The sequence below is a fragment of the Pseudomonas aegrilactucae genome (assembly GCF_019168305.1).
In the GTDB taxonomy this organism is placed as follows: Bacteria; Pseudomonadota; Gammaproteobacteria; order Pseudomonadales; family Pseudomonadaceae; genus Aquipseudomonas; species Aquipseudomonas aegrilactucae.
In genome coordinates, this window is the sequence record NZ_JAHTBI010000065.1 from 1 (window position 1) to 51,642 (window position 51,642).

Genomic DNA, 51,642 nt, shown 5'->3' on the forward strand with positions numbered 1-51,642 from the left:
CTGCGCCTGCAGGTGCTGGACCTGTTTCGCAAGCCGATCTACCACGTGCGCCTGCTCGAGACCCTCGACAACCTGTTTCCCAAACCGCGCCTGCAACTGGTCAACTGACGGCTTCGCTAGCAAGGCTCCCACAGGTTTTGCGGCTGTGGGAGCTGGCTTGCCAGCGAAGGCGGCACTCACGGTGTAACTGTCTCTACCTCGGCAGCCGCTACCCGGTCCGCCACCCCCTTGCGCATCTGCTCGCACCCCCACAGCACCCGCTCCGGCGTTGCCGGTGCATCGATCTGCGGCTGCTCGCGATAGTCCGCCAGGCTCGCCACCGCATCCTTGATCGCGCACCACGGCGCAATCCCCAGCATGAACGGCGGCTCACCCACGGCCTTGGAATGGAACACCGTGTCTTCCGGGTTCTTGCGGTTCTCCACCAGCTTGACCCGCAGGTCCACCGGCATGTCCGCCACGGCCGGGATCTTGTAGCTGGCCGGGCCGTTGGTCATCAGCTTGCCCTTGGCGTTCCACACCAGTTCCTCGGTGGTCAGCCAGCCCATGCCCTGGATGAACCCGCCTTCCACCTGGCCGATGTCGATGGCCGGGTTCAGCGAGGCACCCACGTCATGCAGGATGTCGGTGCGCAGCATCTTGTACTCGCCCGTCAGGGTGTCGACGATCACCTCGGCGCAGGCCGCACCGAAGGCGAAGTAGTAGAACGGACGGCCACGCGCCTGGCTGCGGTCGTAGTAGATTTTCGGGGTCTTGTAGAAGCCGGTGCTGGACAGCGATACCTGGGCGAAATACGCCTGCTGCACCAGCGCCTCGAAGGTGAGGATCTGGTCGCGCACGCGCACGTGCCCATTGCGAAATTCCACGTCCTCCTCGCTGACCTTGAACTGGCGCGCGGCGAATTCGACCAGGCGCTGCTTGAGTATTTCGGCCGCATTCTGCGCGGCCTTGCCGTTCAGGTCGGCGCCGCTGGAGGCGGCGGTCGGCGAGGTGTTGGGCACCTTGTCGGTATTGGTCGCAGTGATCTGGATGCGCGAGAAGTCCACCTGGAACACCTCCGCCACCACTTGCGCCACCTTGGTGTTCAGGCCCTGGCCCATCTCGGTGCCACCGTGGTTCAGGTGGATACTGCCGTCGGTGTAGATGTGCACCAGCGCACCGGCCTGGTTGAGGAAGCTTGCGGTGAACGAGATGCCGAACTTGACCGGGGTAAGCGCCAGGCCCTTTTTCAGCACCGGGCTGTTGGCGTTGAAGCGACGGATCGACTCGCGCCGTTGCTGGTAGTCGCTGCTGGCTTCCAGCTCGGCGGTGATCTCTTCGAGCATGTTGTGCTCGACGGTCTGGTAGTAGTGGGTGACGTTGCGCTCGGTCTTGCCGTAGTAGTTGGCCTTGCGCACTGCCAGCGGGTCGAGCGCCAGGTGGCGGGCGATACGGTCCATCACCTCTTCGATGGCAACCATGCCCTGCGGCCCGCCAAAGCCGCGGTAGGCGGTGTTGGACGCGGTGTTGGTCTTGCAGCGGTGGCCGTTGACGGTGGCATCGCCCAGGTAATAGGCGTTGTCGGAGTGGAACATCGCGCGGTCCACGATCGACGCGGACAGGTCCGGCGAGCAGCCGCAGTTGCCGGCCAGTTCCAGGTTGATGCCGTGCAGCCGGCCGCTGTCGTCGAAGCCCACGTCGTACTCGATGTAGAACGGGTGGCGCTTGCCGGTCATCAGCATGTCCTCGACCCGCGGCAGGCGCATCTTGGTCGGCTGCCCGGTCAGGCGCGCAATCACCGCGCACAGGCAGGCCGGGCTGGCGGCCTGGGTTTCCTTGCCGCCAAAGCCGCCGCCCATGCGACGCATGTCGACCACGATCTTGTTCATCGGCACGTCGAGCACTTCGGCCACCAGCTTCTGCACCTCGGTGGGGTTCTGCGTGGAGCAGAACACGAGCATGCCGCCATCTTCGGTGGGCATCACCGAGGAAATCTGGGTTTCGAGGTAGAAGTGCTCCTGGCCACCGATGTGCAGGGTGCCTTGCACCCGGTGCGGAGCACTGGCCAGGGCGGTGACCGAGTCGCCGCGCTGGTGGGTGTGACTGTCGAGCACGAAGTGCTTCTTGCGCAGCGCCTCGACCACGTCCAGCACCGGCTCCAGGTCTTCGTACGCGATGATTGCGGCCATCGCCGCACGGCGTGCGGTGTCCAGGTCGCAGGCGGCCACGGCGAGCACCGGCTGGCCGACGAACTCCACCGTGTCGATGGCCAGCAGCGGGTCGCCCGGCAGCAGCGGGCCGATGTCCTTCAGGCCCGGGATGTCTTCGTGGGTAATGACGATGCGTACGCCTTCGATGGCGTAGCACGGTGCGGTGTCGATGCTCAGCACCCGCGCGTGGGCGCGGTCGGACAGGCGTGCATACACGTGCAACTGGTTGGGAAACTCCAGGCGGTCATCGATGTACACGGCTTCGCCCGACACATGCTTGTCGGCGCTGTCGTGCCTGACGCTGCGCCCGACCCCGCTGGTCAGGCCCTGGGCGAACAGTTCGGCGAGCTCGGCCTGGCTCTTGGCGACATGAGGATGGTTAGACATAGGCGGTCACCCGGGTTTCGATGTGCGGCGTTTGCAGTTCGATGAAGTACTTGCGCAGCAGGTTCTGCGCACCCAGCAGGCGGTATTCCTTGCTGGCCCTGAAGTCCGACAGCGGTGTGAAGTCCTCGCCCAGCGCCAGGCAGGCGCGTTCGATGGCGGCCTGGTTGAACGGCTTGCCGAGCAGGGCGGTTTCGCACGCCCTGGCACGTTTGGGGATGGCTGCCATGCCGCCGAAGGCGATACGTGCGTCGGCCACCACGCCATTGTCGATGCGCAGGTTGAACGCGGCGCATACCGCCGAAATGTCGTCGTCCAGGCGCTTGGACACCTTGTAGGCGCGGAACGCCCAGGCCAGGTTGGCGCGTGGCACGATGATCTTCTCGATGAACTCGCTCTCCTGGCGCGCGGTGATGCGGTAATCGATGAAGTAGTCTTCCAGGGCCAGGGTGCGGGTGCTCTGGCCCCGGCGCAGCACGATCTGCGCACCGAGCGCGATCAGCAGGGGCGGCGAGTCGCCAATCGGCGAGGCATTGCCGATGTTGCCGCCCAGGGTGCCCTGGTTGCGGATCTGCAGCGAGGCGAAGCGGTGCAGCAACTCGCCGAAATCGGGGTACTCACGGCTCAGCACGTCGTAGCAGTCGGTGAGGGCGGTGGCAGCGCCGATCTCTAGGCGGTCGTCGAAGCTGTCGACGCGCTTCATCTCGGCCACGTTGCCCACGTAGATCATCACCGGCAGGGTCTTGTGGAACTGCGTCACCTCCAGTGCCAGGTCGGTGCCGCCGGCCAGCAGCCGGGCCTCGGGGTGCGACCCGTACAGGTCGGCCAGGTCGGCCACGGTCAGCGGCACCAGGCAGCGCTTGTCACCGCTGTTGAGCTCGCCGGTTTCGGTGGGCGCAATGGCCTTGAGGCGGGCGATGGTCTGCGCCTGGGCCGTATCGAACTGGTCTGGCACCGACTGGCAGCAGGCCTGCTCGGCGGCGGCCAGGATCGGGCGGTAGCCGGTGCAGCGGCACAGGTTGCCGGCCAGGGCTTCCTGGGCCTGGTGCAGGTCGGGCGCATCGCTGTTCTTCTGCAGGGCAAACAGCGACATCACGAAGCCCGGCGTGCAGAACCCGCATTGCGAGCCATGGCAATCGACCATGGCCTGCTGCACGCTGTGCAACTTGCCCTGATGCTTGAGCCCTTCGACGCTGATCAGTTGCTTGCCGTGCAGTGACGAGACGAACGTCAGGCACGAGTTGAGGCTGCGGTAGCGCAGGTGCTCCTGGCCATCCGCGCCCGTGGCGAGTTCGCCGACCACCACGGTGCACGCGCCGCAGTCGCCGCTGGCGCAGCCTTCCTTGGTGCCGGGCTTGCCCAGGTGCTCGCGCAGGTACTCGAGTACCGTCAGGTTGGGGTCCAGGGCATGCTCACTGCGCAGCTCCTGGTTAAGTAGAAACTGGATCACGGAAGGCCTCACAAGCGAATTATTGTTGTTGAGCGGACTGCAAGCGACTGTATGCAGAGTTGACTTTTTGGTCAATGATTTTCTGACCTAAGGGTCAGCTTTTGCCGCGTGTCGATCCCGTCGACTTCACTTCACCTCTCTTTCCAGCATAGAACCCCGTTCAGGTCACGATTGTTTTGCTTCAATCGTGCCAACTTAGCCGCCCCAGCCCCTGCGCGAGGGGCGGGCAAGTGCGCTACAATCGCCGCTTGTACACAGTTCAATGATTTTGAAGGAAAACCATGACGTTCAAGGCGCCGGACAGCCTCTCCGAGCAAATTGCCCACTACCTGGCCGAGCGGATCATCCGCGGTGAGCTCAAACCTGCCGAGCGCATCCAGGAGCAGAAGGTCACCCAGGCACTGAATGTCAGCCGCGGTTCGGTGCGCGAGGCATTGCTGATCCTCGAGCGGCGCCACCTGGTCACCATCCTGCCGCGGCGCGGCGCCCAGGTCACGGCCCTCAACGAGCACAACGTGCGCAGCCTGTGCACACTGATGAGCGAACTGTACATCCTGCTGGGCAACGCCGTGGCTGCCAGCCGCCGCACCGATGCAGAGCTGGCGCCGTTCCTGGTGATCCAGCAGCGCCTGCAGGCGGCCTGCGCGCAACAGGACATCAAGGCATTCGTCGAAGACAGCTTCGCCGTGATGCGCGCGGCGTATCCGTTCGCCAACAATCCGTACCTGCAGGAAACCGTCGAAAACCTGCAACCGGCCATGAGCCGCACCTATTACCTGGCGCTGGACCAGCGCAAGGCCAACATGGAAGACTTCCTGGTGCTGTTTGCGCAGTTGCTCGAAGCCGTCGTGGCGGGCGATCTGCCGCGTATCCGCGAGGTGCTCACGGTGTATTGCGAGCGCAGTTGCACGCTGGTGCTGTCGTCCCTGGTCGCTGACTGAGCATGCGCCTCAAGTGCATTCGCCTGGCGGGGTTCAAGTCGTTCGTCGACCCCACCACCGTCAACTTTCCCAGCAACATGGCGGCCGTGGTCGGCCCCAATGGCTGCGGCAAGTCCAACATCATCGATGCGGTGCGCTGGGTGATGGGCGAAAGCTCGGCCAAGAACCTGCGTGGCGAGTCGATGACCGACGTCATCTTCAACGGTTCCACCAGCCGCAAGCCGGTCAGTCAGGCCAGCATCGAGCTGGTGTTCGACAACAGTGACAACACCCTGGTGGGCGAATATGCCGCCTACGCCGAGATCTCCATACGGCGCAAGGTGACCCGCGACGCGCAGAACACCTATTACCTCAACGGCACCAAGTGCCGGCGACGCGACATCACCGATATCTTCCTCGGCACCGGCCTGGGCCCGCGCAGCTATTCGATCATCGAGCAGGGCATGATCTCCAAGCTGATCGAGGCCAAGCCCGAAGAGCTGCGCAACTTCATCGAAGAGGCTGCGGGCATCTCCAAGTACAAGGAGCGCCGCCGCGAGACCGAGAACCGCATCCGCCGTACCCACGAGAACCTCGAGCGCCTGACCGACCTGCGCGAAGAGCTCGAGCGCCAGCTCGAACGCCTGCATCGCCAGGCCCAGGCCGCCGAGCGGTACAAGGAATACAAGGCCGAGGAGCGCCAGCTCAAGGCGCAGCTGGCGGCGTTGCGCTGGCGTGCCCTGAACGATCAGGTCGGTCAGCGCGAGGCGATCATCGGCGACCAGGAAGTGGCCTTCGAGGCGCTGGTGGCCGAGCAGCGCAATGCCGATGCGAGCATCGAGCGCCTGCGCGACGGGCACCATGAACTGTCAGAGCGCTTCAACCTGGTGCAGGGGCGCTTCTATTCGGTCGGCGGCGATATCGCCCGGGTCGAGCAGAACATCCAGCACGGCCAGCAGCGCCTGCGCCAGCTGCAGGATGACTTCAAGGAGGCCGAGCGCGCGCGGCTGGAAACCGAGTCGCACCTGGGCCACGACCGCACGCTGCTGGCGACGCTGGGCGAAGAGCTGGAGATGATTGCCCCCGAGCAGGAAATGTCGCTGGCCGCCGCCGAGGAGGCCTCGGCGACCCTCGAAGAAGCCGAGACCACCATGCACGGGTGGCAGGAGCAGTGGGACACCTTCAATACACGTTCGGCCGAACCGCGCCGCCAGGCCGAAGTGCAGCAGTCGCGCATCCAGCAACTGGAGCAGAGCCTGGAGCGGGTATCGGAGCGTCAGCGCAAGCTGGGCGAAGAGCGTGATCAGCTGAGCGCCGACCCTGAAGACGCGGCGATCCTGGAACTGAACGAACAACTGGCCAGCAGCGAACGGCTGCTGGACGAGCTGCACCTGGAAGAGCAGCAGGTGGTCGAGCGCCTGGATGCGCTGCGCGAGCAATTGCAGCAGGCCACCCAGGCCCAGCAGCAGGCCCAGGGCGAGTTGCAGCGCCTGGGCGGGCGCCTGGCCTCGCTGGAGGCCTTGCAGCAGGCTGCGCTGGACCCCGGCAGCGGCACCGGTGAGTGGCTGCGTGAACAGGGCCTGGAGCAGCATCCGCGGCTGGCCGAAGGCCTGCGTGTCGAGCCGGGTTGGGAACTGGCGGTAGAGACCGTGCTGGGCGCCGACCTGCAAGCGGTGCTGGTGGACGATTTTGCCGGGTTGGCGCTGTCTGGCTTCACTCAGGGCGAGCTGCGCCTGCTGCAGCCCGCCGGTGGTGGCAAGCGCTTGCCCGGCAGCCTGCTGGACAAGGTGCAGGGCCATGTCGACCTGGCGCCGTGGCTGGGCCAGGTAACACCGGTCGACAGCCTGGAGCAGGCGCTGGCCTTGCGCGCTCAGTTGGCCGATGGCGAAAGCCTGATCAGCCGCGATGGCTACTGGGTGGGCCGGCACTTCTTGCGTGTCAGCCGTGCCAGCGAAGCCCAGGGTGGTGTGCTGGCACGCGGTCAGGAGCTGGAGCGGCTGGGGCTTGAGCGCCTCGAACAGGAAGCTGCGCTGGAACTGTTCGAAGAGCAACTGCTGGCATGGCGTGAGCAGCAGCGCGTGCACGAAGACAGCCGCGAGCAACTGCGCCGTCGTACCCAGGACGAAGCGCGCCAGCAAGGTGAACTCAAGGCCCGGCTCTCGGCCGGCAAGGCCCGTGCCGAACAGCTCACGCTGCGCCGTCAGCGCCTGGAAGAAGAATTGACCGAGCTGTTGGAGCAGCGCGCCATCGAGCATGAAAGCCTCGGCGAGTCGCGCCTGCACCTGCAGGACGCGCTCGACCTGATGGCCCAGGACACCGAGCAGCGCGAGGCCCTGCTGGCCCAGCGCGACAACCTGCGCGAACGCCTCGATCGGGTGCGCCAGGAGGCCCGCCAGCACAAGGATCACGCCCATCAGCTGGCGGTGCGCCTGGGTTCGCTGCGGGCCCAGCACGATTCGACCCGCCAGGCGCTGGAGCGCCTCGAACTGCAGGCCGAGCGCCTGAACGAAAAGCGCGAACAGCTGAACCTGAACCTGGAAGAGGGCGAGGCGCCGCTCGAAGAGCTGCGCCTGATGCTCGAAGCGTTGCTGGAAAAACGCATGAGCGTGGACGAGGAAATGCGCCAGGCGCGCCTGCACATGGACGAGGCCGACCGTGAACTGCGCGAGGCCGAAAAACGTCGCAGCGCCGCCGAGCAGCAGGCGCAGCTGCTGCGCGGCCAACTGGAACAGCACCGCATGGAGTGGCAGGGCCTGAGCGTGCGACGCAAGACCTTGCAGGAGCAGTTGCAGGCCGATGGCTACGACCTGGAGGGCGTGCTGGCGACTCTGCTGTCCGAGGCCAGCGAGCAGGAGGCAGAGCTTGAGCTGGAGCGCATCGATGCACGCATCCAGCGCCTGGGCGCGATCAACCTGGCGGCCATCGACGAATACCAGCAGCAGTCCGAGCGCAAGCAATACCTGGATGCACAGAACGCCGACCTGGTAGAAGCCCTCGACACCCTCGAAAACGTGATTCGCAAGATCGACAAGGAAACCCGCAACCGCTTCAAGGATACCTTTGATCAGATAAATGCCGGATTGCAGGCACTTTTCCCAAAAGTTTTCGGCGGTGGCAGCGCTTATCTGGAACTGACGGGCGAAGATCTACTCGATACAGGGGTGACGATCATGGCGCGCCCGCCGGGCAAGAAGAACAGCACCATTCATTTGCTCTCGGGCGGTGAAAAGGCGCTGACGGCCCTGGCGCTGGTATTTGCCATTTTCAAATTGAACCCGGCGCCGTTCTGCATGCTCGACGAGGTCGATGCACCACTGGACGACGCCAACGTCGGACGCTATGCGCGCTTGGTCAAAGAGATGAGTCAGACCGTACAGTTCATCTATATCACCCACAACAAGATCGCCATGGAAATGGCCGATCAACTGATGGGCGTGACCATGCACGAGCCGGGGTGCTCGCGCCTGGTGGCGGTGGACGTGGAGGAGGCGATGGCCATGGTCGACGCCTGAAAAACGGATATGACGCACGATCTTGCAGCAAAAGCCCCGTCAGTTGCGACAGACGGTGTAAAGTTATCTTTGGTCGTGCTAGCTTAATGTAAATTTTTCTATGCGTGGGTAAAACGCCTGTCAGAACATAGGCTTGGCGCCACGTTTTAAAGGGGTTTAAACCCTTTATTTTTCAGCATTTTTCACAGAGGCACGGGATTACATGGAAATCGGTCTGCGCGAGTGGCTGATCGTCATCGGCATCATAGTCATTGCCGGCATTCTTTTTGACGGCTGGCGTCGTATGCGCGGCGGCAAGGGCAAGTTGAAATTCCGTCTGGACCGCAGCTTCTCCAACCTGCCGGACGAAGAGACCAGCGCCGAAGTGCTGGGCCCGCCGCGGGTGCTTGACGACCACAAGGAGCCGCAGCTCGACGAGCACGACCTGCCGTCGATGAGTGCTGCCCGCGAGCAGCGCGAGCCGAAGGTGGGCAAGGCGTCCAGGCGCAACAAGCGTGGCAGTGAACCGCAGCAGGGCGACCTTAACCTGGCGGCAGAGCCGCGCGAGCCCGACCTGTTCGGCAATGCCGACGATGACTTCCCGGACGAAAGCCCCAAGCATTCCGGTTTTGGCAGCAGCGAAGGCAAAGACCTGCCACCGGTCGAAGAAGTGCTGGTGATCAGTGTCATCTCCCGTGACGAAAGTGGCTTCAAGGGCCCGGCGTTGCTGCAGAACATTCTGGAAAGCGGCCTGCGTTTCGGTGAAATGGACATCTTCCACCGTCACGAAAGCATGGCCGGCAACGGCGAAGTGCTGTTCTCCATGGCCAACGCGGTCAAGCCGGGCGTGTTCGACCTGGACGACATCGACCATTTCAGCACCCGTGCGGTGAGCTTCTTCCTCGGCCTGCCGGGCCCGCGTCATCCCAAGCAGGCGTTCGACGTGATGGTAGCGGCGGCGCGCAAGCTGGCGCATGAACTCAACGGTGAGCTCAAGGATGACCAGCGCAGCGTGATGACCGCGCAGACCATCGAGCACTACCGCCAGCGCATCGTCGAATTCGAGCGCCGCGCGCTGACCCAGAAGCGCTAAGTGCAATGAACACGCCCACAGAGGTTGCCCCGACCCTGTGGGAGCTGGCTTGCCAGCGAAGGCTGCCCAGCAGCCCTGAGGAATAAAACGCCAAGAGCAGCCCCGAGCTGCTCTTTTGCTTTGCAAGAGATGACCTAGATGAACGCCCAAACCCGCCTCCTCGAACTGCGCGCCGAACTCGACCAGCACAACTACCGCTACTACGTGCTCGACGAGCCCAGCGTGCCGGACGCCGAATACGATCGCCTGTTCCGTGAGCTGCAGGCCCTGGAAGCCGAGCACCCCGAGTTGGTCACGCCCGACTCGCCCACCCAGCGCGTGGGGGGCGCAGCACTGTCGGCGTTCAGTCAGGTTCGTCACGAAGTGCCGATGCTCAGCCTGGGCAACGCCTTCGAGGAAACCGACCTGCTCGAGTTCGACCGCCGTGTTGTGGAGGGCCTCGACCTGCCGGCCGGCGACCTGTTCGGTGCGGGCGCCGCCGTGGACTACAGCTGCGAACCCAAGCTCGACGGCCTGGCGGTCAGCCTGCTGTACCGCGGCGGCCTGCTGGTACAGGGCGCCACCCGTGGCGACGGTACCACCGGTGAAGACATCAGCGTCAACGTGCGCACCATTCGCAACGTGCCGCTGAAGTTGCAAGGCACGGGCTGGCCGGCGGTGCTGGAAGTGCGCGGCGAAGTGTTCATGAGCAAGGACGGCTTCGAACGCTTGAATGCCGCCCAGGCCGCGCTCGGCGCCAAGACCTTCGCCAACCCGCGCAATGCCGCGGCCGGCAGCTTGCGCCAACTGGACTCGAAGATCACCGCCAGCCGTCCGCTGGAGTTCTGCTGCTATGGCCTGGGGCAGGTCTCCGAGCCGGTAGGCGACACCCATATCGGCATTCTCGAGAAGCTCAAGGGCTGGGGCATGCCGATCAGCCGCGAGCTGCGCCACGCCGCCGGCATCAAGGAGTGCCTGGACTACTACCGCGATATCGGCGAGCGGCGCAACGCCTTGCCCTACGAGATCGATGGCGTGGTGTTCAAGGTCAACAGCCTGGCGTCGCAACGCGAACTGGGCTTTCGGGCCCGCGAGCCGCGCTGGGCGATCGCGCACAAGTTCCCGGCCATGGAAGAGCTGACCGAAGTGCTCGACGTCGAGTTCCAGGTTGGCCGTACCGGCGCCGTCACCCCCGTGGCGCGGCTCAAGCCGGTCAAGGTGGCCGGCGTTACCGTGGCCAATGCCACCTTGCACAACATGGATGAAGTGGCGCGCCTGGGCGTGATGATCGGCGACACCGTGATCATTCGGCGTGCCGGCGACGTGATCCCGCAGGTGATGCAGGTGGTCACCGAGCGCCGCCCGGCCGACGCCCGCCCGGTGCACATCCCCACCGAATGCCCGGTGTGCGGTTCGCAGGTAGAGCGTACGCAACTGGTCAAGCGCAGCAAGGGCAAGGAGACCGTCAGCGAGGGTGCGGTGTACCGTTGCGTGGGGCGCCTGGCGTGCCGTGCGCAGCTCAAGCAGGCGATCATTCACTACGTCTCGCGGCGTGCCATGGACATCGAAGGGCTGGGCGAGAAGAGCGTCGAGCAGTTGGTCGATGAAGGCCTGATCACCTCGCCGGCAGATTTGTACCGTTTGAAATTCGAAGACATCGTCGACCTGGAAGGTTTTGCCGAGGTTTCCAGCAACAAGCTGCTCGCAGCGATCGACAACAGCAAGCGCCCCAGCCTGGCACGGTTCATCTACGCCCTTGGCATCCCGGATGTAGGCGAGGAGACCGCCAAGGTGCTGGCGCGCTCGCTGGGGTCGCTGCAGCGGGTGATGGTGGCCTTGCCGCAGGTGCTGACCTACCTGCCGGACATCGGCCTGGAAGTGGCGCACGAGATCCACAACTTCTTCGAAGACGACCACAACCGCAAGGTCATCGAGCAGTTGCTCGAGCGTGGCTTGCAGTTGCAGGAGGAGGGCGAGCTGGCGGCCGAATTCGCCGCCAGCACCACGTTGGCGGGCATGCTGGCCAAGCTGGACATTCCTTCGGTGGGCCCGACCGGTGCCGAGAAGCTGGTGGCCAAGCTTGAGACGCTGGAGCGCATCATTGCGGCCGATGGCATCGACTTGCGCCAGGCGCTGGCGGCCAAGCAGGCTGACGCGGTGCGCGAGTTCTTCCTGATCGAGGCCAACCAGCAGCTTGCGCGCGATGTCGAAGCGCAGTTGCGTGCGTTCGGCATGCACTGGGAGAGCGAGAAAAAGGTGGCGCAGGGCTTGCCGCTGGCGGGCCAGACCTGGGTGCTGACCGGCTCGCTGGAGCGCATGAGCCGCGATGTGGCCAAGGACAAGCTGGAGAGCCTGGGCGCCAAGGTGGCGGGCTCGGTGTCCGCCAAGACCCATTGCGTGGTGGCGGGGCCGGGGGCTGGCTCCAAGTTGGCCAAGGCCAACGAGTTGGGGCTCAAGGTGCTGGATGAGGATGCGTTTGTGGCGTTTCTGGCGGAGCAGGGCATCGCGGTCCAGGTATAGCCCCAGCCCTGTCATACACATGGTGTAGTCTAGGCCTCAGCCAGGAGGTGGCCCCATGTACCCATTCTTCGAACAGCTCGTCGCGCGTATCGCCGCGCCGTTTGTCGGCCAGGCGCGACGCAGCACGCGCGTGTGGCAATGCGAGTGCGGGCAGTCCGTGTTCTTTCGCAACAGCCAGTGCCTGGCCTGCCAGGCGTCGCTGGGCTATTGGCCAGACACCCACCACATCGGCACCTTGCTGCCCGCTCCTGTTGCTGGCCAATGGCACCTGGACGGCCAGCCCGAACTTGGCGCGCTCAAGCGCTGCGCCAACCTCGACACGCCTGCCGCCTGCAACTGGCTGCTGAACGCTGACGACCCGCACGCGTTCTGCCTGGCCTGCCGCCTCAACCGCACCATCCCCGACCTGTCGTTCAGCGAAAATCACCTGCGCTGGCGCAAGCTGGAGACTGCCAAGCGGCGCCTGGTGGCGCAACTGCTGCACCTGGGCCTGCCGGTCCAGCCCAAGCAGGTTGCGGGCGGCGAGGGCATCGCCTTCGACTTCATCGGCGTCGACATCGCCGGCAACGCGCCCACCACCGGCCATGCCGGTGGGTTGATCACCCTGGACATCCGCGAAGCCGACGACGACTGGCGCGAGCAAATGCGCGTGCAGTTGCAGGAACCCTACCGCACCGTGCTTGGCCACCTGCGTCACGAGATCGGCCATTACTACTGGGACAGGCTGGTCGCCAACAGCCCCTGGCTGGAAGATTTTCGCCGGCTGTTCGGCGACGAACGCGCCAGCTATGCCCAGGCCATGGAGCGCCACTATCAGCAGGGTGCACCGCTGGACTGGGCCGCTGCCCACGTCAGCGCCTACGCCACCATGCACCCCTGGGAAGACTGGGCCGAGACCTGGGCGCATTACCTGCACATGACCGACGCGGTCGACACCGCGCTGGCGCTGGGCATGGACGGCTCGGCCATGGACCTGGACTACCCACCCTTCGATGCACGCAGCCTGTACCAGCCCGAGCATGCGGGGGCACCGGCGTTCCTGGCGTTCATCAATGCCTGGGTCGAGCTGTCGGCGATGCTCAACGAACTGTCGCGCAGCATGGGCCAGACCGATTTCTACCCCTTCGTGCTGAGTGCGCCGGTGGTGGCCAAGCTGCACTTCATCCACCGCGTGATCCAGGGCGATGGGCTGGAGGAAATCACAAGTCCTTGAGCCCATATGGTTTTTTCATGGCGCAGAGGTTGTAACTTCGCGTCAGACCGGTACAATGGCCCCGCTCGCTGCCAGGCGAGCGTCGTTATGGTGACCCCATCGGTCCCCCCGCAACGATTACCCGTTAACCTGGTCAGGCCCGGAAGGGAGCAGCCACAGCGGGAACATTGTGTGCCGGGGTGTGGCTGGTGGGGTTGCCTCCATAACGCAAGTCCTTGAATTCTCGAGGATCTATCGCTCAAAAATCTCGAAACGTGACAGTGCTTAGGTACACCTGGGTGGTGCGTCCATTGCCGCATTCTAACGCCAGTCTCGACAGTGATACCCCTCAATCCATTCCTACTGCCTCAGTCACTTCGAAGTCGATAAAATCCATGACCAGGAGTGGGGTTATGTTTCTTGAGCGTTAAGTAGCGGGGTTATATGCAACCGGAACATTTTGATCTTTCCACTCCATTGTTCCTGCCCATCGCAGAAGACACCTGTGCACGCTTGCTCGAGGCCTCTAAGGACGCACTGGATGCTTTGACAGATCCGGAGCTGGCCGCACTGCTGGTCATTCAGAACCTTGTACAGGTCGCGGAAAAGGACCTCGCGCCGGCAGCCGTTGAGCGAATTCTTGTCAAACTGCTGGATTGGGCGGCGGACGCCCCTGGCCCGACATCAACAAAGTTGCTGCCCGAAGCAAAGCGCTTGTTCGACCCCGGCAAACTCTACTTCGGCATCGATGCGATCAAGAAGTCGAAGCTACGCTTTCTGCTGGCCGATGAAGTCGCCGCCCAGGAATATCTGTTGCCCAGCGGCAAGTGGGATGTCGAATACAAATATCGCCACGCCCGCCATCATCATCCCTTCCGCCGGCAATTGGTAACCCTGAGCCACGACGAGCGCTGGTTGAGCGGTGCGCAGGATCACCTGATCAGGACGTTCAGAGCCAACCTGGACGAGCACCTGCATGTGCAAGGTTACGCCGGGATCGGTAAAAGCCACCTGATGGGAGCGCTGGTCGAATGCTTGCAACCGGAGAAAACGCTGGTACTGGCCCACACCGAGGAAAAACTCGCCATCCTGCGCAAGCGCATGCAAAGCAATAGCCGCGAGCTGACCTGCAGTACGTTCCGCAAGTTCGCATGGGTACTGCTTCAGCGACGAATCACTCATCCGGCAAATGCAGGAGCGGGGCCGAGTAAACAATTGCTCGCCCAGGAGCTGAACATCATCGGGGTGGGGTCGCACACTGCACTGGCGACGATGGATATCTGCTTGAGAATGCTGGAGCTCTATTGCCGTTCAAGGGATTACACCTTGTCGGCCAAACACATGCCTCGCCTGCACAAACCCCTGTCTGTCGCCGACGAACTGGCGCTGCTGGAGTATTCGAGCCGATTGTGGACTTACCTTCAGGCCAACCCTGTATGGGGTCGCCATACGGGCTTCGAAGTGTTGCTGATGATCAAGCGCGCTAGCCTGGAAGGTTGCGTAGTGTCGCCTCGTTACTCGCATGTGCTGGTCGACGAAAGCCAGGATGTTCCGGCCTCCTTGCTTCAAATTCTGGAGCGTGGGCGTCAGGTACTGGTGACCTTGGGGGACGAGTACCAGCACGGAGACAACGACGTCGCCGCCCGTGCGCGAACGGTCCGAAAGAGCACGGTCGGCTTCTCCGTGCGCTCGGGGCGCAACATCGAGCACCTGATCAACCCTTTGATTTCCAGGCACTCAAGGAAAACCAAGGAACCTTTCGAAGGTACTCGCCATGCCGACGTTGGTATTGAGGAATATCCGCAAGCCTTCACGCCGCCAGAGAATTGCGTCGTACTCACGGCTTCCTTGTGGGACACGATGAAGTGGGCTATTCAGTTGCGCGACCTGAAATGCCCGTTCAGTTTCCACTCCAGCCAGGCACAGAAGAGTCTTTGGCGCTTCATGACCACAGCCGTCGGTTTGTTCAATCCGCGCTTTCACCAACAGGGCAAGGAAACAGCACATCCGTATTTCAGCGAGTGGACGGATTGGGAGCAGGTACGCGCCGCGAACCCGTTCGACGAATCGTTCCTATGGGTGGAGGCCGAGCTGGAAAAAGGGTTCAGGGTGGCAGATATAACTGGGATGAGCACGCTGGTAGGCGAGGTTGGCAAAAGCTGCACGCTGCTGAGGGCCGAAGAGGCCGGAGGTATGGAGTTCGATCATGTGCTCCTTACTCCGGGGTTGCTCACCACGTTGATGTTCAAGGACGTCTATGAATTCGATCAGCGGATCTGCGCCGTCTATATCGCCATTTCCCGCGCCAGGCAGCGGCTTTATGTGCCTTATAAAGTGCTTGACTGGATCGTGCATCACGATAGTCAGAAATTCCGCGAAAATTTTATCCACTGATCGCCTGGGTGGACGACTTCGAGGTCCTGAAAGATAACAGCTGTATCGGTTGGCGACACAGCGATAAAAAGATACCCGGCGTCTGACTGTCTGCTGTTTATATCTGCCAAGTTTAAACATAAAGAATAACCTTGTTTGTCGCATGTGAGTTTCTTCTGAAAATGCCTTCTGGTGCATGAAGGTGGATGGCGTATTAGGGCCGCTCAAAAAGTGGCCCTGTTTATTCACAAGAAGTGATAGTGCCAGGTCGTCATGTAATACTTTTCCTAGGATCACTCATTCGCGATGAATGATTATATGTTTAAGTAAGATCTTGTAGTGTTTTAGTGGTGTGAATGATGGCTAAGTGCGATTGCCATGGTCTGATTCTTTGGCTAGTTTACAAGGGGATAAAAACTACTGTCGAGGGAACTCATCATGACGATCTGCCTGTTGTCGCTTGATCTCTCCAATACCGGTATCGTTCAACGCACTGCCTTTCATAAAGTCTTGAAGGAAGATGGCTGGAGAATGTTTTCCAATGCCAGTGCTATATGGGAAAAGTCATACAAACTGGTGTATGACGCTGCCGTCGAGAAGCGCGTGAAGACGGTTGTCGAAGCGGCCGCTGGCCTGGCAGGTATCGACGCCATGAGCTTCGTGGTGCAAGTCGGTGAGCTTGAAGGCTGGTGCTGCCTGTTGGAGAAGCAGCACGGCATCTACCACTTCACCACCCTGGACTCGGTGCATCACCTCAAGCGCGCCTGAATCCGTGCCGAACGCCCGCTGCGCGTTTTCGCGCAGCGGGCGTTCGGCAGAGTGGCTATCATGGGCGTCCCACGCCGATGACGTCACGATTGACAGGTCCCCATGCCCACCCCTCCAGCAACACCCTTTCGTGAACGGCGCCGGTTTCTGCACCTGGTCGCCTGCGCCCCCGCGCTTGCGTTGTTGCTGCCGCTGACCGCCTGCAGCCGCAAACCCCACATCGACGCCACCTTCCTGCAACTCTGGCAAAGCCACCTGCAGCTCGGCCGCGACGACTGGATGGCGCGCATGGCCGCCATGCACGCGCTGGGCAGCCACGAGCTGGTGTTGCAATGGGTCGGTCTGCACGGTGGCAGCGAACCAGCGTGGCGCCTGCCGGACGCCTCGATGCAGCACCTGCTCGATGCCGCCGGCGCCAACGGCATGCGCGTGCGCATCGGCTTGCCGTGCGACCAGGGCTGGTGGAAGGTGCTCGGCAGTGACGCCGCCGCCCAGGCGGTATTCTTCGAGCGCTCTCTGCAAGACGCCATCCGGTACATCAGTGAGTCGCCGTGGTCACGGCATGCGCAATTCGCCGGCTGGTACATCCCCTACGAAATCGAGCAATACCACTGGGCCGAGCGCACTGCCCAGCAGCGTCTGGCCCAGTGGCTGGCAGCACTGTCCGAGGCATCGCAGCAAGCCGGCCAGGGTGTACCTGCGATCTCTACCTATTTCAGCAAATTGCCTACCGAGGGCGACCTGGTGCAACTGTGGCAGCACCTGCTCGAACAGGCCCGCCTGCGCCCGATGGTGCAGGATGGGGTGGGCGTGGCCGGGTGGGCGAACCTCAAGGCAATCGAGCCGCTGCTGGACATGCTGCGCGGGCAGCGCATGCCCTTCGATGTGATCGTCGAGCTGTTCGAGCAACTGCCGTCCGAAAAGAACGATGGCACCGACTTCAAGGCACGCTCGGCCGACTACCCACGCGTGGCGCAGCAGTTGGAATGGGCGCGCACCACCGGGGCCGAGCAAGTGGTGGCGTTTGCCCTCGACCCCTGGGTGCTGCAGGACGATGCCGCGGCACAGGCGCTGCGCCAGCAATGGCTCAAGGCGCGCGCCTGAGCCAGCGCTTCAGTCCAGGTGCACGTCGCCGGCATACGGTGTTTGCAGGTCGCGCTCGGGGATCTCCCAGATCACCAGTTGCGGCGGGGTCTGCTTGAACGCCGGGCTGTCGAAGTAGGCCTTGGCCGCACCGGAGAACTCGCCGCCATCCTTGGCAAAGTTGCCGATCGGCGCCGCCAGGGCACGTTGCAGGAAGCCGACGAAATTCGAGTTGCGCGAGAACGATGTACCGATCAGCGCCACGTTCGGCAGGTTGTCGTCGCCGAACAGGTCGTCGAGGTTGTCGGCCGACCCGCTGGCGGCTTCCACCCGTTCGGTAATGACGGTGGGTGCAACCTGTTCCTGTGGCGGTTGCAGGGCCACCGGCAGCCAGTCGATGCCGGCCAGCCGCACCAGGTCGCCGGGGCGTGGCGCCAGCGCCTCCTGGTGGGTGTCGAAGGCTTTGTTCGGCGTGGCACTCAAACCCATGCGCTTGACCTGTTCGGCAATCGCCTGGGCCGCCGCCTGCGCGCCGGTCTCGCTCCAGTGGGTGTCGGTACGCAGGAATGCCTCGGCGCCCAGTGGCTGCAAGCTGGCGGTCAGGTCAAGGGTGGTCACGCCCGCGCCCTTGAGCAGCTGCGCCCATTGCTGGATGCGCGCGTTCGATAGGCCGGGGCGGGTCAGCCCGCACAGCTCGCTGGCCGCGATGCGGCTCTTGTCCGGCACCACGCTCACCAGCAGGCGAATGCCGCGTTGCTGCAAGCCCTGTTGCAGCGCGATCACCGCATCGGCCTTGGCCTTGGCATTGTCGGCGGCATGCCGGTTGACCTTCAGCTCATCGGCCAGGAACAGCCACTGCGCACACCCCGGGCGCACGCGCGGGCCGGTATCGCCCAGCACCAGCCAGCTGCCGGCACGTTCCAGGTCGGCGGCCTGGCCCGGCAACGGCGCCTTGGCCAGTTCCTTGGCGATGCGGTGGGTGATTTCGCCGTGCAGCACGTCGCCGTTGGACAGGTGCTTTTCCGGCATCAGTTCGAGCTTGCCGCTGGCCGCCAGCCAACCACACGAGAGCAGGCCGGCACCCAGGAACACCGCCAGGGTGATGCCGGCGATCGGGCTGGTGCGCAAGGCCAGGGCGCTGGGCGGAGTAGGGGCCGTGCTTGGAGGAGGTGTCTTCATCGTCATCAGAACTGGAAGTACAGGAAGGGTACCGAATCGCGGCTGGCGATCAGTGCGAACGACAACAGGAAGCCGGCCACCGGCCACAGCGCAGCAGCCTGCACGAACCAGGTGCGGTGGCCGAAGCGATGCTCTGCACGCACCTGCCAGATCGGCAACACGATACACACTACCCCCAGCAGCGCTGCCAGGCCATGCACCGGCCGTACGGTGGCCGCCAGCGCCTCGCCCAGGGCGAAGCCGTGCAGGCCGAACTGGCCGGCGTACATTGACACCGCGGTAGCGAAGTCCGGTGCGCGGAACAGGGTCCAGGCCAGGCACACGAACAGCAGCGTCAGCGTGTGCGACAGCACCTTGGGCACCGCCGGCAGGCTGGAACGGCTCCAGGCCCGGTCGATGCACAGCGCGATACCGTGCGCCGACCCCCACAGCAGGTAGTTCCAGCTGTCGCCACCGTGCCACAGGCCGGCGATGGCCATGGTCAGGAACAGGTTGCGGTAGGTGTTCCAGGTGCCGTAGCGGTTGCCGCCCAGGGCGATGTACAGGTAGTCGCGCAGCCAGCTCGACAGCGACAGGTGCCAGCGCCGCCAGAAGTCCTGGATGCTGCTGGCCAGGTACGGCCGGTTGAAGTTCTCGGGGAAGTGGAAGCCCAGCATCAGGCCCAGGCCGATGGCCATGCAGCTGTAGCCGGCAAAGTCGAAGAACAGCTGCAGCGAGTACGCCAGGCAGCCCAGCCAGGCATCCAGGAACGACGGGTTGTCCAGGTGGAAGGCCACGTCCACCAGCGGTGACAGGGTGTCGGCCACCAGCACTTTCATGCACATGCCGATCATGAAGCGGCGTGCGCCCAGGGAGAAGTTCTGCCAGTTGAAGTAGCGCTGCTCGAGTTCGCGGCGTACCCAGTCGTAGCGAATGATCGGGCCGGCAATCGAATGGCCGAACATCGAGATATAGGTGGCGAAATTGACGAAGCTGCGCTCCACCGGCACGGTGTGGCGATGCACGTCGACCAGGTAGGAAATCGCCTGCAGCACGATGAACGACAGCCCGGCCGGCAACGCCACGCGCTGCCACTCCATCGGCAGGGCACCGTAGTAGGTGATCAGCTCGTTGTAGTTGGCGGCCAGGATGTTGGCGTACTTGTACCAGCACAGCACCAGGGTGTTGAGCACGATCAGTGCGACCAGCAGGCGCATGCGCCCACGCGAATCCTCATGGCTGCGGTTGACCAGCAGGCCGCCGACCCAGGCGATCACGGTGAGCACCATGTGCAGCAGCAGGAACAGCGGGCTCAGCCAGCCATAGAACAACCAGCTGCCGATCAGCAGCACCCCGTTGCGCCAGGCCGGACGGCTCAGCGCATACACCAGCATGAAGATCGGCAGGAACAGCGTCAGGAACTCGAGTGAGGCGAATACCATGGTGGTGAAGACGTCCGGTCAGTTGGAGAGCGTGTCCGTTGCGGTCAGCAGTTGCGGGCCATTGGCGCTCGGCAACAGCAGCACGCTGTAACGCTCGCCGGCCTTGAGCTCGCCAAGGTCCACGGGGCTGCCGACGTTGGCGTTGGCGCACACCAGTTGCACCGAGAGCTTCACCGGGTTGATCGAGCGGCGCTGCACACTGGCCTCTGGCGCGTCCTTGAACAGGTCGGCGTTACGCCCGGCCGGGCGCAGGCTCGCGCCCTGGCAGGCGGGGTCGAGGTTGACGAAGGCCAGCGAAGCCTTGAGCGCGTTGAAGTCGTCGGGCTGCTCGCGCACCACGCGTTGCTTGATGCCACTGGCATCCTGCAGCGCGAACACCGTGGCGAATTCGCCCGGCGCCACGCTCAGGTCCAGCGCCGAGGTCTTGCCGTCGCGGCTCAGGGTGCCCTTGATCGCCTTGCCGGCCGGTACCGGCAGGTACGCCGACACCGGTTTGGCGGCGTCCAGCTGCAGGCTGGCCTTGGAACCGTCCGCCACCAGTTGCAGCGTGCCGGGTGCGGCGTTGACGAAGCGCAGGAACGCCGAGTCTTCGCTGGGGCCGGTGGGGTACAGCGCGATTTCAGCCTGGGCCAGGCCCGCGCTCAAGGCGATGGGCAGGGCCAGCAGCGCAGCGTGCAGGGCGGTCTTCATTTCTTCACACCCACCACCACCGGCGACTTGACGATCTCTTCGCTGATCTTCTTGCTCCAGGTCAGGTAGCCCGGGGCGGTCAAGTGCTGACCGTCGACCGTGGCCCATTCACCCTGCTTGGAAAACTTCAGCGAGTCGATGTAGTCGCACGGCGCCACGTTGGCGGCGAGGAACTTGGAGGTCAGCTCGACACGGGCGTAGGTCTTGCCGTACTTGCCGCCTTCGGTGCCCCAGTTCGGGCCGACCCACACGCACTTGGCGCCGCTGTTGGCGATTTCCTTGGCAAAGCTGGTGGTCTGCTGCCACAGCCAGGCCTTGGGGAAGGCCGGCTTGGTGTAGCTGGCCATGGTGTCGCCCATGACCACCACCACCACGTCAGGCTTGTCGGCCTTGATCAGGTCGCCGATCGGCTGGGTGGCGGCCTTGGTGCCCAGCACCACCGGCTTGTCGATGCCACGGCGCTCGGCACCGCCGCAGGTGCCGGGGGTGGCTTTGAGCCAGTCGCCGGCGTTGGCGCCGCAGATACCCAGCGAGTGCACCTGGGCGCCTTGTTGCACGAGGTTGTCGTGCAGGCTCTTGATCAGGTAGTCGGGCGTTGCCAGGTGGCTGTCGCCGATCATCAGAATGGTCAGGCCGGCGAGAAGTGAACTAGCCATGGTTGATACTCCTGCAATTTAATTCGAATAAGGGGAACGGTACGGGTTGACGGGCAACGGCATGGCGCCGTGGCCATCGTCGAACAGGTAGCGCAGGTACAGGCCACCGGTCCATTGCTGATAGTCGCGGGCGTTGTCCACGCCCAGCGTGCCGCCGAAGAAGAAACCATCGCCCAGTCGGTACTCGCCGCTGGCACCGAGTGAGTAGCCGATGCCGGACTTGTTTTGCGATGCATAGCGGGTACGGAAGTCCGTGCCATTCTGGGCGAGAATCTGCGAAGCCTGGTCAAACGCTGCTTGCAGGCGCGCGTCTCGGGGGAAATACGGGGCGCCATCCTGCTCGATATGCTGCATGCCGAGCGAGCCATTGACCTGGTAGCTCCAGTCAGGCCCGCGATGCGCCCAGTTGACCGGGATCGCGATCGAGAAGAAGTTCTGCGGGCTGAAATAGCCGCCATGACCGTAGGTGAAGAAGCTCTGGTTTTCATCGTACTGGGTGCCCGTGACGCTCAGGCCGGCGGTCAGGCGCTTGTCCTGGTTGTTCAGCAAGTACCAGTAGATTCCGCTGCCCAGTTCGGTGCGGGTATTGTCGTCGACGTTGTGCCCCACCAGTTTGTGCCAGGAGCCGTAGCCATAGACGCCGTAGCGCTGGTTGTCATAACCCAGCTGCAGGCGGCCACCGTTGGCGGTTACGCCGCCCCATTCAAGGCCACTGCGCGCATCACGTGCACCGGCGAAGGAGGTCAGGCTGTCGGTCACCGAGCGCCGTGACAGGTTAAGGCCATAGCGCCAATTGCTGCCTTCGCTGAAGGAACGATCCAGACTGATGCCGCCGACCGCCGTGCTGTAGAGGAAACCGACCGGGCTTACGCCCAGATCGCTTTTAAGCCCCAGTGATGGATTCTCGTAAGCCACGGCGAAACCGACGCCTGTATCTTTCTGTTTGCCGGTGCTGCCAAAGAACAGATCTGAAGCCGCCTGCGCTATCTGCTCCTGACTGCCTGCATTGCCCAGATTGGCGATCTGTTCGGTGGTGAAGCCGCCGAAGCGGAAGCGGTCAGCCGGCTCGCTGCTCACGCCACCGGCATTCAACGACACCGGCGTAATACGCAACGCCAATCGGTCATCGTTCCACGGCACGCTGATTTCCAGCGGCGCCTCCACATCGGTGATCTTGCCCAGGCCCGACTCGCTGTCGTTGCCACGGAAGGTCACGCCTTGCTTGATCTGCGGGCTGCGGGCTTCACGCAGGGTGTCCAGCTCGGTCTGGATCGCGGCACGCGGGTCGACAGGTGCTGGTGCTGTGCTGCTGGCGGCACCACGGCTGGCCGTGCGCAAGCCAGGCTCGCTGTCGCGGCTGGCCAGCAGCACCGGCGCGTCGAAGCTGTCGCTGTTGCGGGCGCTGACCTGGGTTTGTGCAGGCTCCGGGATCTCGGCCAGGGCGGCTTCGTTCAGGCGCGACTGCTTGCGCTGGCCGGGCTGGCCGACGAAAGGGTTGGCGGCAATCGCCTGGCCGAACGGGTTGAGCACGTGCTGCTCGGGCGGGGCCTGCAAGGCCAGTGCCTGGGCATACAGCTGCTCGGCCTTGGCCAGCTTGCCGCGGCCACGGTAATAGCCGGCAGCGCTGGTCAGGATCTGTGGATTCTGCGGCGCCAGCTGCAAGGCGCTTTGCACTGCCTGCTCGGCCTTGCCGGCATCACCGGCCGCCAGGTAGGCCTGCGCAGCGCCCATCTGCACATCGGCGTTGTCCGGGTACTGGCGCAGCAGCGGGGTGAACAGCTCCACGGCCTTGTCGGGGTTGCGGTTGTCCAGGTACATGCGCGCCAGCGACGACACCGCCTGCGGGTCTTGCGGGCGTTGCGCCAGGGCCGGGGCGAGGGTGTCGTAGGCGGCCACCAGGTCGCCTTTTTCGCGCAGCAGGTCGGCCTGGCGCACGGTGTACTGGAACACCAGGTCGTCATAGCTGCGTTGTTCGGCCGCCTGCAGCGGCTGGCTGCGCAGCTCGCGCAGGATCTGGCTCACCTGCATATCGTCGCCCGCCTTGAGCAGCGCGCCGGCATAGGCCAGGCGCAGCGCCGGCGATGGCGTACTGCTTTGTGCGATGGCGGTGCGCAGCATGGCCAGGGCGTGCTCGGTCTGGCCTATGTCGATGTAGGCCGAGGCCAGGGCCGAGAGCATGTCCGGGTTGTTCGCAGCACCTGGTTCGGCGCGTTGCAGCAGCTTCATCGCCTGCTGGCGCTGGCCTTGCTTGGCAAGGCTCGCGGCCTCGCTGGCGAGCAGGCGCAGTTCGGTTTCTTCGGCCAGCGCCTGCATGGCGGCGGTGCGCTGGGCGACGGGGATCTGCGCCAGGCTGCGCTGCGTCGACTGCCATTCGCCCAGACGGCTGGCAAACAGCGCGCTGGCGTATAGCGCTTCGGCCCGCTGCGGGTTGGCCTTGAGCATGTCATCGATGGTCTGGCGCGCCTTGCCTGGGGCATCGGCCTTCAGGTACAGCTGCGCCAGGTCGTAGCGCGCCCACACGTTCTGCGGGTCGTTGCGCACGGCCTCTTCCAGCGCCTTGCGCGCACCGGCCAGGTCGCCACTGCGCTCCAGGTCCCTGGCCTGGCCCACGGCGATGGCTGCACGCAGTACGCGCAGGTCACCCAGGCGTTGGCGCTGGGCATCGCTGAGGCCGTCGATCAGGCGCTGGCTTTCGCTCAGCTTGCCGTTCTGCGCCAATACGCTGACCAGCCCGCGCAAGGCGTCGGGGTTGCCGGCATCCAGGCTCAGGGCCTGGCGGTAGGTGACTTCGGCGGTGTCGAACTGGCCTTGGGCGGCTTGCAGGTCGGCCAGGCTGATGTGGCCCTGGACCTGGCGCGGGTTCATCGCAATGGCGCGTTGCAGCAGTTCGCGTGCGCTTTGCGGGTTGCCGGCATCGCGCGCGGCATTGGCCTGCTCCAGCAGCACCCAGTAACGGTTGCCTTGCAGCGCGCTCTGCCAGCGGCTGCTGTTGCCGCGGCTGATGGCCTGCCTGAACAGGGCGTCGGCATCGCCCAGGCGGCCCTGGCGCTGGCGCACGATACCCAGCCCGCCGAGTGCGTCGGCGTCCTGCGCCTGTTCGCGCAGGCGGGCCTGGAAGGATTGTTCGGCCTGGTTCAGGTCGTTGGCGTCGAGCGCCTTGAAGCCGCGCAGCAGGTGGGCGTTCTGTTGCGGGGCGGCGCTGGCCTGGGTGGCGCGGGCGCCGCTCTTGAGCTGATTGCGGATCTCTTCGTCGTCGGGGTAGGCCTTGAGGTAGGCATCGAACAGCGGCACCTCGGCCGGGCGCGGCGCACCCAGCCAGGACAGGCCCTGGCGCCAACCCTCGACCGCTTCACTGCCGATTTCCGGGTCGGTGGTGTAGGTCGACAACCGGCCAATGCCCTCGATGCGCGTGCTTTCGTTGCGCAGCAGCAGCTTGGCCAGGTTGAGCTTGATCTTGGCGTTGTTCGGCGCCAGGCCCTGCAGGCGTTCCAGGCCCTGGCGCGCTTCCTGCCAGCCGCCCTGCGTGTAGCCCAGGTAGCTGTAGAACTCCAGGCCCAGTTCACCCTGTGGCAGCTTGCCGTCGAACAGTTGGCGGTACACCGTGACGGCCTGGTCCAGCTCGCCCGACTCGGCGAGTTGGCGGGCCTGCTCCAGTTGCGCGGTGTTGTCACTGTTGTGCAGGGCGATTTCCTGCTCCAGCAGCAGGGTCTGGCGCTCACCGGGGTGCGACTGCTTGAGCTGGTCCAGGTAGCGCTTGGCCCCCTGCGCACGATTGCCGTCCAGCTCCAGCAGGCCCAGGCCGTACAGCGCGTCGGCCTGCTGCGGATCGATCAGCAGCAGCTTGCGCCAGGCTTCGGTGGCGCGGTTCTTGTCTTTGCGGGCCTGCCAGTACTGACCCTGCTCAAGCAGTACCTTGCCGTTCTCGCTGAGCTCGGCAAAGCTGCTGTTGTGGATCAGGGCCGCGAGGACCCCGATGGCTAGGGCTTGGCGGCGCGAGGGCATGAGGCCTCCCAGAGTGGTTGCAACTTCCCGTCGTCGAGGAAGTGGTAGCGATCATCCATGAAGCCCAGGGCGAACAGGCTCAGTACGAAGTCGTAGTAAGGGGGTTGTCTGGCCTGCACCGCTTCGGGGGTCAGGCGCTTGCTCATCAGTTGCTCGACACGCGCGCGCTGCTGCTCTTGCAGCCACGGCTGCTGGCGTGCCTTGAAATACGGCAGCAGGGCGGCGGAGAAACCGAACGGGCCGTCGCCGCTGGTGGTGTTGGCCTGTATCAGGACTTTTTCCGGCGGCACACCATGGGTTGCGACACTGCGCGCCATGCCGTCGAGACTGTCGAGGATCGGCTTGGCCAGCGGATCCTTGCTCGGGATCATGCCGGCCCACATGTAGGTGCGAATGGCATCGTAGCTGCCGGTCTCGCCCTTGACCGGGTCGATCACGAACAGGCCCTTGTCGGGGCCCGTGCCACGGTAGCCGACCCAGTCGGCGACATAGCCGTTGTGGCTGACGCCCTTGATCAGGCTGGCGGTGTTGCGTGCGATCTGGCTCCACGGCCCCTTGGGGTCGACCACGGCCATGCGCCGAAGGAGCGGCACCGGCAGGTAGCTGGGGTTGAGCTGCCAGAAGTGATCGGGCTTGGCGAAACTTTCGGCACCGGGCAGCAGCATCATGCCCAGGCCCGGCAGGTCGGCCACTTCGCGCGCCTTGATATTGGCCAGCAACTGGTTGGCCTGGGCGGTGTAGGCGGAGGTGTTCCACAGGCGTGCGGCCTCGATCAGCGCGTAGGCGAACCACAGGTCGGCGTCCGAGGCCGAGTTGCGGTCCAGCAGGCGCCATTGGCCCTTGTCGTCCAGGCCCCAGAACCAGCCGGGCAGGTTCTGCTTGATGTCGCCGCCGGCGAGGTTGTCGCGGGCCCACAGCCACAGCTTGTCGAAGCTGGCCTGGTCGTTGGCGACCAGGGCAAAGAACATCGCGTACGACTGCCCCTCCGAGGAGCTGTGCTGCTGCGGGGTGCTGGCGTCGAGCACGCGGCCGTCGGGCTGCACGAAGTGCTCGCGAAACACCTGCCACAACGGCCAGGGGTCGGCCTGGCAGCTGTTCGCCTGGCTCAGGCCGGGCAGCAGCAACGTCAGGGCGCTGACCCCGAGCAGCTGGCGCAGCCGCGTTCGCAGGCGATTGGCGGGCAGCAGGGTAGTGTGTCCGGTAGGCAGTGGCATGGGTCTACTCGTCGTTGAGGCGGCGTTTGGCCAGGGCGCGCAGCGAGACAAACGCTACCAGGCTTACCAATGCAACACCCAGGATGGTCAGCAGCAGCAGGGCCAGCACGTGCTGCGAAAGCAGCCACTGAATATACCTGAACGGCCCCAGATGCCCCACGTAGTAGGCCTGTTCGGCCACCAGCGACTCGATGTTCCTGCCGTTGATCACCACCAGGCTGCCTTGCAGCGACTGGGTGTACTGTTCGCCGCCGATCAGCGCGTCGGTCACCTCGGCCAGGTACTGCGGCTGCGGGCTGGACAGCACCACCACGCTGCGCCCGCCCTTGAGCGGCGACTCGAAGCCGGTGACGTACGAACTGCGGTTCTCGCCGGTGAAGGTGAACGCGCCGCGTGCCGCGCGCAGGTTGGCCTGCGGGTCGGGGCTGATCCATTCGCGCAGGCGCATCGGCAGGTCGGAGAACTCCACATACTGCCTGGCGTCCTGGGTCTTGCTCGGCAGGTGGTCGGCCCAGGTCTTGAGCAGCGGCTGGTTGTCGCCGGAGGCCAGTACCAGCAGGTCCTTGTCGGCCAGCGCATCGACCTGTGCGGCCTGGGCCACGGTGACGGCGGTGGCCGGGTAGCCGGTCGACTCGCCAAAGCGCCCGAGCACGGTCAGGTAGGCGCTCCAGTCGGCGTTGCTGGCGTTGTCGGGCAGGATCACTGCCGAGCCGGACAGGTCGGCCAGGCGCGTGAACGGGAAGCCGCTGTCCTTGAACACGCCCAGGTTGGGCATGGCCATGAAGTGGTCATAGCCGCTCAGGTCCAGGGTGGAGTCGGGGTCGATCGCGCCGCGCATGTTGTCGATGATGATGTCGCGGCATTCACCCTGCTTGATGTAGTCGTACATGAAGCGAAACTGCAGGCGCGATTGCAGCGCGACCGAATCCAGCGGCAGCAGCATGCTCACGTTGCGCGCCACGCTGTCGTCTTTTTTCAGCGCCGCCAGCAGGCCTTCGCCGCCGCCCAGGCTCTCGATCGAGGGCAGGTTCATCGACTGGATGAAATTGTCGTTGAAGCTCACCAGCAGCGAGGAGTTGGACGAGGTCTGCTGCGGGGTATAGCGGTACTTGAGGTCGAGTCTGGCGCCACGCTCGCGCCAGTTGAACAGGTCGGGCGGCAGGCGCACCGGCACGGTGATCACGCCGGGGTTGTAGCCCGACACGTTGAGCTGGCGCGGCTCGATCAGCTCGCCCAGGCGTACCGGGCGATCGGTCGGCAGCCAGTTCGGCGCGTCATAGGGCTTGCGCGGCTGCAGTATGTCGAGCGTGTCGATCTGCACGCTGGCGCCAGAGAAGCTGCGGTTGCCGATCACCAGTGCGGTGGCGGCGCGCTTGAGCTGCGCGCTGTCGCGCCCGGCGATGATCAGCAGCTTGCCGTGGTCATCATTCGGGTTGCTCACCAGCGACAGGGTCGGGCCCTTGATCTCAGGCAGCGTCAGGCCTTCGACCTGGCTGCCTTCGGCGGTGTTGACCAGGATCACGGCGTTGCCGGTCGCCGGCAGGCTGCGCAGGCTGGTCGGGAAGTTCGCGCCACGGTAGCTGGCCAGTGCGCCCATCCACGACGACACCGCGCCAGCGGCTTCCAGCGTGGTGTTGTCGGGGGCCGTGGCGAACACGAACGGCAGGTTCAGCGCGCGCGGGTCACGCCGGTCGAACAATGGCAGCGGCAACAGCGACAGGTCGTTGGGCAGTATCACCGGCTTGACCTGCAGGCTCAGTTGGCTGTCGTTGCTGATCTTGGCCCACAGGCTGGTATGCAGCGGGTCTTCGCACTGCATGGTGTAGTGGCCGATCAGTTGCACGCCGAGGCGGTTGAACTCGGTGATCAGGTACGGCGGAATCTCGATGACCTGCTTTTGCAGCGAGCCGGCGTTCTCCTTGGGCAGCGGTATGCTCGCCGCGACCTCGTCGTTGACCATGATGTTGATCTGCGAAAGCTCGCTGAGCAGCGCCGGCGAGTAGGTGTACTGCAGGGTCAGCTGCGCGCCGGTGACCACTTCGTCGGCACGGATATCGAAGTTGACCGTGTCGGTCGACTCCACGCCGCGCAGGCTCATGGTGTAGTTCTTGCCCAGTTGCTTGAGGCTCAGTTGGTAGCCGTCCTTGATCGCGGGCGCCGGGCTTTGGCTGGCCACAGCGGCGGCTGCGGGGACGGCCGGGGCGCTCGCAGCCTCGTCGGCCAGCGCGGGTTGCAACAGGTTGCCCAGGCACAGCAGGGCGCCGGTGAGCAAGGTGCGGGAACGGCGCGACAGGTTCACTTGCTGGCCGGTATGAGACATGACGGTCATTGCGTGTCCAACGAAGGTTCGAGAGGAGGAGGGGCCGACTTGCGCGTGTGACGACGGTGGCGCAGGGCACTCAAGGTCGCCTGGGCCAGGTCGACCATGCCGCGCACGCCGATGCTGCTGACATCGCGCAGGGCACCCAGCGGGGTGTCGGGCCTGCTGGAGCCCCAGGTCGAGGCCCAGGTGTCGGCACGCGAGAAGGTCAGGCGCACGAAATCGCTTTGCTGGCGCAGGGTCAGCGGCTTGAACTGCGCGCCGGCCATGTTGCCCTTGCTGAACACCACGGTGGCCGGCAGCACGCAGGCCTGCTGCTTGCGCATCAGGGTCACCTGGATCTCCTGGCCTTTTTGCAGGCTCTGGCCCTCGGGCAGCTTGAAGCCCACGCCTTTCTGCGAGAAGTCTACGGTGGTGCAGTCGATGGCCGGGCCGTCGGGGGGCTGTACCCGCACCGGCAGCTCGGCGCGCACACGCGGTTCGGAGCGTACCTGGCGGGTTTCACTGGCCACCGCCACGGCGGCGCTGGTGATGATGATGTTGTAGAGCGTCCACGCCAGGTTGATGACGATGGTGATGGCGGCGGCCGGGTCGCCCCAGATCAGCTGGAACACGCCGAAGCCCAGGCCGATCAGGTTGAGCGTCAGCAGGATGATGTACGGCCGCGCCAGCTCCCAGTCGAAGTATTCCTTGTCGATGATGCCGCCCTTGTCGGTCACGTTGAAGCCGCCGAGCTTGGGGTTGACCAGCGCCACCAGCACCGGGCGCATGATGTACCAGGCCAGCACCGACTCGTACACCTCGTTCCAGAACGAATGACGGAAGCGTCCCTGGATGCGCGAGTTGGTCAGGCTGGCGTGGAAGATGTGCGGCAATACGTAGGCAGTGATCATCAGCGCCGAGGCGTGGAAGATCTGCGCGCCGAAGATCAGGTAGGCCAGGGGCGCGGTGAGGAACACCAGGCGCGGCAGGCCATAGAAGAAGTGCAGCATGGCGTTCACGTAGCACACGCGCTGGCCGAAGCTCAGGCCCTTGCCGATGAACGGGTTGTCGGTACGGAAGATCTGCGCCATGCCGCGTGCCCAGCGGATCCGCTGGCTGATGTGGCGTGACAGGCTTTCGGTGGCCAGGCCCGCCGCCTGCGGGATGGCCAGGTAGGCGGTGTTGTAGCCCTTGCGGTTGAGCTTGAGTGCGGTGTGCGCATCCTCGGTCACGGTCTCCACGGCCACACCGCCGACTTCCAGCAGGTGGGTGCGGCGGATCACCGCGCACGAGCCGCAGAAGAAGGTGGCGTTCCACAGGTCGTTGCCGTCCTGCACCAGGCCGTAGAACAGCTCGCCTTCGTTGGGGACCGAGCGGAAGGTGTCGAGGTTCTTCTCGAACGGGTCGGGCGAGAAGAAGAAGTGCGGGGTCTGCAGCAGCGCCAGTTTCGGGTCCTTGAGGAACCAGCCCATGGCCACCTGGAGGAAGGAGCGGGTGGGTACGTGGTCGGCGTCGAAGATCGCGATGTACTCGCCATCAGTGACCTTCAGGGCCTCGTTGAGGTTGCCCGCCTTGGCGTGACGGTTGTTGTCGCGCACGATGTAGTTGACGCCGATCTGCCGGCAAAATTCACGAAATTCGTCGCGGCGGCCGTCATCCAGCACATGCACGCGCAGCTTGTCGCGTGGCCAGTCGATGGCCTGGGCAGCGAAGATGGTCAGCTTCACGATGCTCAGCGCTTCGTTGTAGGTAGGGATGAATACATCCACCGTGGGCCAGTCCCTGGGGTCCTGGGTCAGGATCCTGGGCTTGCGTTGCAGTGGCCAGGCGGTCTGCATATAGCCGAAGGCCAACACCACCAGCGCATAGAATTCGGCCGCCACCAGGCCATAGCCGAACAGCATGTCCAGCCAGTTGTCGAAGCCCAGCGTGTCGGTCAGGCGCCAGTACACATAGCGCAGCGTGGCCACCAGCGACAGCACCACCATGGCCAGCACCGGCAGGCGCCCGGGCAGCTTGCGCAGCATCAGCAGCGCCGCGAAGCACAGGGCGGCGAAGGCAAACTGGCGCTGCAGGTCCAGGGGCGCGGTCACCACGGCCACCAGCAGCAGCACGCCGATCACTGCCGCACCGATCTTCAGGCCACGCAGCACAGGCTGCGGCCATTGCCCGGCGCGTTCGAGCCAGGCGCTCAAGCGCGCAGAGGTTGTGGGCGCCTGCGGTGCAGGCGCCTGGTTAAGGTCGGCGGTCATGAGGCGCTGGATTCTTGGCGATGATGGGCAAGGGTGGCGGCAACGGCATGCACCGCTGCACGCAGGTCCTGGCAGGCAGGGCTGCCGGGGACCTGGGCGAACGGATCGAATTCGAAGGCCTGGGCTTCGTCGAGGCTGTAGTCGAGCCTGACCATGCCCAGCAGCTCACGCCCGATGCGCTGGCGCAGTACCTGGCACATGTCCAGGTTCAGTGCGCGGGTCGGGTCGACCTGGTTGATCAGGTAGCTGCAGCGCGGCGCCGGCGTGCGCTGGTGCAGCGGCGCAAGCCAGGCCTGCAGTTCGTCCAGCACCCGGTACGACGCCGGGTCGGGCAGCGTCACGGCGACCACCTGGTCGGCCATCGCCAGCGTCGGCGCCAGCCACGGGCTGGCACCGCTGGGCAGGTCGATGATCAGCACATCGTCGCTGCTCAGTGCCAGCGACGCCAGTTGCTGCATCAGCCAGGCGGGTTCGTTTGCCAGGTGTTGCTCCAGGCTGCGTACGTGGGCGGCATCGGCGTGGCCGAACGGCAGGCACTCCACGGGCGAGGCGGGCAGCGCCTGGCAATGGCTGCTCCAGGTTTCGTCGCCCTGGCTGGCCTGGCTCAGGCCGGGGGCTGAGCGCGGCAGGCCAAGTTGTGCGCCCAGGCTGTTCTGCGGGTCGAGGTCCAGGGCCAGCACGCGCCCTTGCGGGCGCTCGAGCAGTTTGGCCAGGGCGGCTGCGAAGGTGGTCCTGCCCACGCCGCCCTTGGCCGAAACCACGGCAATAATGTGCGCCTTGGGGCGTATCGGCATGGGTTTGTGCATGGCGTGCTCCAGTGCTCCCTGGTTCAACCCTTGCGCCGTGGCGCGGCGCAGACGTGCAGCGGCCTGCAGTTGCTCGCGCAACGACAGGGGCGCCGACGGTTGGGCAACAGGGTCGGGCGCAAGGTTCAACGGCGTGGGTGCAGGCACCGGTACTGGAGCGGGAACGGCTGCGACCGTGACGGTCGGCGGCAGCTTGAGGGCGGCCAGCGTCTGTGCCACAGGGGCGACGGGCACGGGTATGGCTGCAGTGTCGGGTTCAGCAGCGGTCAGCAGAGGTTCGATAAATTCGAACTCGGTGTCGATTTCCTTGTAACTGTCCGCACTTGCCCCAAATCGGTGGAACAGATTTCCAATATCGTCTGCATGACTCATGTGTGTAATCCCGGCCTACGGCTATCTGAACGACTGTTGGGGCAGATAAGGTCTGTCACACTGCTGTGATGGCGCTAATGTGTGATATCAAAGTAATAGTGTCAATATTTTGTTTGTTTTATCGCTTGTATTTCGCCAGACGGTCAGCATGAAAATATAGCGCCATAAAATTGACTGATCTGCACCCGTTTTGCACGCACACGGATGCCTTACTTCATCCTAATCGGCATAAAACACTAAAAGCTTAGTGCGATTGTAGGAAATGACTGAGGAGTCATCCGTGAGGTATGTCAGCTTGTTTCCACAATGTGTGTAGGTTAACAAGCTTTGCGTTGTGCGTGTCTGGCGGGGTGGGCGAGAGGTGGGTGAAGGGAGGAGTTGTCCGATCAACGGAGCGAGAGGGGCTTGTCTGCGGCGGCTTGCGCGCCTGCCTTGCTGGCGAACTGACGCAGGGCGCCCGCGCAGCCTGCACGCGCGGTGCGCCTTGCGCACCGCGCATTGGCAGGTGAGTTACTGGGTATAAACGTCTGTCTTGCTCAACTCGCCACGCAGCACCGGCTGCGCTGCAGTACCGGTCAGGAACAGCGAGTAGTGGTCGCCGGCCTTGAGCGGTGGCAGGGCCAGCGCCTCGGTCAGCACGGCGCCACAGCCGGCACTCAGGGTCGCGCTCACCGGGTTGATCGCGCGGGCCACATTGCTCTGCCCTGGCACATCGGCAAACAGCGTCGGCCCATTGCCGGCCACCACCAGCCGGCCTTGCGTGCAATCGCTTGCCAGGTTGTAGAAGCGCAACTCGGCCTTGAGCGCGTTTTCACTGCCGGTGAGGTCAGCCTGCACGCTGTAGCTCGCACCCTGCGGCACCAGGGTGTTGAAGCTCCCCGGCGCCACCTGCCACTCACCCGCAGGCTTGCCATCGATGCTCACGCCGAACGGTTTGTCACCCGTGACAATGGCGTAGGTGCTGGCAACGTTGCCTGCACCGATCGACTGGCGGGTGCTCTTGTCGATCTGCACGCTCAGGGTATGTGCCGACGGGTTGAGCAGGCGCACGAAGGCCAGGCCGGCGGGCGGGCGAGGTGCATACAGCTGGGCGAATACACCTTCGGCCTGGGCGACAGCGGGCAGCAACAGGGCCGCGCACAGCGCAAGGCTGTTCATCTGTTTATGCAGGTTGGCCATGGCTCAGCGCCCCAGTGCGGCATGCAGCCGCTTGCGCCAGGTGTCGGCGGTCATGATCGAGGCGTTGTCCCAGTAGCCTTCGGCTTTGGGGCCCTGGTTGTAGGTGGCCTCGAACAGCTGCCACACCAGTACCTGCGGCGGGCTCTGCTTGAACTCGGCCGACTCCAGGTACTCCAGCAGCACGATCCACTGGCCCACGTTGCCCGGCTTCCAGTTCACCGACACCGGGCGGTCGAGCGCGTTGGAGAGTTTCTGCGGGTAGCCGAAGTAGGGCTGTACCATGCTGTGGCCGGTCACATGCACCGGTGCCGGGGCGTCATCGAGCAGGCCGCCGGCGGCCGCCTCGCGGCGTATGGTAAAGGTGTCGCGGCCAATGGCCTTGCGCTCCTCGGGGGTCAGGAACAGTTCGGCCAGGTCGCCGTAGCGGCGCTCCTTGAACTCCTTGCCCAGGGCCAGGCCGGTGCCCGCAGTACCCTTGAGCATCGGTACGTCACGCGTGATCTGCGCGGCGGTCGCCACTGCGCTGGCATCGGCAGCGGCCTGGGTCCAGTGCTGGTCGGTGCGGTAGAACACATCGGTACCGGCCTGCTTGAGCGGGCGTAGCGCGGCGTCGGCATTGACGGTTGCAATGCCGGCCTGGCCGAGCTTGGCCAGGAGGGTCTGATAACGCTGCTGAACCTGCGGGCTGATGGTTTTGCCGGCCGGCAGCTTGTCCTGGTAGAACAGGCTCTTGTCCGGCAGCAGCAGTACCTGCAGCTGGATGTTGCGTGCGGCCAGGGCGGTGCGGGCTTCCTTGATCAGGGTGGTGCTGGCATCGATGCCGGCCGTGTCGACCTCGCTCAGGCTACCCCAGCCCGGCAGCAGCCAGCCGCCCTCGCCGCGGATCACGATGGAGGCGTCCTGCGCCTGCGCAGCGTTCATCGCCAGGCACAGCGAGGCGCCAAGCAGGCCGGCGCCGAGGCGTTTGAAGGTGGGGGCGAACAACAGCGAGAGCGTCATGGTGAAGGGTTCCTTTGGAATATCGGCTCAGTAGGACAGCGTAAGGTTCATGAACAGCCCTTTGGCCTGTTCGGTGTTGCCGCCGCCAATCGGAAAGCGGTATTGCACGGAAGCGTCCAGGTAGGAGCGCGGCGCATTGTAGTGGTCTTCACGGAACCAGTAGCGCAGCGCGACACCGGGGCCTGCGCCGAGCGACCAGGTGCGCGGGTCGCGGGTCAGCGACGCCTTGCCCTCTGACGCCGCTGCCTGGTCTTTCTGCCAGCTCCAGTCGGCGGCACCTACCACATGCGGGAAGGCCACGAGGTTGGGCGATGCTGCCGGCAGTCGAAAGCTGCGACCGAAACGCAATTCATTGCTCAGAAATACCTGCTGACGGCGCAGGCGCCCCTTCTCCTCGCCCACCACTTCGGTTGCCTTGCCGCGTGTGTCGACTTCACGCAGGGTGAAGTCTGCCGCGTTGTCTTCGTAGAGGTAGCCCAGTTGCGAGTAGAGCGAGGTCGTCCACCAGCTCGATTCATCCGGGCGCAACTCGGTGCCGCGGTAGAAACCGTAGGTGATGTAGTGCAGCCAGCTGCCGGCGCTCTTGCCAAGCTTGTAGCTTGCCTGTGTGCCTTGAGCGGCACAGCGGTCGCTGTTGGAGGACGGATAGATGTCCCCTTCACGCGTTGCCGAGCCAATGAAGAAGCGTCGCTCCAGGCCAAACGTCAGCCCCGTATCGGCCAGCAGGTAACGCACCCCGATCGCACCGACAGTGCTGGGGAAGCCGGTGACCGAACGCGAGGTGCTGGTGGCTCCGTTGAACGGCTCGCTGGAGCCCTTGCACGGATCGACGTTGCGGGTGGCGCGGTAGCGGCTGCCCTCGTCATACAGTGTGTTGGTCAGGCGCCCGTATACGTCGAGCATGCCGTGCCGGTTGTTGAGCTGGGTTGGGCGCCAGTAGAGCTCGGAAGTATTGGACAGCGAGTCACCGGCGGTACTTTGTGCGGCGTTTTCGATGCTGGTGGTGGGGCGTGCGCCGCGGTAGCTCAGGGTAGCGCTCGCACCCCATTCACGGTCCAGCCCGGCGATGGTGCTGCGGGTGTTGAAACGTTGATTTTCGTCCAGGTCCAGGGTGCCGGCGTCATCCATGTCGATGGCGTGGCGCAGCCGGCGTACTGCCGATGGATTGTCGCCCATCGCGGCCATGGCGTAGGCTTCGTTCAGTACCACGGTACCGGGCACCTTGCCCGTACGCCGGGCGGAGCGGAAGTCTTGCAGGGCCAGGCCCGGTTGGCGCAGGCGCTGGTAAAGGTAGCCGCGCTGCATCAGCAGGTCGGCGTTTTGCGGGGTTTGCGCAAGCGCGGCGGACAACTGCTGCTCGGCCTCGCGCATCTGGCGCCGATTACCGGCCGACAGTGTGGTGGTCAGCAGGCGTTGCAGCTCGGCATTGCCCGGGTCCTGCTCGGCGGCCAGGCGCGCCTGGGTGATTGCCTCGGCATAATCCTGGCGCGCGTAGGCCGCGTATGCCTGGGTGGCGTTGTCCTGACTGCCAGGCTGGGTATCGGCGGGCAGCAGTTCGCATTGGGTGCCATAAAAACCATCGGTACACGACATGCTTGGCATCGGGTACAGCGTGGTGTTCAGAGGCTGGGGCGCTCGACGCGATGGCTTGAGCTGTTTACGCCGTTTGTTGGCGGCATCGTCATCGGGGGCCAAGGGGGCGAGCAGGCTTGCAGCGCGTTTGCTGTCGTTGTCGGCCAGCGCGGCGTCAATGGCGATCAGGCGCACATTGCGCCGCTGTTCTTCGTCGAGCCAGTCTTGCGCCAACACGGCGTCGAAGTCTTCCCGGGCGGCCTGTGCATGGCCTTGCAACTGTCGCAGGTAGGCACGCCAAACACGCATGATGGTACTTTCATCGTCTTCGGCAAGTGCTTCGGTGGCGACTGTTTCGGCGGCTGTGTAGTCATGGTCCTGAAGCAGGGTGTTCAGCAGCAATAGCCGGTAGGAGGCAACGTCTGGTGCACGTTCAATGGCCTCACGCGCCAGGCGTTGTGCCTCTGCGTTACGCTGCTGCGACAGCGCCAGGTAGGCGCGTTGTGCGCAGTCCACTGCGTGGCGCCGACTATGCGCCTGACGCCGACCTTCCAGGTCGCTGCGGTTGGGTGCGCCCAGGGCGATGGAGGTACTGGCGGCCTGGGACGCTTCGCCCCATTTTTCCTGGGCTTCGAGCGCATCCACCCACAGCAGCGCCCAGGCACCCTGGCTCGGGTCGATGCGAAACGCCTGCTCGGCATCGCGCTGAGCGTCTTGGGGGCGGTCGGCGTTCAGTGCCTCGTAAGCCCTTTTGGCTAGCGGGTAGGCTTTCTGGTACGGCGTCAGTGCCGCGCGTGCCGGGCGGCTGGCGACGCTGGCTGCCGGCGTTCTGGCCTCGGCCTGCAGCGCGGTGTCATTGAGGCCGCTGGCCAGCGCTGCCTGCGCTGCCTTGCGCGCATCGCCAGGGCGACCCAGTTTTTGCAGGGTGTAGACCTTGCGCAGGTGCAGTTCGGGCACGTCCGGGCGCAGTGTCAGGGCAGCGTTGACCTCTTTCAAGGCATCGCCGAAGCGGCTGTTGGCATAGCTGCGTTCGGCCAGGTCGGCCTGGAACCACGCTTCGCCGGTCAACTGGGCCGGGGCCGCCAGGGCCGGCAGCGGCAGCAGGCCACTGCACAGTGCAGCGCGCAACAGCAGGGCGCGGGTGTTGGGGCTCATGCCGGCTCCGCCTGCGCAGGTTCGGTGTTTTCCTGTTGAAACGAGATCGCTTCGTTCAAGGTGTCTTCATCCAGGTAACCGTGTTCGAGCAGGATCTGCCCCAGCGGCTTGTGTTCGATAGCCTGGGCCTCCAGGGCCTTGGCCAGTGATGCTTCGTCGATGGCCCGCCACGACATCAGCAGGTCGCCCAGGCGCAGGCGCTGCTGCACCAGTTGGTCGGCCGAGGGGAAGTCGTGCATGGTCTTGTCCCACGCCAGGCGCTTGCCCAGCAGCAGGTGCCCCAGGTACAGGCGCCAGGCCCGCGCGGCGGCCATGGCGTTGATGAAGTTGCCGATGATCATGCGCGGCGCCGACAGCAGTGCATGCTCCCAGCCGTACAGGCGCCCGGTGAAGTAGGCGCGCTGCACGATGCGCAGGCTGAGCAGGATGCTGTTGAGCCACATCAGCTCCAGCAGGCCGCTGTGCGGGCTGAACGCCGAGGGGTAATACTGCGACCACCAGCCACTGGCACCCAGCAGCATGAACAGCAGGTGCTGGGCCAGCAGCACGTAGGCGATGATCGCCACGAACGAGGTCAGCAGGCTCTTGCGGTCGCGAAACAGCAGGTACTTGGTCGCCAGCGAGCCGGCCCAGCCTACCTGGGTCCAGCCTTGCAGGGCGATGCCCAGGGTCCAGCGGGCTTTTTGCCGGTAGGCGGTATGAAAGGTATCGGGGAAGTACTCGCGCACCCCCAGCGGCATGTGCACCGCCACCATCTTCTCCTGGCCGTGGCCGAACCAGGTGGCCCGTCGCGCCACGTAGTCGACCGGGAACTTGCCGAAAATCTGCTTCATGCCACGCCGGGCCAGGCGCGTGCCGATGTCGTAGTCCTCGGTCAGGGTGTCGGTGTTGAACGGCTGGTTGTCGGTCTCGGCCGACAGCTGCAGCAGCGCGCGCCGCGAGAAACAGGTGCCCACGCCCGCCGACGGTACCATCCTGGACATGCTTTCGCGCACCACCAGGTCCTTGGTGTGCCATTCGGCGAATTCGTCCATGTAGGTGCCAGCCACCAGTTCGTACCAGCCCCGTTCCAGTGAGGTCACCGGCAACTGAATGAAGTCGATGCGCGGCAGCAGGTAGTTGAAGTAGTGCAGCTCCAGGCGGTGCAGCACGTCTTCGCTGTCATGCAGGATCACCCCGGCAAAGGGCTCGGGCAGGTGCTTGTCGTGGGCGAAGATGGCCTGGATGATCCAGTTCAGGCAGTCGGCCTTGCAGGTCGGGCCGTCGTGGGGCACTTCGACGCGGATCAACTGCTTGTAGCGCCGACGCATGCGCTCCACCTCTTCGATGGTGCGCGCGTCGTTGCGGTAGGTGCCGACGAAGATGAAGTAGTTCTTGTACTCCAGCGAGGCCACCATGTTTTCCAGCATGGGTGCGATCACGTCGTACTCCAACCACGCCGGGATCATGATTGCCAGCGGCTGCTGCGCCTGGGCACGCAATTGCTCGGCGGTCAGCGGCGTGTAGCGACGGCGCCTGACCAGCAGCTTGCGATAGACCTGGCGCAGCCAGTACCAGGCATCGATGAACAGGTCATCCAGGCTGGACAGCAGGATCAGTACGCCGACCACTACCGTCGCGATTTCCAGCACGCGATAGTAGTCGGCCAGCAGGTAGGGCAAGTAGAGCGAGGACATGAGCGGATCCCGTAGTCGTTACTTGCCCGTTTTCTTCAGGCGGCTGCGACGTGCAAGCACACCCAGCAGCAACATGCCCAGCACCGCGGTGGCCAGCAGCGGCAGGGTCCAGGCCAGGTACTGGCGCCACTGGTGGAACGGCGTGCCGCTCAGGCCCAGCTTCTGGCTCAGTTCCGGATCGGTGGTGTCGATCCACGTCAGCGGGCCGTCTTCGCCCAGTACCACCGCATTGCCGCGGTTGAGCACGAAGGCTTCGCGCGGGGTCAGCACCTGCTCACCCAGGGCATACCAGACCACGCCTGGCTGGCTGTTGGCGTTGACTACCGACACCGCGCTCAGTGGCTGCGGGCCTTGCAGGTCGAGCAGGCGATTGTTGTCGCCGCCGGCGCGCAGGCGCTGCAGCTCCTTGACGTCGATCAGAGGCTTGGCACCGTCCAGGTTCACGCCCAGCGCCAGGAACGGCCTGGTCGGCTTGAACGCCTGTGCACCGTCGGCCAGGGTGAGTTCGGCATGCACCGGCGACACCGACGCGGCGCTGGCCAGGCGAATCACCTGGCGCAGGTGCGCGGCCGGTGCCTGCAGGGCCGTGCCGGGCACGATGACCTGCGAGTGGCCGGCCAGCAGCGGCAGCAAGCCGACGAAGGTGCCGTCTGCCTCGGCTTCGGCCGAGCGCAGGAAGCTGGTGGGCAACACGTTGACCGGGTAACCCTGCGGGATCTCGGCGCAGTTGGGCGAGACCGGCTGGCGCTGGAAGCGGATCTGCAGGGTGTTGGTCACCCCCAGTGCGTAGCCCGGCACCCGTGCGCTCAGGCGCTCGGGCTTGCCGTCGGCGGTCAGTTGCCTGGCATTGAGCAGGATGCCGTTCCACAGTACCGACGCCACCGGCAGGGTGCTCGATGCGCCCGGCGCGGCCGCCACCTCCAGCACCAGTTCGCCTGGCATGCGGCCATCGGCGGCCACGGCGCTGAGCGGGAACACGGCGTTCCATTCACCACGGGTCACGACATCGAACGCGGTCGGCGAGCCGCCGAGGTCGGTGATGCGCAAGCGCTGTTCATCGGCATCTTCGCCCGCCGCGTGAATGGTCGCCTCGGGCGAGATGAGCACGTTGCGCCACTGCGAATCGAACACCCCCGCGGCTTTGGCGCCGGCATCGCCTGCCACGCCGATCACGGCCTGGTGGCCGAGGCTGGCAAGGCGTACCTGTTGGCTGGCCAGTGGTTTGAGGCTCAGCGTGGCATGGCGGCTGCGCCATTCGTCCAGCGCCTTGAGCGCATCGCTGTCGGCTTGCAGCGCGGTGCGCAGGGCATCCAGTGCGGCGTTTATCTGGCCGATCAGCGCGGCGTCGGCAATCGCCAGGTCGGCGCGCGTGGCCGGGGCATCGAGTACCAGCAGCGCACCCAGCTCGGCGGCGTTGGCCACGGTGTGGCTGGCCTTGCCGGCCAGGGCCGAGAACGGCGCGACGCTGCTCAAGGCCGTGGGGATGTTCAGTTCATCGATGGACACCACATCGCCCACTGCCGGGAAGGCCCGTACCTGGGCCCGCTTGGCCGCCCGCTCCAGCGCCACGCCGAGGCGCCAGGCGCTGTCGAAGCTGGTCTGCTCCAGGCTGCCGGCAGCGATCATGATCACCGGCTGGCCGGGCAGGGTGCTCCAGGCATCGGCCAGGGTGTGCAGGGCCTGCTTCGAGTAGCGGTAGGTCAGTTCGGTATGGGGCGAAAGCGTCAGGATGTTGCTGCTCTGGCGGGTCGGCTCGCACAGGCGCTGGCCGCTGGGCGAGCTCCAGTCGATGGTGAAGTTGACGAAGCCGGAGGTGTGCCCGTAGGTCTCTACCGGCAGTACCTGCTGCAGGGTGCCGCTGGTTTCGGTGACGGGGCGCGCGAACAGCGGGCGGCCGTCTACCGACATCTTCAGCGCTGCATTGGCGGCTTCGCCCTTGAGAAAGCTGCCCTGCACCTTGATCGCCGCATCATGCAGCGGCACGCCCTTGGGCACCGGCAGGAAGAACGCCTGGCGGTTGTCGCTTTCTTCCAGCACCACCGGATTGCTGATGCCAAGATCAGCCAATGAAACGCTGCGCTGCACCCAGTCGTCCTGCGCCAGTGCACGCAATGCCTCGCTGCCAGGCGAGGCCATGGCGAACAGCGGGACGGCGAATGGGGTCAGGAGCAAGGCGCGAGTGAGGGCGGCCGGGCAGTGCAGGCGATTCAACAGTGTCTTCATGGTGGGCGACGGCGGCATCTGAAGGTTTGATAGGCCACGCCGGTCCGATGCGGGCGCACGGTCCGGGCTGGGAAATGACGTGTTTCAGGAGGACGAGGCCATGCGCGTATTCCTTCGCGGCGTAGGATCCTTCCTGTATGGCGGGGCGAACTCTGTGTTATTACCGCGCTGCGTGTCAAGAAACCGTGCACTTTTTATCGTTTTTAATCGCTAAATAGCATGACTATAAAATGTCGCCGTATTTTTGACGTACTGGGTGTCGTGCCGGCGGTGCGCAGGGTACGGTCAATCCCGGGAGCGGGCGTCGCGAAGCCTGGCCCAGAGGATGCTCGGCTTGCCAGCGCGCGGCGGATGCAATTTTGCCCCTGCTCCGCTAGGATTAGCGGTCTTTGGTCTATCTATTCGACGGTTTTCGATGAGTTATCAGGTTCTTGCACGTAAATGGCGTCCGCGCTCGTTCCGCGAAATGGTCGGCCAGACCCATGTGCTCAAGGCCCTGATCAACGCGCTGGACAACCAGCGGCTGCACCATGCCTACCTGTTCACCGGTACCCGCGGCGTGGGCAAGACCACCATCGCGCGCATCATCGCCAAGTGCGTCAACTGCGAAACCGGCATCACCTCGACGCCCTGCGGCACCTGTTCGGTGTGCCGCGAGATCGACGAGGGGCGCTTCGTCGACCTGATCGAGATCGACGCCGCCAGCCGCACCAAGGTCGAGGACACCCGTGAACTGCTCGACAACGTGCAGTACGCGCCGAGCCGCGGGCGCTTCAAGGTCTACCTGATCGACGAAGTGCACATGCTCTCCAGCCACTCGTTCAACGCCTTGCTCAAGACGCTTGAAGAGCCACCGCCCTACGTCAAGTTCATCCTCGCCACCACCGACCCGCAGAAGCTGCCCGCCACCATCCTGTCGCGCTGCCTGCAGTTCTCGCTGAAGAACATGACCCCGGAGCGTGTGGTCGAGCACCTGAGCCATGTGCTCGGGGTCGAGAACGTGCCGTTCGAAGACGATGCCCTGTGGTTGCTGGGCCGCGCCGCCGACGGCTCGATGCGCGATGCCATGAGCCTGACCGACCAGGCGATTGCCTTTGGTGAAGGCAAGGTGCTGGCAGCCGATGTACGCGCGATGCTCGGTACCCTCGACCATGGCCAGGTGTACGGCGTGCTCCAGGCGCTGCTCGAAGGTGATGCGCGGGCCCTGCTTGAAGCGGTGCGGCACCTGGCAGAGCAGGGGCCGGACTGGAACGGCGTGCTGTCCGAAATGCTCAACGTGCTGCACCGTGTGGCCGTCGCCCAGGCGTTGCCCGAGGCGGTGGACAACGGCCAGGGTGATCGCGATCGCGTATTGGCACTGGCCGGCGCACTGCCGGCCGAAGACGTGCAGTTCTATTACCAGATGGGCCTGATCGGGCGGCGCGACCTGCCGCTGGCACCCGACCCGCGCGGCGGTTTCGAGATGGTGCTGCTGCGCATGCTGGCGTTCCGCCCGGCCGACACGCTCGATGCGCCGACACCGACGCTAAAGTCGACGGGGATCAGCCAGGCCACAGCTGACTCCCCGGTGGCAGTGGTCGCCGCCCCGGTGGTGGCTGCGCCCGTTGCACCACAGCCTGCGCCTGCCGTGCAGCGTGAGCCGGAGCCGGAGCCGGAGCCAGAGCCTACACCGCAACCCGAGCCCGTGCCTGTGGTGGAGGCCGCTGTCGAGCCCGCGTCTGAAATCGACCTGCCCTGGAACGAGCCGAGCGCTCCGGTACCCGTCTCGGAACCTGAGCCGGCGCCGGAGCCGGTTGCCGCCCCGGTGCTGCAGGCGTCCGAGCCCGCCATACCGCGTCAGGACGAGCCGCCCGCCGAGGATCACGGCAGTTACAGCCCGGCCGGCATGGAGCGCGATGACGAGCCGCCGCTGGACGAAGATTATTACGATGCCGAGATCGACCCGGTGGGCTACAGCTACCTGGATGAACTGGCCAGCGAAACCGCGCCCGAGCCGGCCCCGGAACCTGAGCCTGAGCCTGCCGCACAGCCGGCCACCGGGCTGGCGCTGCAATGGCTTGAGATGTTCGGGCAGTTGCCGATTTCGGGCATGACCGGCAGTATCGCGGCCAACTGCACGTTGATCGCCGCCGACGGTGACAACTGGTTGCTGCACCTGGACCCGGCGCACAGTGCCTTGTTCAACGCCACCCAGCAGCGGCGCCTGAACGATGCGCTCAACCAGCACCTGGGCCGTACGCTGAACCTGAGCATCGAGCTGATCCGCCCCGAGCAGGAAACCCCGGCCCAGGCCGCGTCGCGCAAGCGCGCCAACCGCCAGCGCGAGGCCGAGGCGTCGATCGAGAACGATCCGTTCATCCAGCAGATGATCAAGCAGTTCGGTGCCACCGTGCGTCACGATACTATTGAACCTGTCGACGCCCTGGTCAGTCAGGGCGACTAACCCTTTACCCCAGCGCCGCGACTGGTTCGCGGTGCGCCAAGTAACTTGATACCGAGGTGATTCCCATGATGAAAGGTGGCATGGCCGGCCTGATGAAGCAGGCGCAGCAGATGCAGGAAAAAATGGCCAAGATGCAGGAAGAGCTGGCCAACGCCGAAGTGACCGGCCAATCGGGCGCAGGCCTGGTCAGCGTGGTGATGACCGGTCGTCACGACGTCAAGCGTATCAGCCTGGACGACAGCCTGATGCAGGAAGACAAGGAGGTGCTCGAAGACCTGATCGCCGCCGCCGTCAATGACGCCGTGCGCAAGGTCGAAGCCAACAGCCAGGAGAAAATGGGTGGCATGACCGCCGGCATGCAACTGCCGCCAGGCTTCAAGATGCCGTTCTAAGCCTTGCCAGCGTTACCCTCGGTGGGAGCACAGCCATGCGGTTGTCGCTCCCATCGTCGTTTTTTCGTTCAACCGATGATTTGCCAGGCCTTTTACCATGAGCTTCAGTCCCCTGATTCGCCAACTGATCGATGCCCTGCGCACGCTGCCCGGTGTCGGCCAGAAAACCGCCCAGCGCATGGCCTTGCAGCTGCTGGAGCGTGACCGCAGTGGTGGTGTGCGCCTGGCCCAGGCGCTGAGCCAGGCCATGGAAGGTGTTGGTCATTGCCGCCAGTGCCGCACCTTGACCGAGCAGGAGCTGTGCCCGCAGTGCGCCGATACGCGCCGCGACGACACCCTGCTGTGTGTGGTGGAGGGGCCGATGGATGTGTATGCGGTGGAGCAGACGGGCTATCGTGGCCGTTACTTCGTGCTCAAGGGGCATTTGTCGCCGCTGGACGGTCTGGGGCCTGAGGCGATCGGCATTCCGCAGTTGCTGGCGCGCATTGCCGAGCAGGGCACGTTCACCGAGGTGATTCTGGCCACCAACCCGACGGTGGAAGGTGAGGCGACGGCGCACTACATCGCGCAGTTGCTGGCCGACAAGGGCTTGATCGCCTCGAGGATCGCCCACGGTGTGCCGTTGGGGGGGGGAGCTGGAGCTGGTGGATGGCGGGACCCTGGCGCACTCGTTCGCGGGGCGCAAGCCGATCGCGTTGTAACCGTGTTGGCCCTTTCGCTGGCAAGCCAGCTCCCACAGGTACTCCAAGGCCCTTGAAGGCAGTGACGACCCTGTGGGAGCTGGCTTGCCAGCGAAGGGTCGCGTAGCGGCCCCGCGCGCGCCTAGCGCTCGTTCAGCGAGAACTCGGTCAGGCAGAACGTCGGGATCCCTGCCGCCTGCAGCTTCTGCGAGCCACCCAGCTCGGGCAGGTCGATGATCGCCGCTGCTTCGAACACCGCCGCGCCCATGCGCCGAACCAGGTTGGCTGCCGCCAGCAAGGTGCCACCGGTGGCAATCAGGTCATCGAAGATCAGCACCGCATCGCCCTCGCACAGGCTGTCGGCATGCACTTCCAGGAAGGCCTCGCCGTACTCGGTCTGATACCCCTCGCACAGCACGTCGGCCGGCAGCTTGCCCTGTTTGCGGAACAGGATCAGCGGCTTGTTGAGCTGGTGGGCAATGATCGAACCGATCAGGAAGCCACGCGCGTCCATTGCGCCGATGTGGCTGAATTCGGCCTCGACATAGCGTTCGATGAACTGGTCGGCAACATGGCGCAAGCCCCGCGGCGACTGGAACAGCGGGGTGATGTCGCGAAAGATCACGCCCGGCTTGGGAAAGTCCGGTACAGGGCGGATCAGGGCTTTGAGGTCGAAGGTTTCGGTGGGCATGGTGCAGGTATCCTGAAAGGCAAACGCCGGCCAGTATACCTGCTGCTGCGCGTTTCAGTTGTCCAGCGAACCACCCGCCAGGGCGCACAGCTGGATCGGGTCGATGATGCGCACTTCCTTGCCTTCGGCTTCGATCAGGCCGTTCTGCTGGAAGCGCGTGAACACCCGCGACACGGTTTCCACCGCCAGGCCCAGGTAGTTGCCGATCTCGTTGCGCGACATGCTCAGGCGGAACTGGTTGGCCGAGTAGCCGCGGGCACGGAAGCGTGCCGACAGGTTGACCAGGAAGGTGGCAATGCGCTCGTCGGCGGTCTTTTTCGACAGCAGCAGCATCATCTGCTGGTCGTCGCGAATCTCGCGGCTCATCACGCGCATCAACTGGCGACGCAGTTGCGGCAGTTGCACCGACAGCTCGTCGAGGCGCTCGAACGGAATTTCACACACCGAGGTGGTTTCCTGGGCCTGGGCCGATACCGGGTAGGCCTCGGTGTCCATGCCCGACAGCCCGACCAGCTCGCTGGGCAGGTGAAAGCCGGTGATCTGCTCTTCGCCGCTGTCGCTCAGGCTGAAGGTCTTGAGTGCGCCGGAGCGTACGGCATACACCGAGCCGAAGTTGTCGCCCTGCCGAAACAGAAACTCGCCTTTTTTCAGCGGACGCCCGCGTTTGACGATGTCATCCAGTGCGTCCATGTCTTCCAGGTTCAGTGAAAGCGGCAGGCACAGAGGCGCCAGGCTGCAATCCTTGCAATGGGCCTGGTTGTGAGCGCGCAGTTTAACTGGCTCGGACATTTCGATCGATCCTTCTGGGAAAGCACACATAAGCCGTAAGGGTAACTCAGACGGCCGGGTTCAGGCCAGCGTGCGCACTTTTGATGCGGGCTGGTCTCACGATCGGCGACGATAGGCCGATAACCTTCAATAGTGTCCCTTGCAAGGAAGCCTGTCCATGCGTTCAATCGATCTCAATGCGCCAAACCTCGCCGCGTCGGCGACGGCACCCGCACCCAGCGACACACCTTCAGCCTCCGGCGTTACCCTTGCAGAGGCCGTGGCGCCTGCTGCAGAGGGGGTGCGGGTGAACCTCTCGGCAGGTGGCATGCGCGCCTCGAAAAGCAGTGGCGACAAGGATATCGAGGAGAGTGGCCTGCCCGATACCATCCAGAAGATGCTCAAGATGATCCGCAAACTGCAAAAGGAGTTGGCGGAGAAAATGGAGCAGCTCAATGCGGTGATGCGCGATGACTCGCTCAGCCCTGAAGAAATGCGACAAAGAGTCTCATCCCTGCAGGGCGAAATCACCACCCTGGCCGGTGCACTGACCACTGCCAATGCGGCCTTGGCCAAGGCCATGAAGCAGCAGAACCTGACCCTCGATCAGGTGGCCAAGGTGCTGGAATTGCTCGCAGCGAAATAAGGCGTGCCCCCGGGCTTCAGATAACCCGGGAAAACCGCTGGCGGTTGTGCAGGTCCAGGTAGGCATCGAACACCATGCACACCGAACGTACCAGCAGGCGGCCGGCGGGCAGCACCTTGATGCCGCGGGCATCCAGGCTGATCAGGCCGTCCCTGGCCATGCCCAGAAGCGCTGGCCACTGCGCGTTGAAGTAACCGCGGAAATCGATGGTGAACGCCCGCTCGATGGCCTCGAAGTCCAGTTCGAAATGGCAGATCAACTGCTGGATCACCGCACGGCGCAGGCGATCGTCCTCGTTGCACATCAGGCCGCGGCGGGTGGGCAGTTGCGCCGTGTCCAGGGTGTTCTGGTACTCGTTCAGATCGCTGCTGTTCTGGCAGTAGAGGTCGCCGATCTGGCTGATGGCCGACACCCCCAGGCCGATCAGGTCGCAATGGCCGTGGGTGGTATAGCCCTGGAAGTTGCGCTGCAGCGTCGACTCTTCCTGGGCGATGGCCAGTTCGTCGTCGGGCAGGGCGAAGTGGTCCATGCCGATGTAGCGGTAGCCGGCCTGGGTCAGTTGTTCGATGGTGTTGTGCAGCATCTCCAGCTTGAGCGCCGGTGCCGGCAGGTCGTTGCCGTCGATGCGCCGCTGCGGCATGAAGCGCTCGGGCAGGTGGGCGTAGTTGAACACCGAGAGGCGGTCGGGCTGCAGCTTGATTACCTCTTCGACAGTGCGCGCAAAGCCTTCGGCGCTCTGCTTGGGCAGGCCGTAGATCAGGTCCAGGTTGATCGAGCGGAACTGCAGGGTGCGCGCCGCCTCGATGATTGCGCGGGTCTGCTCCAGGCTTTGCAGGCGGTTGACCGCCCGTTGCACGACGGGGTCCAGGTCCTGCACGCCAAGGCTGACGCGGTTGAAGCCCAGTTCGCGCAACAGGCCCATGGTCGACCAGTCGGCTTCACGCGGGTCGATCTCGATGCCGTAGTCGCCCGAATCGTCATCCAGCAGGTTGAAGTGCTGGCGCAGGTGCGCCATCAGCTGGCGCAGTTCGACATGGCTGAGAAACGTCGGTGTGCCGCCACCCAGGTGCAGTTGCTCGACGCTCTGCCTGGGGTCCAGGTGGCAGGCGATCAACTGGATCTCGTGTTCTAGGCGCTGCAGGTAGGGCAGGGCGCGGCCGCGATCCTTGGTGATCACCTTGTTGCAGGCGCAGTAGTAGCAGATATTGGCGCAGAACGGCACGTGCACGTACAGCGACAGTGGGCGCGCCGCCCGGCGGCTGTCGCGCAGGGCATGCAGCAGGTCGAAGGAGCCGACCTGGCTGTGCAGTTGCACGGCGGTCGGGTAGGAGGTGTAGCGCGGGCCCGCCAGATCGTAACGGCGAATCAGGTCGGGGTCCCAGTGGAGGGCGTCGAGCATGGTGGCAGTCCCTGGAATGGCGGCAGTGTCCGGAGTCTAGGGAGCGTTGTGACAGAACGTGTTGATTTGTATCAACGGGTGTTCAGTGGCCCATGAGCCAGTGCTGGTGCGGGCCGGGCAGGGTCCACAGGCCGAACAGGATGACCAGCACGCCACCGGTGATGCGTACCCCGCGCTTGCGCAGCAGGGCGTTGGTGCGTTCGGCGGCCAGCCCTGTGGCCAGCAGCACCGGCCAGGTGCCCAGGCCGAAGGCCAGCATCAGCAGCGCGCTGTCGAGCGCGTTGCCCTGGCTGGCGGCCCACAGCAGGGTGCTGTAGACCAGCCCGCAGGGCAGCCAGCCCCACAGTGCGCCCAGCAGCAGCGCGCGCGGCAGGCTCGACACCGGCAGCAGCCGGGTGGCCACGGGCTGGATATGCCGCCACAGGCCACGGCCCAGGCGTTCGATACGGGTCAGGCCGCTCCACCAGCCCGCCAGGTACAGGCCCATGCAGATCAGCAGCAGTGCGGCGAGTACGCGCATGCCGGTGGCCAGCGGGCTGTCGGCCAGGGCCCAGCCGGCCAGGCCGAGCAACAGCCCGGCAGTGGCGTAGCTGAGGATGCGCCCGGCGTTGTAGGCCAGCAGCAGGTTGAAGCGACGGCTGCGTTGTTCCCTGGGAATCGCCAGGGTCAGTGCGCCCATCAGGCCGCCGCACATGCCCAGGCAGTGCCCGCCACCGAGCAGGCCGAGGATCAGTGCCGAACTCAGCAGCGGCAGCAGTTCAAGCACGGGGCGGGGTATCCTGCTGGTCGGCCTTGCGCGGTTCGGCTTCGTCCAGCGCGGCCTGGTGCTTGGGGTCCTGGTCGTCGAACAGGATGCTGTGCGCCGGCCCTTCGAGGTCGTCGTACTGGCCGCTGTCCACCGCCCAGAAGAAGATGTAGACGGCAATCGCAACGATCAGCAGCGCAGCGGGAATCATGACGTAGAGCGCTGGCATGGTGTCTCCGGGTCAGGCCGTCGCGGGGCGTGCGGCGTCGAGGGTGGGTGAGCTGCCGGGCAGCGCGCGTATACGCGTGAGGCGCAGGGCATTGAGTACCACGATCAGCGAGCTGACCGACATGCCCACCGCCGCCCAGATCGGCGTGATCCAGCCCAGCGCGGCGAAGGGCAGCATGAGGCCATTGTACAGGCCTGCCCACAGCAGGTTCTCGATGATGATGCGCCGCGTACGGCGGGCCAGGGCGAAGGCCTGTATCAGCGCCTCCAGACGGTTGGACAACAGCACCGCATCGGCGCTGGTCTTGGCCAGGTCCGTGGCCGAGCCCATGGCGATACTGATGTCGGCCGCCGCCAGCACCGGCACGTCGTTGACCCCGTCACCCAGCATCAGCACCTTGTGCCCCTGCGCCTGCAGGGCCTTGAGCCGCTGCAGCTTGTCGTCCGGGCGCAGGCCGCCGACGGCCTGGTCGATCTGCAGTTCGGCGGCGACACTGGCCACCATCGGCGAGCTGTCACCCGACAGCAGCAGGGTCTGCCAGCCCCGTGCGCGGCACGCCGCGAGCAGGTCGGCGGCGTCATGGCGCAGGCGGTCGTCGAGCACGAACCAGGCCAGCGGTCCGTCGCAGTCGCCCAGCAGCAGCCATTGCCCGGGCTCGTCCGGCATGGCCGGGGCCGGGCTGTTGCTCAGGGCGCAGACGAAGGCGGCCTGGCCGATGCGCAGGCGCTGCTGCCCGACCTGACCTTCAAGGCCCAGCCCCGGCGTGCTCCGTACGTTGTCGGCGTTTGCGATGGTGCGCCCGAAAGCGCGCGCAATCGGGTGCTCGGAGCGGTGTTCGAGCGCGGCGGCGAGGCTCAGGCACTGGTCGGCATCCAGCCCGCCCAGCGGGCGAATGGCACGCAGGGTCAGGCGGCCTTCGGTGAGGGTGCCGGTCTTGTCGAAGATCACCGTGTCGATCTGGTTCAGGCCTTCCAGCACATGGCCGCGGGTCAGTAACAGGCCGAGCGTGTGCAGGGTGCCGGTGGCGGCGGTGAGTGCGGTCGGGGTGGCCAGCGACAGCGCGCACGGGCAGGTGGCGACCAGCATCGCCAGCACGATCCAGAAGGCCCGGGCCGGGTCCAGTTGCCACCACAGCAGGCCGATGGCGGCAGCGGCCACCAGCGAGAACAGCAGGAACCACTGCGAGGCGCGGTCGGCGATCACCGCCAGGCGCGGTTTTTCCGATTGGGCGCGCTCCAGCAGGCGCACGATGGCGGACAGGCGAGTGTCCTGGCCCAGTGCCTGGACTTCAACGGTCAATACGCTTTCGACGTTCAGGGTGCCGGCGGTGACTGCATCGCCACGCTGGCGCGGTTGTGGCAGGTATTCGCCCGTCAGCAGCGACTCGTCGACGCTGGACTGGCCGTCGACGATGCGCCCGTCGGCCGGCAGCACGGCGCCCGGGTGCACCAGCACGTGGTCACCGGTCTGCAGTTCGCGCAGCAGGATGCGCTCGCTGCTGCCGTTGTCGGCCAGGCGCAGGCAGGAAGCCGGCAGCAGGTTGACCAGTTGCGCGGTGGCGGCGGCGGTACGCTCGCGGGCGCGCCGCTCCAGGTAGCGACCGGCCAGCAGGAACAGCGCAAACATGCCCACCGCGTCGAAATACAGCTCGCCGCTGCCGGTGATGGCGGTCCAGATGCCGGCGAAATAGGCCAGGCCGATGGCCAGCGACACCGACACGTCCATGGTCAGGTGGCGCGTGCGCAGGTCGCGCGCCGCGCCCTTGAAGAAGGGGGCACAGCTGTAGAACACGATCGGCGTGGTCAGAAACAGCGCGACCCAGCGCAGGATGGTGTGCAGCTCCGGGCTCAGGTCGATATTGAATTCGGGCCAGGTGGCCATGGTCGCCATCATCGCCTGGAACCACAGCAGGCCGGCCACGCCCAGCTGGCGCAGGGCGGTGCGGTTTTCACTGGCCAGTTGCTCGGCGGCGCGGTCGGCCTGGTACGGATGGGCGGCGTAGCCGATGTGGCGCAGTTCGGCGAGCAGTGCGGACAACGCCAGCTGGCTGTCGGCCCACTGCACGTGCAGGCGGTGGTTGGAGAGGTTCAGGCGCGCTTCGGCGACGCCAGGCAGGTTGCGCAGGTGCTTCTCGATCAGCCAGCCGCACGCCGCGCAACTGATGCCTTCGATCAGCAGGGTGGTTTCGGCCAGTTCGCCTTCATGGCGCACGAAGGGTTTTTGCACATCGGCGCGGTCGTACAGTGCCAGTTCGTCGGCCAGTTGGCGGGGCAGTGCGTCGGGGTTGGCACTGGCTTCGCTGCGGTGCTGGTAATAGCTTTCGAGGTTGCCGGCGACGATGGCCTCGGCCACGGCCTGGCAACCGGGGCAGCAGAACGCACGGGATTCGCCGAGCACCACGGCGGTGAAGTGGCTGGCGGTGGGTACAGGCAGGGCGCAGTGGTAGCAGGGCGTGGGGGTGGTCATTGTTATCTATCGCAGAGTGGTGGTGACCCCTTCGCTGGCAAGC

The 51,642-nt window shown here is 64.9% G+C and carries 32 protein-coding genes, 1 other RNA gene and 3 pseudogenes; 14 read left to right on the forward strand and 22 right to left on the reverse strand.

The window, feature by feature from the left end; genetic code table 11:
* Window positions 1-108: pseudogene (locus KUO17_RS26740) on the forward strand (response regulator); the annotation flags it as partial.
* Between the two features lie 68 nt (window positions 109-176).
* On the opposite strand, the gene xdhB reads toward KUO17_RS26740, so the two are convergent.
* Window positions 177-2,576, reverse strand: a complete 2,400-nt coding sequence (gene xdhB / locus KUO17_RS17870) for a xanthine dehydrogenase molybdopterin binding subunit (RefSeq protein ID WP_217976858.1) — start codon at window positions 2,574-2,576, stop codon at window positions 177-179.
* Window positions 2,569-4,023, reverse strand: coding sequence for a xanthine dehydrogenase small subunit (xdhA, locus tag KUO17_RS17875; RefSeq protein WP_217976859.1), 1,455 nt, complete (start codon window positions 4,021-4,023; stop codon window positions 2,569-2,571). The genes xdhB and xdhA overlap by 8 nt, the downstream gene beginning before the upstream one ends.
* Window positions 4,024-4,304: 281 nt before the next feature.
* Here xdhA and KUO17_RS17880 point away from each other — a divergent pair, with 281 nt between their 5' ends.
* The 9 genes from KUO17_RS17880 (at window position 4,305) to KUO17_RS17920 (ending at window position 17,463) form a co-directional block, all read left to right on the forward strand.
* Complete coding sequence (locus tag KUO17_RS17880; RefSeq protein WP_217976860.1) at window positions 4,305-4,964, forward strand: GntR family transcriptional regulator; 660 nt, start codon at window positions 4,305-4,307, stop codon at window positions 4,962-4,964.
* Window positions 4,965-4,966: 2 nt separating this feature from the next.
* Window positions 4,967-8,455 (forward strand): chromosome segregation protein SMC, encoded by a 3,489-nt coding sequence (gene smc / locus KUO17_RS17885; protein ID WP_217976861.1) that lies wholly within the window; start codon window positions 4,967-4,969, stop codon window positions 8,453-8,455.
* Window positions 8,456-8,657: 202 nt separating this feature from the next.
* A complete protein-coding gene (gene zipA, locus KUO17_RS17890; RefSeq protein ID WP_217976862.1) occupies window positions 8,658-9,527 on the forward strand; it encodes a cell division protein ZipA in 870 nt (289 codons plus the stop codon).
* 138 nt (window positions 9,528-9,665) lie between these two features.
* Window positions 9,666-12,026, forward strand: a complete 2,361-nt coding sequence (gene ligA / locus KUO17_RS17895; protein ID WP_217976863.1) for an NAD-dependent DNA ligase LigA — start codon at window positions 9,666-9,668, stop codon at window positions 12,024-12,026.
* A gap of 55 nt (window positions 12,027-12,081) precedes the next feature.
* Window positions 12,082-13,239 (forward strand): zinc-binding metallopeptidase family protein, encoded by a 1,158-nt coding sequence (locus KUO17_RS17900; protein ID WP_217976864.1) that lies wholly within the window; start codon window positions 12,082-12,084, stop codon window positions 13,237-13,239.
* Window positions 13,240-13,336: 97 nt separating this feature from the next.
* An RNA gene (gene ffs / locus KUO17_RS17905) (signal recognition particle sRNA small type) lies at window positions 13,337-13,433 on the forward strand.
* A gap of 229 nt (window positions 13,434-13,662) precedes the next feature.
* On the forward strand, window positions 13,663-15,612 hold the full coding sequence (locus tag KUO17_RS17910; RefSeq protein WP_217976865.1) for a hypothetical protein: 1,950 nt from the start codon (window positions 13,663-13,665) through the stop codon (window positions 15,610-15,612).
* A gap of 417 nt (window positions 15,613-16,029) precedes the next feature.
* Complete coding sequence (locus KUO17_RS17915) at window positions 16,030-16,359, forward strand: hypothetical protein (protein ID WP_217976866.1); 330 nt, start codon at window positions 16,030-16,032, stop codon at window positions 16,357-16,359.
* 102 nt (window positions 16,360-16,461) lie between these two features.
* Window positions 16,462-17,463 carry a DUF4434 domain-containing protein gene (locus tag KUO17_RS17920; RefSeq protein WP_217976867.1) on the forward strand — a complete coding sequence of 334 codons (1,002 nt, stop codon included), beginning with the start codon at window positions 16,462-16,464 and terminating at the stop codon, window positions 17,461-17,463.
* Window positions 17,464-17,472: 9 nt separating this feature from the next.
* Here the strand turns inward: KUO17_RS17920 and KUO17_RS17925 are convergent, their stop codons facing one another.
* The 14 genes and pseudogenes from KUO17_RS17925 to KUO17_RS17990 form a co-directional block, all read right to left on the reverse strand.
* Window positions 17,473-18,627 (reverse strand): alginate O-acetyltransferase AlgX-related protein, encoded by a 1,155-nt coding sequence (locus KUO17_RS17925; RefSeq protein WP_217976868.1) that lies wholly within the window; start codon window positions 18,625-18,627, stop codon window positions 17,473-17,475.
* Window positions 18,627-20,042, reverse strand: a complete 1,416-nt coding sequence (locus tag KUO17_RS17930) for an MBOAT family O-acyltransferase (protein ID WP_217976869.1) — start codon at window positions 20,040-20,042, stop codon at window positions 18,627-18,629. The genes KUO17_RS17925 and KUO17_RS17930 overlap by 1 nt, the downstream gene beginning before the upstream one ends.
* A gap of 18 nt (window positions 20,043-20,060) precedes the next feature.
* Complete coding sequence (locus tag KUO17_RS17935) at window positions 20,061-20,732, reverse strand: DUF4397 domain-containing protein (protein ID WP_217976870.1); 672 nt, start codon at window positions 20,730-20,732, stop codon at window positions 20,061-20,063.
* Window positions 20,729-21,388 (reverse strand): SGNH/GDSL hydrolase family protein, encoded by a 660-nt coding sequence (locus tag KUO17_RS17940; RefSeq protein ID WP_217976871.1) that lies wholly within the window; start codon window positions 21,386-21,388, stop codon window positions 20,729-20,731. Before KUO17_RS17940 ends, KUO17_RS17935 begins: the two co-directional genes overlap by 4 nt.
* Before the next feature lie 18 nt (window positions 21,389-21,406).
* Window positions 21,407-25,390: a cellulose synthase subunit BcsC-related outer membrane protein gene (locus tag KUO17_RS17945; RefSeq protein ID WP_217976872.1), complete on the reverse strand. Its 3,984-nt coding sequence runs from the start codon at window positions 25,388-25,390 to the stop codon at window positions 21,407-21,409.
* Window positions 25,366-26,604 carry a cellulose synthase complex periplasmic endoglucanase BcsZ gene (gene bcsZ / locus KUO17_RS17950; RefSeq protein ID WP_217976873.1) on the reverse strand — a complete coding sequence of 413 codons (1,239 nt, stop codon included), beginning with the start codon at window positions 26,602-26,604 and terminating at the stop codon, window positions 25,366-25,368. Before bcsZ ends, KUO17_RS17945 begins: the two co-directional genes overlap by 25 nt.
* A gap of 4 nt (window positions 26,605-26,608) precedes the next feature.
* Window positions 26,609-28,933, reverse strand: coding sequence for a cellulose biosynthesis cyclic di-GMP-binding regulatory protein BcsB (bcsB, locus tag KUO17_RS17955; protein WP_425274874.1), 2,325 nt, complete (start codon window positions 28,931-28,933; stop codon window positions 26,609-26,611).
* Window positions 28,930-31,158 (reverse strand): UDP-forming cellulose synthase catalytic subunit, encoded by a 2,229-nt coding sequence (bcsA, locus tag KUO17_RS17960; RefSeq protein ID WP_217976874.1) that lies wholly within the window; start codon window positions 31,156-31,158, stop codon window positions 28,930-28,932. The genes bcsB and bcsA overlap by 4 nt, the downstream gene beginning before the upstream one ends.
* Complete coding sequence (gene bcsQ / locus KUO17_RS17965) at window positions 31,155-32,198, reverse strand: cellulose biosynthesis protein BcsQ (RefSeq protein WP_217976875.1); 1,044 nt, start codon at window positions 32,196-32,198, stop codon at window positions 31,155-31,157. Before bcsQ ends, bcsA begins: the two co-directional genes overlap by 4 nt.
* Before the next feature lie 648 nt (window positions 32,199-32,846).
* Window positions 32,847-33,515: an alginate O-acetyltransferase AlgF gene (locus KUO17_RS17970; protein ID WP_217976876.1), complete on the reverse strand. Its 669-nt coding sequence runs from the start codon at window positions 33,513-33,515 to the stop codon at window positions 32,847-32,849.
* 3 nt (window positions 33,516-33,518) lie between these two features.
* Window positions 33,519-34,514, reverse strand: coding sequence for an alginate O-acetyltransferase AlgX-related protein (locus tag KUO17_RS17975; RefSeq protein ID WP_217976877.1), 996 nt, complete (start codon window positions 34,512-34,514; stop codon window positions 33,519-33,521).
* Between the two features lie 27 nt (window positions 34,515-34,541).
* Complete coding sequence (locus KUO17_RS17980) at window positions 34,542-37,241, reverse strand: NfrA family protein (protein WP_217976878.1); 2,700 nt, start codon at window positions 37,239-37,241, stop codon at window positions 34,542-34,544.
* 29 nt (window positions 37,242-37,270) lie between these two features.
* Window positions 37,271-38,917: pseudogene (locus KUO17_RS17985) on the reverse strand (glycosyl transferase family protein); the annotation flags it as partial.
* A gap of 18 nt (window positions 38,918-38,935) precedes the next feature.
* Window positions 38,936-41,140 (reverse strand): hypothetical protein, encoded by a 2,205-nt coding sequence (locus KUO17_RS17990; RefSeq protein ID WP_217976880.1) that lies wholly within the window; start codon window positions 41,138-41,140, stop codon window positions 38,936-38,938.
* A gap of 415 nt (window positions 41,141-41,555) precedes the next feature.
* On the opposite strand from KUO17_RS17990, the gene dnaX reads away from it, so the two are divergent.
* The 3 genes and pseudogenes from dnaX (at window position 41,556) to recR (ending at window position 44,676) form a co-directional block, all read left to right on the forward strand.
* A complete protein-coding gene (dnaX, locus tag KUO17_RS17995) occupies window positions 41,556-43,583 on the forward strand; it encodes a DNA polymerase III subunit gamma/tau (protein WP_217976881.1) in 2,028 nt (675 codons plus the stop codon).
* Between the two features lie 65 nt (window positions 43,584-43,648).
* Entirely contained in the window at window positions 43,649-43,975 is a 327-nt protein-coding gene (locus KUO17_RS18000; RefSeq protein ID WP_010226011.1) for a YbaB/EbfC family nucleoid-associated protein, read from the forward strand.
* 97 nt (window positions 43,976-44,072) lie between these two features.
* Window positions 44,073-44,676, forward strand: a pseudogene (recR, locus tag KUO17_RS18005) (recombination mediator RecR).
* A gap of 121 nt (window positions 44,677-44,797) precedes the next feature.
* Here the strand turns inward: recR and KUO17_RS18010 are convergent.
* Together KUO17_RS18010 and fnrA are read right to left on the reverse strand one after the other, a co-directional pair.
* Complete coding sequence (locus tag KUO17_RS18010) at window positions 44,798-45,346, reverse strand: adenine phosphoribosyltransferase (protein WP_217976882.1); 549 nt, start codon at window positions 45,344-45,346, stop codon at window positions 44,798-44,800.
* A 54-nt stretch (window positions 45,347-45,400) separates the two neighbouring features.
* Window positions 45,401-46,135 carry a Crp/Fnr family transcriptional regulator FnrA gene (gene fnrA, locus KUO17_RS18015; RefSeq protein ID WP_217976883.1) on the reverse strand — a complete coding sequence of 245 codons (735 nt, stop codon included), beginning with the start codon at window positions 46,133-46,135 and terminating at the stop codon, window positions 45,401-45,403.
* A 157-nt stretch (window positions 46,136-46,292) separates the two neighbouring features.
* Between fnrA and KUO17_RS18020 the strand changes: the two genes are divergently transcribed.
* The gene (locus KUO17_RS18020) at window positions 46,293-46,760 is read left to right on the forward strand and encodes a hypothetical protein (RefSeq protein ID WP_217976884.1); all 468 of its coding nucleotides are present in this window, start codon (window positions 46,293-46,295) and stop codon (window positions 46,758-46,760) included.
* 16 nt (window positions 46,761-46,776) lie between these two features.
* Here the strand turns inward: KUO17_RS18020 and hemN are convergent, their stop codons facing one another.
* The 4 genes from hemN to KUO17_RS18040 all read right to left on the reverse strand — a co-directional run bounded on the left by hemN (window position 46,777) and on the right by KUO17_RS18040 (window position 51,599).
* Entirely contained in the window at window positions 46,777-48,159 is a 1,383-nt protein-coding gene (hemN, locus tag KUO17_RS18025; RefSeq protein WP_217976885.1) for an oxygen-independent coproporphyrinogen III oxidase, read from the reverse strand.
* 82 nt (window positions 48,160-48,241) lie between these two features.
* The gene (locus KUO17_RS18030; protein WP_217976886.1) at window positions 48,242-48,925 is read right to left on the reverse strand and encodes a sulfite exporter TauE/SafE family protein; all 684 of its coding nucleotides are present in this window, start codon (window positions 48,923-48,925) and stop codon (window positions 48,242-48,244) included.
* A complete protein-coding gene (ccoS, locus tag KUO17_RS18035; protein ID WP_217976887.1) occupies window positions 48,918-49,133 on the reverse strand; it encodes a cbb3-type cytochrome oxidase assembly protein CcoS in 216 nt (71 codons plus the stop codon). The genes KUO17_RS18030 and ccoS overlap by 8 nt, the downstream gene beginning before the upstream one ends.
* A 12-nt stretch (window positions 49,134-49,145) precedes the next feature.
* Window positions 49,146-51,599: a heavy metal translocating P-type ATPase gene (locus KUO17_RS18040; RefSeq protein ID WP_217976888.1), complete on the reverse strand. Its 2,454-nt coding sequence runs from the start codon at window positions 51,597-51,599 to the stop codon at window positions 49,146-49,148.
* Window positions 51,600-51,642: the final 43 nt, after the last annotated feature.

Bases quoted from the DNA above. Each gene is read 5' to 3' on its own strand.
- xdhB (WP_217976858.1), bottom strand. From the start codon at position 2,576: ATGTCTAACCATCCTCATGTCGCCAAGAGCCAGGCCGAGCTCGCCGAA.
- KUO17_RS17880 (WP_217976860.1), top strand. From the start codon at position 4,305: ATGACGTTCAAGGCGCCGGACAGCCTCTCCGAGCAAATTGCCCACTAC.
- smc (WP_217976861.1), top strand. From the start codon at position 4,967: ATGCGCCTCAAGTGCATTCGCCTGGCGGGGTTCAAGTCGTTCGTCGAC.
- zipA (WP_217976862.1), top strand. From the start codon at position 8,658: ATGGAAATCGGTCTGCGCGAGTGGCTGATCGTCATCGGCATCATAGTC.
- ligA (WP_217976863.1), top strand. From the start codon at position 9,666: ATGAACGCCCAAACCCGCCTCCTCGAACTGCGCGCCGAACTCGACCAG.
- KUO17_RS17900 (WP_217976864.1), top strand. From the start codon at position 12,082: ATGTACCCATTCTTCGAACAGCTCGTCGCGCGTATCGCCGCGCCGTTT.
- KUO17_RS17910 (WP_217976865.1), top strand. From the start codon at position 13,663: ATGCAACCGGAACATTTTGATCTTTCCACTCCATTGTTCCTGCCCATC.
- KUO17_RS17915 (WP_217976866.1), top strand. From the start codon at position 16,030: ATGACGATCTGCCTGTTGTCGCTTGATCTCTCCAATACCGGTATCGTT.
- KUO17_RS17920 (WP_217976867.1), top strand. From the start codon at position 16,462: ATGCCCACCCCTCCAGCAACACCCTTTCGTGAACGGCGCCGGTTTCTG.
- KUO17_RS17925 (WP_217976868.1), bottom strand. From the start codon at position 18,627: ATGACGATGAAGACACCTCCTCCAAGCACGGCCCCTACTCCGCCCAGC.
- KUO17_RS17930 (WP_217976869.1), bottom strand. From the start codon at position 20,042: ATGGTATTCGCCTCACTCGAGTTCCTGACGCTGTTCCTGCCGATCTTC.
- KUO17_RS17935 (WP_217976870.1), bottom strand. From the start codon at position 20,732: ATGAAGACCGCCCTGCACGCTGCGCTGCTGGCCCTGCCCATCGCCTTG.
- KUO17_RS17940 (WP_217976871.1), bottom strand. From the start codon at position 21,388: ATGGCTAGTTCACTTCTCGCCGGCCTGACCATTCTGATGATCGGCGAC.
- KUO17_RS17945 (WP_217976872.1), bottom strand. From the start codon at position 25,390: ATGCCCTCGCGCCGCCAAGCCCTAGCCATCGGGGTCCTCGCGGCCCTG.
- bcsZ (WP_217976873.1), bottom strand. From the start codon at position 26,604: ATGCCACTGCCTACCGGACACACTACCCTGCTGCCCGCCAATCGCCTG.
- bcsB (WP_425274874.1), bottom strand. From the start codon at position 28,933: ATGACCGTCATGTCTCATACCGGCCAGCAAGTGAACCTGTCGCGCCGT.
- bcsA (WP_217976874.1), bottom strand. From the start codon at position 31,158: ATGACCGCCGACCTTAACCAGGCGCCTGCACCGCAGGCGCCCACAACC.
- KUO17_RS17970 (WP_217976876.1), bottom strand. From the start codon at position 33,515: ATGGCCAACCTGCATAAACAGATGAACAGCCTTGCGCTGTGCGCGGCC.
- KUO17_RS17975 (WP_217976877.1), bottom strand. From the start codon at position 34,514: ATGACGCTCTCGCTGTTGTTCGCCCCCACCTTCAAACGCCTCGGCGCC.
- KUO17_RS17980 (WP_217976878.1), bottom strand. From the start codon at position 37,241: ATGAGCCCCAACACCCGCGCCCTGCTGTTGCGCGCTGCACTGTGCAGT.
- KUO17_RS17990 (WP_217976880.1), bottom strand. From the start codon at position 41,140: ATGAAGACACTGTTGAATCGCCTGCACTGCCCGGCCGCCCTCACTCGC.
- dnaX (WP_217976881.1), top strand. From the start codon at position 41,556: ATGAGTTATCAGGTTCTTGCACGTAAATGGCGTCCGCGCTCGTTCCGC.
- KUO17_RS18000 (WP_010226011.1), top strand. From the start codon at position 43,649: ATGATGAAAGGTGGCATGGCCGGCCTGATGAAGCAGGCGCAGCAGATG.
- KUO17_RS18010 (WP_217976882.1), bottom strand. From the start codon at position 45,346: ATGCCCACCGAAACCTTCGACCTCAAAGCCCTGATCCGCCCTGTACCG.
- fnrA (WP_217976883.1), bottom strand. From the start codon at position 46,135: ATGTCCGAGCCAGTTAAACTGCGCGCTCACAACCAGGCCCATTGCAAG.
- KUO17_RS18020 (WP_217976884.1), top strand. From the start codon at position 46,293: ATGCGTTCAATCGATCTCAATGCGCCAAACCTCGCCGCGTCGGCGACG.
- hemN (WP_217976885.1), bottom strand. From the start codon at position 48,159: ATGCTCGACGCCCTCCACTGGGACCCCGACCTGATTCGCCGTTACGAT.
- ccoS (WP_217976887.1), bottom strand. From the start codon at position 49,133: ATGCCAGCGCTCTACGTCATGATTCCCGCTGCGCTGCTGATCGTTGCG.
- KUO17_RS18040 (WP_217976888.1), bottom strand. From the start codon at position 51,599: ATGACCACCCCCACGCCCTGCTACCACTGCGCCCTGCCTGTACCCACC.